Genomic DNA, 48,094 nt, shown 5'->3' with positions numbered 1-48,094 from the left:
TAAAACTTTCCCAAATCGCCGGACTATAGGTTAAGCCCATAAATCCGCGGTTTGTTACTTCATTTGTCAGAAAATGAGTGCACCAAAGGCAAAAATCCTTGGTAAACCGCATCATTTTCCTTGATTTTTACTGCACTTTGACATCAGATTTTTGTAAAATGGGACAGAGAAAGCTTGAATATATAGTCCTGATATGGTATAATAGGACTATATAAAAGGAGGCTTTCTTATGCCAGTTCCAGCAGATATCCGTGCAGTTCCCAGACCAGTAAATACCATCGTAGATGACAGCGGACGTGACGGCCCTAAAAGATACGCTGTTCGAGAAAGGGCATCCACGAAATATGTTGCAGGTGGAAATCCTCAGCCGCGCAACGGCAAGGTTGTCGGACATATCATCAATCACGAGTATGTCCCTGTTACAGCAACTGCTTCATCTGTTCCGGTGGTTCCTGATATGCTGTCCTATGGAACCTCTGCCCTTGTTCACTCAGTGACCCGGGACATTGAAAAAGATCTGCTGGCAGTTTACGACCCTTCTGATGTCTATGCGATTATGGCAATCGCTTCGCTCAGGGTCATTAAGCCTCAGGTCACTGACAGCAGGCTTTCGCAACACTACAACCGTTGTTTTGTCTGTAAGGACTATCCTGGTGCAGCCATATCGAAAAACTCTGTCAGTAAGCTGTTTAACAAGATTGGTATGGACGGAGCGCGGCGCAGTATGTTTTATCAGCTACGCATGAAAGCTACATCTGCTGACCATCACGTAGCAATTGATGGCACCTTAAAGCAGGACACAAGCATAGTCAATGACCTGTCGGCATACTCCTACAAAGCGAGAGTACGAGGATGCAGCGAGGTCTCCGTTCTCTATGCTTACGACATTGAACTGATGGAACCCATATGTGCCGAGATATTCCCTGGCAACAGTATAGATTCAAAGTCATATCCTGCATTTATACGCGATAATGATCTTAGAAGAGGAATCATTGTCGCAGATAAGGGCTTTCCTCCGAGCAAGATTAAAGAAGAGCTTTCGGAAAGACCTGATCTTCATTTCCTTACACCTATCAAGCGAAACGACAAACGCATTTCTGATAATGACATGCTATCGTTTGATGGTGTACTTGTGGGCATAGATGCCCATGTGGTTTATAAAAAAGCCAGAATTAAAGGTGGTCGTTACCTTTACGCATTCAAAGATGCAAAGAAGGCTGCAAAGGAAGAAACAACTTACCTTGCAAACGCCAAGCGTAAGAACACTTTTTCTCCTGAGAAGTACTCTGATAAAAGGAATACGTTCGGCGTAATGGTTCTCGAATCAGATCAGGACCTTGCTCCTGAAGTAGCATACAAGTGTTATCAGGACCGCTGGCTTCTGGAGATGGTCTTTAAACGCTATAAGAGTGATGAGTGCCTTGACCATACTGGTGAGCAGGGTGACTTTGCTGTAATAGGCAGCGAGTTTGTAAACTTTATCTCAACTGTTGCAACCTGCAGAATTATCCGCAAAGCCGAAAATGCTGGACTTCTGAAACAGATGTCCTATGGTGAACTTATGGATGATCTTTCATCAGCATGGCGTAGGGCAGATGCACCAGCAGAGCCATCATCCGATGACGGTTTTTGGGTACACACAATACAAACCGCAACGGAAGAGCTCGAAGCTCTTGGGCTTTCAAAGCCGGCTCCAAAGCCTGAGCCTAAGAAACGCGGGCGAAAGCCGAAGCCAAAGAATCAGATTGAAATAAAACCCAAGCGGCCACGTGGTCGTCCAAGAAAGGACGCTAACCCTTCTGCCGGAAATCTATAGTCCGGCAGATTGGGAATCTTTTATTTAATTGAAAATATATTAGAATTAATTACGCTGATGTATGTAATAAGAAGTACATCAGCGTAAATTTTTTGTATAAAAAGGGGATTACACATGAAAAACGAAGATTTAAAGAAGCTCCTTGATGATATGTCACTTAAAGAAAAGGTGTTGCAGCTGGTTCAGCTTCCGGGACAGGCCTTTGAGGAAAATGCTGCAGTAACAGGCCTTAGTGATGAAGGTGCAAGCGAGGAAGAAAAGAGTCTTGTTGGAAGTACTCTTGGTATTTGGGGTGCGGAGAAGATCATAGAAATTCAGAATAAGTATATGGATAAGCATCCGCACCACATTCCGCTTTTGTTTATGTTGGATGTTATTCATGGTCACAAAACTGTATTTCCCTGCCCGCTCGGACAAGGTGCTACGTTTGATCCTGAGATTGCCAAAACGGGAGCTGAGGTTCAGGCAAGAGAAGCTGCCGCAGAAGGCGTACATGTGACATTTTCTCCCATGGGGGATCTTGTAAGGGATGCAAGATGGGGAAGAGTTCTTGAGTCAACCGGTGAGGATCCTTATCTCAATTGTAAGATGGTCTCTGCAATGGTAGAAGGCTACCAGGGAAAAGACTTAAAAGATATAAATCATATTGCAGCCTGCGTGAAGCACTTTGCTGCCTATGGTGCTGCTACATCGGGGAGAGATTATAACAGTGTTGAGCTGTCTGAATCCATGCTCAGAGATCAGTATTTACCTGCATACGCTGAAGGAATAAAAAAAGGTGCAAGACTTGTGATGACCAGCTTTAATACGCTCAATGGTATCCCTTCCTCAGGAAATACATGGCTTATGAGAGACATACTCAGAAATGAGATGGAGTTTGACGGAGTTCTTATTTCTGACTGGGCAGCTGTTGCTGAGATGGCGACCTGGGGCTTTGCAAAGGATCTAAAGGAAGCAGCTGAGCTTGCCATGAAGGCGGGTGTCGATATTGATATGTGCACGGAAAGCTACGGAAGAAATCTTGAAGAGCTGTTGGATGAAGGAAAAATTTCCAAGGATCTTCTGGATGAAGCTGTTATGAGGGTTCTTACTTTGAAAAATGATCTGGGTCTTTTTGAGGACCCGTTCAGAGGCGCTTCTGCAACAAGAGAACAAGAAGAATGTCTTTCTGATAAAAATCGTGAGAAAGCAAGAGATGCTGTCAGAAAGTCGCTTGTTCTTTTAAAGAACGACTATAATGCACTTCCTCTGGTTGAAAAGAAAATAGCATTTATAGGCCCTTATTCAGATGAGAAAAATCTTCACAGCTCCTGGGCTATATCCTGTTTTTCTAAGGATGCTGTATCTGTAAAAAAGGCGGCAAAAGAGCTGTACGATGATACAGATACCAAAATTAAAGTCGCAAAAGGATGTCTTATAGCATCAAACGGCGATGAGTTCATGAACGGAACTTTTTCGGATGAAAAAGAAAAAGAGAAAAACAAAAAGCTGTTTAAGAAAGCCATGGAAGTAGCAGAGTGGGCTGACGAGATAGTGTTCTGTCTCGGAGAACATATTGGTCAGTCAGGAGAGTCCACAAGTAAAACGGATCTAAGAATTCCCAGAGCTCAAAAGAAACTGTTTGATAAAATCTGCAAGAAGTTTAGAAATGAAAAACATATCATTACTCTTATCTTTTGCGGAAGACCACTTGAGCTTGAAAATATTCCGGAGAAATCTGATGCTCTTATGATATGCTTCAGACCAGGAACCGAAGGTGGCCATGGAATTATGGATGTACTTGGCGGCAACTATTCACCATCCGGCAAACTTTCCATGAGCTTCCCTTATAGTGCGGCGCAGGCGCCTTTAAATTACAATGCTTTTTCAACCGGAAGGCCTAAGCCTTCCGAAGGACCTACAATTTTCACTACAAGATACCTTGATTGTCCAAATGAGGCCAGGTATCCATTTGGATTCGGACTTACCTATTCGCAGTTTAAAATATCCGATGTCATTCTGAATAAGAATACATTGAATAAAGCGGATGAGGATGACTTTATAAGAGCAACGGTGACTGTAAGGAATACAGGCTTCCATGAGGCAACAGAGACAGTTCAGCTCTATATACGTGATATGGTAGGGAGCAGAGTTCGACCGATTAAGGAACTTAAAGGCTTTAAGAAGGTTTCATTATTACCCGGAGAATCCAAAGAAATCAGTTTTGATATATCTGAAGATATGCTGAGGTTTTGGACAATCGAGAATAAAAATGACAGTGAGCCCGGGGACTTCAAGGTGTTCGTTGGATTTGACTCAACTACTGATAATTCTGAAGACTTTGAATTGATTTAAAAGTTTCTTTTTAATTTGATTTTAAACTTTAAGAACGATAATTTATTTACGCTTTTTTAATAATTCGCAGTGTGGACTTCATTGTTTGCACTGCGTTATTATTATTTATAGAAACGTTAACAGGCTTAGGAAATAAGCGAGGTCTCTATGGATAATAAAGTAAAAAAAATAAGTGCTGTATATAAATGCGTTTCTGTTCTTATATGGATAATCCTTACGTCATTATGTGTTTATACTTCCCTGTATGGCGATAAGTTTATGTATGTACATGACGATAAGGTCTTGTTTACATTTTATCTGTTGCCGTTTTTTCTTGTCGGTGGTCTGTTCGGTTATTTCTTTGGCATGATTTCGTTTATGATAGCTTTCGTTGTCTCTATCGCTTCAGCGCTTACAACAGCTTACAATATGTCGATTTATCTTGTTGCAACGCTATGCATTTCCATTTTTGCACAATATATGTTTTTTAAAAATATTAAAAAGACTGCTATTGCCTGCATTGCGACACTTCTTATTACTACACTTATTGAATATGCCTGCCTGTCAGTGGTACAGGTCGGAAGATATGATCTTTCCAATATCTCTCATTTTATCGACTATATTTGCAGGGATGTGTATTCTGTAATATTCTCAGTACTTGTTGTATATATCATTCTGTCAAAGGCACCCGATTTTATAAAAAAATTTTTCCCAATTGGGATTGCTTATACTAAGGCGTATGAAGAAAACAAGGAGCTACAGAAGAACGTCAGAAAGACCAAAGTAAGTGTTAAAATTACTGCTATTATCATCGCGCTTGAACTAATTCTTGGTATAGCTGTTGCTGTTTATATGATGATTCTTTTCCCGGACCTGAAAAATATGTTTGTGGGAGGTATTGAGAGACGTGAACCGGTCCATATAGAAAATACCGAAGATATGGTTCAGGAAATTAAAGACCTTGATTTCAAATTTGATGATGCAGCTCTTGGCTTTGATATAAAGATGATACTACTCATGATGTGCGTGGGTGTGCCGCTTGCTGCAATAGCAAATTTTTACACGAAGATGGTCATAGGCGGCCCTATCGGACGTATGTCTGATTTTATGTATGACTACGCCAATGCTGATGACGATACGAAGCTTGAGGTAGGAAAAAAGGTTGACAATCTTACAATAAAAACAGGTGATGAGATACAGGTTCTTCATGAATCCATGCAAACCACGGTTCATTCCATAGAGGACTATATAGGACGATTAAAAGCGAAACAGGAGCTTGAAAAGGAGCTCGAGGTTGCGCAAAAGGCAAGTGAAGCAAAGTCGTCCTTTTTATCAAATATGTCTCATGAAATAAGGACTCCCATAAATGCAGTCCTCGGAATGAATGAGATGATACTCAGGGAGTCGGATAACGACAGAATTCTTGAGTATGCAAATAATGTAAAAAGCGCCGGAAATTCTCTTCTTGGAATAATAAACGACATACTGGACTTCTCAAAGATTGAAGCAGGTAAAATGGATATTCTTCCGGTGCAGTATCATTTGGGATCAACAATAAACGACCTCATAAATATGGTGGCTGTAAAAGCCGAAGAAAAGGGGCTTAAACTCGAACTTAATATAGATGAGACGCTGCCTACTGTTCTTATCGGAGATGAAATCAGAATAAAGCAGTGCGTAACCAATGTACTTTCAAATGCTGTAAAGTACACCGAAGAAGGAAATGTTGCACTCAATATCAGCTACAGAAAAGTAGATGATAAGAACATTATGCTTAGATTTCAGGTGGTTGATACCGGTATAGGAATAAAGGAAGAGGATATAAATAAGCTATATTCACCCTTTGAAAGAATTGAGGAAATCCGGAACCGTTCAATAGAGGGTACCGGCCTTGGAATGAGCATAGTTAAGAAGCTGCTTGCACTCATGGATACGAGACTTGAAGTAAAGAGTGTATACGGTGAGGGTTCTGATTTTTCATTTGAAGTGCGACAGCAGGTTGTATCCTGGGAAGAACTGGGAGACTTCAAGGAAAAGTACAAGGAATATCTAAAAACACTGGAAAAATATCATGAGAAATTCAAAGCTCCTGAGGCAGAAATTCTCGTGGTTGATGATACTCCGATGAATCTTACGGTTGTTAAGGGGCTTCTAAAGACGACGCTGATACAGGTTGATACTGCTGAAAGTGGAATGGAGACTCTTGAAAAGGTAAAGAAAAAGAAATATGATGCGATTTTCATAGATCATAGAATGCCTGAGATGGATGGTCTTGAGACACTTGCTGCAATGAAGAAGCTGGAGGGTAATCTGTGCACTGATACTCCGTGCATCGCACTTACAGCAAATGCAGGTGCAGGTGCCAGAGAGGAATATATGGCAGCCGGTTTTGATGATTATCTCTCAAAACCGATTGACGGTGAACTTCTGGAAGACATGCTAAAGACATATTTGCCGCCCGAAAAGCTGATACTTGAGGAAGAATCAGAAGACGTCTATGATAAAGATGAGAACGATGAGAGACAAAAGCTTTATAAAACCATAGAAGGTATAGACTACGAGGAGGCATTAAAAAACTGCGGAAGCCTTGATATTCTTCAAAATGTTATAGAGGAATTCCATGTGTCCATAGATTCGAAGGCTGATAATATTGAACGATTTGCAGCAGATAATGATTACAGAAATTATACGGTTGCTGTTCATGCACTGAAAAGTTCAGCCAGGCTGCTTGGTGCGATGAAGCTTTCTGAAGATGCCGCATATCTTGAAAAATGCGGTAATGATGAGAGTACTGAAGAGATAAAGGAAAAGACTCCTGAGCTTCTAGCTCTTTACAGAAGCTATAAGGATAAACTTCAGCCCGCAATTGAAAAGAGCGAAGAAACTGACCTTCCTGAAATACCGGTAGATGAACTTGAAGGCGCTTTTTCAGATATGAAAGAATTATTGGAAGCCTACGATTTTGACACGGCTGATGGAATAATGAAGATGCTGTCCGATTACAGTATTCCGGATGACTATAAAGATAAATATAATAAAATTGTGGAATTGATGGCTGCTGTTGATAGAGATGCACTTCTTGAACTTCTTTAAAATATGAGAGGGGTTTTTATGGATAAACGAGTACTGCTTGTGGGTGGTAAGAAGAGCTTTATGGTAACTTCGATTGAAAAGGAACTTAAGGCGGAAGACTTTGAGGTAATTCGCGCGGATGCAGATGTAACTCAGATTGAAAGAATGGAAGATAAACCGTCTGTATATCTTATTTATGTTGATGACATTGATGAGATGCTGGAGCTTTTTGTGTATCTGAAGGATAAATCAGTTGAAGATGATATCTCCATAAGTGTGATAGGATCCAGTGATGAACTTGAAAAGATATATTCAAAAATCTCACAGGACAGAATCGCTGCGGTTTTTGAGAGACCGGTCAATGTAAAAGAGCTCGGAAGTAAAATGACTGCTGTTGTCCAGAATGAGGAAGTGCGCCTGCAGAAAAAGAAGATTCTTGTTGTTGATGATGACGGCACAATGCTGAGGACAATTAAGAGCTGGCTGTCGGAAAAGTATCAGGTCTTCATGGTGAATTCCGGAATGAATGCCATCACTTTCCTTGCTAAGAACAAGGTTGACCTGATTCTGCTTGATTATGAGATGCCCGTTATTACAGGGCCCAAGGTTCTTGAGATGCTTCGGAGCGAGTCAGGAACAAGTGATATACCTGTTATGTTCCTTACCGTTAAAAATGATAAGGAGAGCGTAGCTCAGGTCATTTCACTTAAACCTGAGAAATATCTGCTTAAAACCATGCCTCCGGCTGATCTTATCGCCAATATCGATGAGTTTTTCGAAAAGCAGAAAATAAAGAATTATAAGTGAGGTTTTTATGTCGCTTTATGCACTTGGTGATCTGCACCTTTCCTTTCAGTCCGACAAGAATATGGATATTTTCGGGAAGGTGTGGAAGAACCATGAAAAGAAGATAGAAAAGAATTGCAACAAGCTGATCACTGACGATGATACGCTTGTGCTGGTGGGGGACCATACCTGGGGCAAGGGACTTGAGAACTGTGAAAAGGATTTTGAGTTTATAGAAAAACTCCCCGGAAGAAAAATACTTATTCGCGGGAATCATGATAATTTCTGGAATGCAAAGAAAACCCAGCGCCTTAATGATATGTTTAAGGGCAAGCTTTTGTTTTTGCAGAATAACTACTATCCCTATGGGGACTACGCATTGGTAGGAACCAAGGGATATTGTTATGAAGGATTCGATACAAGGCAGCACGCCGATATGCTGATTGAACGTGAGGCAAAAAGATTAAAGATATCATTTGAAGCGGCCAGGGCAGACGGTTTTGAGAAGTTTATAATGTTCCTGCACTATCCGCCAACTTCAATTGATGAAAGAACAAGCAGATTTACTTTTATGGCGAAGGCCTACGGAGCAGAGCAGGTGATTTATGCTCATTGTCATGGAAAAGAGAGATTTCATGACAGTCTTTTGGGAAAAATTGACGGTATAAAATATAGTCTCGTTTCCGGAGACTATCTAGATTTCAAGCCTTTGAAAATTCTTTAACAAAGAGTTTCCAAAGGCTCATTTTATGCGAAAAAATAGGTATCTTAAATCGTGGATATATGATATTATGTTACATGTAGTAGGAGTTTGCGCATTGATGAGACAGGAGAGAAATGTGATGCCGCATCGTGCGCTATAATTATGCAATTTTTTAGAAAGTAGGTTATTTCTTATGGGTAACAGTATTAAAGACTGGAAGATCGGCGACCCGATGATCAATGAGAATGATTATTGGCAGGATCCAAATTATGTGGCAGAAGATCCCGAGAAGGAGCAGCTTGTTTTAAAGCTCGCATCCATGATTACCGATCGCTATGCGAAGAAGCTTTTGGGAAAGCTTAACAACAGAGACCCCGAGTATTGGATGCTTGACCTTATTCTTAATAAAGAGCAGGTTAAGTTCCTTATCAATTTTAAGAAGACTCGTGTGCCTTACAGTATTGAGGAACTTGCCTCAATGAACAACATGAGCGTCGAAGATGCTCAAAAGATGATAGATCGTCTCGTATGGATCGGTATTGTTGAGATGAATCGCGCAAAAACTGCAGATAAGCACAAGCAGTATGAGCTTCCGATTTTCGTACCCGGTTCTGCCGAGTTCATGATGATGCAGGATAAGCTTACGGATGAATTCCCGCAGCTTGCAACATTCTTTAATCTTATGACACAGCTTCCGCTTGGCGGCATTACTCAGATGGTTCCTCCCGGAGGAGCAGGTGTAGGTATGCACGTTATTCCTGTTGAGAAAGCTATCAGCATTGAGAATACATCAGTCCCTGTTGAGCATCTTTCAAGATGGATTGATATGTATGATAAATACGGTATCTCCGAGTGTTCCTGCAGAAAACAGCAGACAATGCGCGGAGAGGGAAGCGGTGAGATTCGCGGTGACTACTGTATCGGAATGGGCGATATGGCTGAGTATATGGAAAGCCGTGGAATTGGCCATTATGTAAGCAAGGAAAAAGTTTACGAGATTCTTGAGCGTGCAGAACGCCACGGATATGTTCACCAGATTACAAATATCGATGGAGAAGGAAAAATAGTTGCTATCTGTAACTGTGCTCCCGGTGTATGTAATGCACTTCGTACATCACAGCTTTACAACACACCTAACCTTTCTGCATCTGCATACCGCGCACATGTCGAGAAGGATAAGTGCGTTGCCTGCGGAAAATGTGTTGAGGTATGTCCTGCAGGTGCAGCTAAGCTCGGTCAGAAGCTTTGCAAAAAGGATGGTTCACAGGTTACTTATCCCAAACAGGAACTTCCTAATTCCAAGAAGTGGGGACCTGAAAAGTGGAATTACAATTATCGTGATGACAATAAAGTTAACTGCTATGAAACAGGTACAGCTCCCTGTAAGACAGCATGCCCCGTACATCTTTCCGTTCAGGGATATATCAAGATGGCTGCAGAAGGAAGATATGAGGATGCCCTTAAGCTTATAAAGCAGGATAATCCGCTTCCGATGATCTGCGGCGCTGTATGTAACAGACGCTGTGAAGATGCTTGTACAAGAGGTACTATTGATCAGCCTCTGGCAATCGATGAAATCAAGAAGTTCATAGCTTCTCTTGATCTTAAGAAGGAATCAAGATATGTTCCGCTTTGCGAAAAGCACGACGGCGGAATGTGGTCAGACGACTACAAGATGGCTATTATCGGTGGAGGCCCCGCAGGACTTTCCGCAGCATATTTCCTCAGAAGAGACGGTTATCCGGTAACAGTATTCGAGAAGGAAAAGAGACCCGGTGGAATGCTTATGAACGGTATTCCCAGCTATCGTCTTGAAAAAGATATCATCGAGGCCGAGATTGACGTTATGAAGCAGATGGGCGTAGAGTTCAAGTGCGGCGTTGAAGTAGGTAAGGATGTTACTATCGAGGAACTCAGGAAACAGGGGTATAAGGCATTTTTTCTTGCAATCGGATGCCAGGGCGGAAGACTTGCAGGTGTTCCCGGTGAGGATGCTGAGGGTGTTCAGACAGGTGTTGATTTCCTCAGAAAGGTTAACCTCGATCACAGCGTAAGATTAAATGGCGACACAGTTGTTGTCGGCGGTGGTAACGTAGCAATCGACGTTGCAAGAACTGCAGTAAGAGCAGGCGCTACAAAGGTGACAATGCTCTGCCTTGAGAGTGAAAAAGAAATGCCTGCCGCAAAGGATGAAGTTGAGGAAGCTAAAGAAGAAGGCATTGAAGTATTAAACGGATGGGGACCTAAGGAAATTCTTACAGAAAACGGTAAGGTTACAGGCATAGTATTCAAGAAATGTACTTCTGTAAAGGGCCCTGACGGAAGATTCAATCCTAAGTACGATGAGAACGAGACCATCACTATTAAATGTGAGAACGTTCTTCAGTCCATTGGACAGTCAATTGTATGGGGCGACCTTCTTAAGGGAACCAAGGTTGAACTTCGTCCTAACGGTGGAGTTATTGCTGATTCACTTACACTTCAGACTGCAGAACCTGATATTTTTGCAGGAGGAGATGTATTTACAGGACCCAGATTTGCAATTGATGCTATCGCAGGCGGTAGAGAAGCATGCGTTTCAATGAATCGTTTTGTACATCCCGGAAACAGACTTGATCTTGCAAGAGACAGAAGAGAGTTTATAGAACTTGATAAGGATGATATACTTGTTGAGAGCTTTGACAACGCTCCGCGTCAGATTCCTGGTAAAAAAGCCGGAATTGCAAAGGATACCTTTGACGATCTTCGCCTTACCCTCACAGAGGAGCAGGTAAAGAAAGAGGCAAACAGATGCCTTGGATGCGGTGCAACTACTGTTGATGAAAACAAATGTATCGGTTGCGGTCTGTGCACAACAAAATGCGAATTTGATGCAATTCATCTTAGCAGGGATATACCTGAAGCAAGTACTATGGTAAGATCAGAGGATAAGCTCAAAATGGTCGGACCGTATGCTGCGAAGCGTGCGGCCAAAATAGTAATTAACAAGGTGAAAGGTAACAAATAATTTTGGTACTAAACTGTCATGATCTTTCAAAATCCTTCGATGGTAAGGATGTTTTGAAGGGAGTATCTTTTCATATTGAGGATAACGAGAAGGCTGCGATAGTAGGAATAAACGGTGCAGGGAAGACGACGCTCATCAGAATGATTATTGGTGAGCTTACTCCCGATACCGGATCGGTTACGTTCTCAAGAGACACGACTTTTGGATATCTTGCTCAGAATCAGAATATAGATAGCGCTCACAGCATCTATGAAGAACTTCGCGAGATGAAAAGGGATGTTATTGATCTGGAGACTGAGATACGAGCGGCGGAAGCTCAGATGGATATTCTTCGCGGCGAAGAACTCGATCGGCTCATGGAACGCTATGCTCAGATGAACCACGAATTCCAGCTTAAAAACGGTTATGCCTGGGAGAGTGAGGTCATTGGTGTAGCAAAAGGTCTCGGATTTTCTGAGGATGAATTCGATAAGAAAATATCGACGCTTTCCGGAGGCCAGAAGACCAGAGTGGCTTTGGGTAAGCTTCTTTTGCAGAGCCCGGATCTTATAATTCTCGATGAGCCTACAAACCATCTCGATATGAACTCCATAAGGTGGCTTGAGGGTTATCTTATGAATTATAAGGGTGCAGTGCTTATTGTATCCCATGACAGATACTTTCTGGATCGTATCGCCCAAAAGGTGATCGAAATAGATCAGACAAATGCTGATGTTTATATTGGAAACTATACTGCATATGCCAAAAAACGCGAGCAGATCAGAGCTGCCAAGCTGAAGGCATATCTGAATCAGCAGGCAGAAATTAAGCATCAGGAAGAAGTTATAGATAAGCTTAAACAGTTTAACCGTGAAAAGAGTATCAAACGTGCCGAGAGCAGAGAGAAGATGCTCGATAAGATAGAACGTCTTGAGAAGCCCACGGAGGTAAGGGATGATATGCGTATAACCCTTACACCTAACTGCGTGAGCGGTAATGACGTAATGCATGTTGAGAGTATTGCCAAATCCTTTGGAAATGAGCAGCTCTTTAAGGATATTTCTTTTGATATTAAGAGGGGTGAGCGTGTTGCAATTATCGGCGATAACGGAACCGGTAAGACAACAATGCTTAAAATCATTAATGGCATGGAGACTCTTGATGAAGGAGAAATCATTCTCGGAGTAAAGGTTCATGTCGGTTATTACGATCAGGAACATCAGGTTCTTCACAATGAAAAGACTCTTTTTGAAGAGTTATCCGATGCATATCCGTCAATGAATAATACTGAGATCAGGAACACTCTTGCAGCGTTTCTTTTTACCGGTGATGATGTGTTTAAACGCATCGGAGATCTTTCCGGCGGAGAGAAGGGAAGGGTTTCACTTGCAAAGCTTATGCTTTCAGAAGCTAATTTCCTGATTCTCGATGAGCCTACGAACCACCTTGATATTACTAGCAAGGAAATTCTTGAGGATGCTCTTTGCGGATATGAAGGAACTGTTTTATATGTCAGCCATGACAGATATTTTATAAACAAAACAGCGACCAGAATACTTGACCTTACTCACGGATCACTGGTTAATTATATTGGTAACTATGATTACTACATGGAGCATTGTGAGGAACAGACAGCTCGTGCTATTGCTGAAAAAGGAGATAATTCCTCCTTTGGCAGAGGAATCGAGATGGATTCCGCTGATGCTGTTTCAGGTTCGGGTTTTGGCAAGCTTGCTTCAAAAGGCAGTACTTCCGATGCTGATTCCGGTTCAGGTGCAGCAGACTGGAAAGCACAAAAAGAAGAAGCAGCCAGAAAGCGTAAGCAGGAAGCTGCTCTAAAAAAATGCGAAGATGAGATAGCTAAGTTGGAAGAGAGGAATGAGAAAATAAATGAAGAACTCTCAGATCCTGATGTAGCGACCGATCTTGCTAAGGTTCGAAAGCTATCCGATGAACTTTCATCAAACGAAGAACGTCTTTCGGAACTCTATGATGAATGGGAAACCTTATCTGAGTAATCAAAGAAGAAGCTCTTTCAAGGACTAACTTGAAAGAGCTTCTTTTTCTACTTTTCTCATTTAAAATCCTTATGCAAAAGCATCAAAGGAACTACCGGGTTGACTGTAGGAATAACCTGACATATCACGTCCGTAACCTACCGTTGTGTTTCCGAATTTTGAAGCTATCTGATTATATTGCTGGCTTACTTTCAGAGCTTCATCCTTGCCATCGGTACTGGCAACTTCACCGACTTTTACTTCCTGAGCATTAGGATAAACTACAGGAGCAACAGTGGCGATATCACCAACAGCCTTATGCTTGTCATACACATCCGATACAGGAGCCTGATTGGATACTGTATAATTCATAGGCCTTGCCTGGTACATATTGTAAGCACCTAATCCATCAATTGACATTCCCATATTTTTATCTCCAACTTCTAAAAAACTACATACGAAGATATCGTTATTATAATTTCCAATTCGAAACAATTCATAAACTGGGTATTAAAGAAAAGATAAAAATGCATATTTCTGAAAACTAATTTCATCAGATATTATCTACGTTGAAACATATTTTCAAATTTGTATTAATGACAAATAAAATTATTGTAAAGTCAATTTATAAGATTGACGAAAATTTAACAGATAGTATAATTAAAATTAGCCGAATTTACAGAGTAATAAATAACATAATTTTTTCGGTGTCAGTCATGGAGGATGTATGGCGAGAAAAGAAATATCTCAGGCTGTTATTAGCCGATTGCCCCGCTATTTCAGATACTTAGGTGAACTGAAAAGTCAGGGAATAGATAGAGTTTCATCTCAGGAACTCAGCGATATTATGAAGGTTACTGCTTCACAGATCAGGCAGGATTTTAATAATTTCGGAGGCTTCGGACAACAAGGCTACGGCTATAATGTTGAGTACTTATATGAGGAAATAGGTAAGATACTCGGTCTTGACAGGGAGCATACACTTATCATTATTGGGGCAGGTCATCTTGGACAGGCTCTTTCCGGTTATAACAATTTCTTCAACAGAGGATTCATATTTAAAGGAGCTTTTGATTTAAATCCTAAGCTTCATGGTAAGAAAATACGTGATATTGAGATCAGACCTGTCGAAGAGATTGAACAGTTTGTAAAAGAAAATAAGATAGAGATTGCGGTCCTTGCAATACCTAAGGATCAGGCTGTTCCTATGGCCGATAAACTTGTAAAATGCGGCATAAAGGCTATATGGAATTTTGCACATGTTGATCTTGATCTTCCTGAGAATGTTCAGGTCGAAAATGTTCATCTGTCAGATTCGCTTATGAAACTTTCATATAGCATTGATAGATATGAAAATAATCACAACTCCAGGAAATAACAAGTGATTTAAACCGCTTGGAGGATGCCGATATGGCTAATAACGACTATTCTGATGCTCTTGTCGGAAAGGATATTCCGATTCTTTCCAAGGACGAAAAATGGCAACAGCTTTTCCTTCTTAGTCCCAAAACTCCCAAAATAAAGGAGCTTGAGGCTGAGCTTAATAAGCTTGTGAACATACAGGAAAAGACAAGGGAAAAAATTAAGGACATAAAGAGGCTTAAGAAAAAGCTTCTCGGTGAGATTGTTGTCCTAAGAGATGATGCGGGAAAGAATCCAAAGAAGCGGAAGAAGATTGAGGCCGAAATTGATGATCATACACGCCTTATCAAGGAGTGCAATGATAAGATAGAGGAGTGCGAGGACGATATGCTCGGACTTCCCAGAGAGATTTATCAGATCGATTATCAGCTCATGATCGAGACGATGAATATCTTTTATAAAAGAATGCATGATAATACCCTCGAAATCGATGCTGTTGATGAGTGGATATCAAAAGTAAGGGTACAGCTGAAAAAGAATATTATCCGAATGCAGGAAAAAGAGCTCGAAAACTTTAATGTATATTCCTATATGCACAACATTTTCGGACCTGAAGTTATTGATCTCTTTGATCTAAAGTACAATCCTGAAAAACGACACCCTGTAATCAGACCCGGAATGACTGAACGCGATGGGATAATAGTAGAAGATGAAAAATTTACCGATAATTGATAAAAATTCAAATTATGTTGTAAGCGCTGCCGAGATGAAGCGATGTGATGCGGCTACAATCTCCGAGTTCGGAGTGCCGCAGGATGTTCTTATGGAAAGGGCGGCGCTTTCTATATGCAAATATGTAAAAAAAGCTCTTCCGGAGGGTGGTAAGGTTCTGATTCTTGCGGGAAGCGGGAATAACGGCGGTGATGGAATTGCAGCGGCCAGACTTCTTTTTCAGGATAAAATACCTGTCACGCTTGTTCTTGTTAATCACAGTCTAAGTGATAAGGCTTCAAATACAAAAAGGACTTCCGCATGTAGCTCACAGCTGAAAATAGCATTGTCCTATGGCCTTAATGTCGTGGATTTTGATCAGTCCAAACTTGGCTCTCAAATAAAAAAATGTGACGTAATAGTTGATGCCATGCTGGGGATAGGCTGCTCAAGAGACCTTACGGGGGATTATTCAGCCGCGGTATGGGAAATCAATTATTCAAGAGAAGATTATGATGGGAAATTCCCACATGTTATAGCAGCTGACATACCAACAGGTATTAATTCGGATACGGGTCAGGTACATGGCTATGCAATAAGGGCAGATGAGACAGTGACCTTTGGCTTTTTGAAAATGGGGCTTGTTTTTTATCCTGGAGCTGCTCATGCAGGTGAGATACATATAGTGAATGTGGGTATCACTGAGGATGGCTTTTTGAAGGATTATCCCAAATTTAAGTATGTTGACATCCCTGATAAAAAAGAAATCCCGGTTAAGCTGCTGCCGCCAAGAAATCCTGCGGGTAATAAAGGTTCGTTTGGGAAAGTTCTTGTGGTTGCCGGAAGTAAAAAAATAAGCGGTGCATGCATAATGGCTGCTGAGAGCTGCATTCGAAGCGGCGCCGGCATGATAAAGGTTTATACAGATGAGGCAAATCTCTCAGCTATTCAGACACTTCTGCCTGAAGCCATGACGGATACTTATACCGAAGAGGGATTCAATCTTTCTGATACTATCGAATATAGCAAAAGCAAAGAAGCTCTTATTTCAGCAATCGGATGGGCGGATGCTATAATATGCGGACCGGGAATAGGAATCGGTAATTCTGCAAAAGAAATCATGAAGATTATTCTTCAAAATGCTGTGCTCCCTCTTATTCTTGATGCGGATGCACTTAATATCATATCATCCGAAAAAGATATAAGAGATCTTGTTTGCGCATACAATGCAGATATTATTATGACGCCTCATCTGGCTGAGTTTTCAAGACTTAGCGGTAAGGATATACATGATTGCAGGACTTGTATCATGGATGAGACGGCAAGACTTGCAAAAGAATTTCATGCGAGTATTATATGTAAGGACGCACGAAGTGTTATTTCCGACGGAGAAAGAAATTTTATTAATATAAGCGGAAATGATGGAATGGCGACTGCAGGAAGTGGTGATGTTCTTGCAGGTCTTTTGGGTGCGCTTGTTCTTTCCGGATACAGTGATGTCTTTGAAGCTGCTGTGGCCGGTGCTTATCTGCATGGTGTAGCAGGAGATATGGCGGCAGTAAAGCACGGAAGGCAGGGTATGACGGCAAGAGATATCTCTGGAAGTCTTCGAGATATTTTTTCCGGGAATATGATCTGTTAAGCTTTGAGTTAAAAAAATATTATGAAATCAGAGGCAATATGAGAAATGCTTGATGAATATTCAAGAGTATATGCAAAGGTAGACTTGGATGCGATATCCCACAATGTGGATTGTATGTATAATTCGCTTCCGAGAAATACAAAAATGCTGGCTGTAGTTAAGACAGACGGCTATGGATTTGGTGCGGTTCCGATCGCAAGGATGCTCCAAAATGATGTTTATATATGGGGATTTGCAACAGCAACTGCAGAGGAAGCCTTTGAATTAAGAGAAGCAGGCGTAAGTAAGCCTATTCTTGTTTTAGGCTACACTTTCCCTTATGCATACGAGAGAATGCTCAGAGAGAATATAAGGCCTGCGGTTTTCAGATATGACATGTTGAATCATTTGTCAGAGCGCGTTAAAAAGAGACGAGCTCAGGGCGGAAAAGAGGTTTTTCATGTGCATATTGCAGTGGACTGTGGAATGAGCAGGATTGGAATTCGCCCTGATGCTGATGGCGAGAACTTTGTAAAAACAGCTCTTGCTACAGACGGAATAGAAGTTGAGGGTATTTTTACCCATTTTGCAAGAGCTGATGAGGCTGATCTTACCGATGCCCACACAAGACTTAAGGAGTTCGGTGATTTTGTTTCAAAAGTTGAAGAATATAACGGATACAAGATACCGATAGTGCATTGCTCAAATAGTGCAAGCATAATCGATATGCCCGAAGCTCATATGGATATGGTCAGGTGTGGAGTAACCATGTACGGCATGTGGCCTTCGGAAGAGGTGAGCAGAAATAAGATAGACATTAAGCCTGTAATGTCGTTATACAGCCATATATCATACATAAAGGATATCCCGGAGAACACTCCCGTGAGCTATGGCGGAACATTTGTGTCCGATAGGAGAATGAGAATTGCGACCATTCCGGTAGGTTATGGTGATGGTTATCCCAGAAGCCTTTCAGGTGGCAAGGGATATGTTCTTATTCATGGTGAAAAAGCCAGAATTATCGGAAGAGTATGCATGGATCAGTTTATGGTGGATATATCCGGTATTCCCAATGCAAAAGAGGGAGATGAGGTTATTCTTATAGGCACTGCCGAAAGCACTTTCGGAGAGGGAGAACCCGCAAGCATAACTGTCGAGGAGCTTGGTGAGATCAGCGGAAGATTTAACTATGAATTTACCTGCGATTTAAATCATCGCGTTCCAAGACTTTATGTCAAAGACGGAAAAATACTAAAGGATTTTGAAATATAAAAATGCCTTCTCCCTAAGGGAGAAGGTGGCACGAAGTGCCGGATGAGGGGTTACCCCAGCCTTTTTTTAACTTCGTTGTATTGATAATTGATCTCTTGTAAAGCGGAAGTATCACCGTCCATGTTGTCGGGGTGATAGAGCTTTACAAGAGATTTGTATTTTTTATTTGCTGAATCAAGTGTTGTACATCCCGCAAAGAAATTGAAATGCTCGGCATTGGTGCTACGTTTAAAAGATTTACTGAAAGGGTTATTTATTGGTTCTTCATCATACTCCGCATCATCATAGTCATCTTCATAGTAGAGCTCTGATTCATTTTCATATCCATCATAATCATTTTCGTATTCCTCATAATCATCCTCATATTCATCTTCGTAGTCCTCTTCATAAAAATCATCAAGAGCTTTCTGTTTTTTTGTCTGACCGAAAGTATCATTTTCAAACTCATCGTGGTGTCTTTGAAGCCACCTGTCATAGCTCTTTTCGTTAAGCTTTCGTCCTACTGAAGGGAAAAGTCTGCGATATCTGGCTTTGAATACATCAGAAGACGATTTTCCTATAATTACGCTTCCGACAAGATATCCGAATAGATCTATCAGTACTGGGATGAGCAAAATTCTTCCCGCATAGACAAATGTCCCTGCACCGATAAATACAAGAAATATCGGAACCGCAAGTATGAGCAGAAACAAAAACAGTATAAAATACATAAGAGTTCCACTGTACTGGGACAGAAGTGAAAGATATCCCTGAAGCGTTTCAAGGATAAGATTTTTAGTGCTTGTGGAATCAAAATTGATGGGAAGTATAGAAGACAGGACGCTTTCACCTGCAAAAACTTCTATTATCAAGGCAATAAAAAAAAGACTGTAAACAATTCCTGTAACAGGCAGTATAAGTAAGAACAGTCGCAGTAGCCAGAACAATAAGCGCAGGAAAAATCCTATCATATCGAAAATGTTTTTAATTATCCATATAAGTCCTTTTGTAAGGAACTCAAAAAATGCTGAAATCATATATTTATTTTACTTTAACGAAAAAACGATGACAAGTGGGTAAGAAATTCTCGTTTTCTTGACTGTAAATACGCAAAATGCTATATTTTATTTTGACGCATTTTGCGATTTTGTTAGCAAAGGAGATGAAAATAGATGGACGATGGTGGGCCTACTGCCACTGCTTTTTTACTGATATTTATTGTGATGATTCTCATGGATGTGCTCTGTTATGGTTTTGGAGCAGCAATCGAGAATCTGAAACCGGATGATCTAAATAAAAATGGTGATAAGGATGAGGATAATCCAAGTCCTTTACGTGAAAGAGAAAAGAAAACAGCTAGGAAGCTCGAACAAATACTTGAGTTTCCCGGGAGATATATAAACACGATACAGCTGCTTACTCTTCTTATAAACATGATATTCGGTGTAATTTATATCAGAGAATTAAGCAGTATCACATACGGTCTCTTAAGCCGTCATATTAGTAATATCACACTTTTGCATATTATTTCATACGGCATAGCCTTTGTATTGCTGATGTATATCATCTTAACGATAGGTGTTCTTATTCCGAGAAAACTTGGTACCAGATATCCTGAGAAATGGGCGTATTTCGGCGTTGGTGCCATTTCAATGATAATTACCGTCTTTAGTCCGTTCACAGGTCTTGTAAGACTTACGGCGATGGGAATTCTTAGATTGTTCGGTTTTCATTGGGATGCTGATGATAATGATGTAACAGAGGAAGAAATAAAATCGATGGTATCCGAGGGCCAGGAGCAGGGAGTTCTTCAGGATTCCGAGGCTGATATGATCTCAAATATTTTTGAGTTTTCAGATAAGCAGGCTCAGGATATTATGACCAACAGGAAAGCGATGGTATGTATAGATGGTAATACCACGCTGAAGGAAGCTGTAAACTTTATGCTTGATATGAATAACAGCCGATTTCCTGTTTACCTTGACAATATTGATCATATCATTGGAATTCTTCACATTAGAGATGCGATGAAAAAGCTTTCGGAACACACTGATGATGATACACCCTTAAGAAAAACGAGAGGACTTTTGAGGTCTCCCAGAAACGTGCCTGAGACCAGGAATATTGACAGCCTTTTCCATGACATGCAAAAGTCCAAGACGCAGATGGTCATTGTTATTGACGAGTATGGTCAGACCGCAGGGCTTGTGTCTATGGAGGATATTATCGAGGAAATAGTCGGTAATATAATGGACGAATATGACGAGGATGAAGACTATATTGAGGCTACATCCAATGAAGATGAATTTATAATTGAGGGTAAAACTCCTCTCGAGGATCTTGAGGATAGGTTTGGAATTGAATTTGAGGATGCCAATTTTGAAACCGTAAATGGGCTTCTTATCTCAAAACTTGATAGAATCCCTGAGGAGGGTGAGGACTTTACCGCGGAAATCGAAGGATATTCATTTAAAATTCTTTCGGTTAAGAATCACATGATCCAAAGCGTTTTGGTTAAGAGGATTAAAGAAAAAAAATCCGAGGAAGCCGAAGACGATCAGGAAAATAAAGAAAATTAATGACTTTTAGGAGGATACAATGTCAGGACATTCAAAATTTGCAAATATTAAGCATAAAAAGGAGAAGAACGACGCTGCAAAAGGTAAGATCTTTACAGTCATAGGACGTGAGATTGCCGTAGCAGTTAAGGAAGGCGGTCCCGATCCGTCAAACAATTTCAAGCTTGCACAGGTTATTGCTAAGGCTAAGGCAAACAACATGCCTAACGACACTATTGAGCGTGGAATTAAGAAGGCTGCAGGAGCTGACGGAAGTGTTAACTATCAGACACTTACATATGAAGGCTATGGCCCGGGCGGCACAGCAATCATCGTTGATACACTTACAGATAATATCAATCGTACAGCTGCAAATGTAAGAGCTGCATTTTCAAAGGGCAATGGTAATGTCGGTACACCCGGATGTGTATCTTATATGTTTGATAAAAAAGGTCAGATCCTTATCGATAAGGAAGAATGCTCTATGGAGTCAGACGACCTTATGATGCTTGTCCTTGATGCAGGCGCTGATGATTTTAATGAGGAAGATGACAGCTACGAGATTCTTACAACACCCGAAGCTTTCCAGGGAGTTGTTGAGGCTCTTGATAAGGAAAAGATTGTGTCTGCTTCCGCAGAGATAACAATGATTCCTCAGAACTATGTTGAGGTTACTGATGAGAACAACATCAAGTGCATCCAGAGAATTCTTGACATTCTTGAAGAGGATGATGATGTTCAGGCAGTTTATCACAACTGGGACGACAGCACAGCTGAATGATTTGAAATAACCCTACTTTAAATGACGAGGTGGGAAAAATTATCCCTGCCTTCTCCTAGGGGAGAAGGTGGCACGAAGTGCCGGATGAGGGGCAAATAAAACATGGGGAGGCCTTGAGATGAAGCTGGAAAAGACATGGATGGGGATTTGTGTCTGGGTAATTTATTTTGTGGGAATGTTGTTTGCCATAGGAGTTACCGGCTTTGTTTCGGGGCTTTTTCCATACTTTGGCAGATATTATGTGGCAGGCGGTTTTATTATTGCATGTTTGGCAGCGTCTGCTCTAATTGGATTTCTTGCAAATCTTGCAGTTTCGAAGGTAATTTCATCGACCGCTATAAGTGAATACAAAAAGCCTTTGTGGCTCGAAATGTTTCTTCCATTGGCAATAATTATTGCCGGAATAATTATATTTGGATATACATCGGCATTGATAAATGATTATACAGGCAATATGAATCTGTATAACAGTGCTGTTGTTGCAGCGTCAGGGCAGGAGACATTATCTGGTGGAATAGCTGACAGAGCGTATGTTGGTTGTCTTAAGGTGTTTATGGGATTTTTGGGAAATTCTCTCAATTCCGCTTATATGCTTAATTTAGTCCTGAGAATTTTTATGGTTATATTTATATATATAACCTTGAGAAAGGTTCTTGGATTGATCCCGGCTTTCCTTGGAACAGCTGCTGTTGTTGCTATTCCGACTTTTGGGTATTCTCTTAAAACCATTGATTCTATGCAGCTTATAAGCATGACATTTTTCTTGCTTTTGATGCTCACTGTATTTTATGTGAAAGGCTTTACAAAGAACTCCTGCAATAGATGGTACTATAAGATTTTTAGTATCCTGCTCGGAGCATTTTTCGGTCTCATGATCTATCTGGAGGCGTCCAGTGCTGCCATTATAGTATTCCTTGTAGCGGCATGGGTGCTTTCTGATATGTACTGCGAGACTTTCAATATTTGTCTGAATGAAATTATTCTTTTGGTTTCAGGAGTGCTTTCTTTTGGAGGAATGCTTATTCTGGAGGGAGGATATGATAATATACCCGATACCTATTTTCACTGGACTTGGAGATTTTTCGGCTATAATGAAAATGCATGGCTTCTTATGGTAAAGAGCTCTGCATATAATACCTACCTTGCTTTTGGACTCCTTGCACTCGCTCTGATTCCGGCTGTTTTATATCTTATAAAGCGAGATACAAAAATTTGTCCATTACTCATGCTTTCGGTACTGGGGATTGTTTGTTCGGTATTCCTTGGTGATACGATAGCAAACAGTGAGGTTATGATCGTTGCTTTCGTGGTTATCATGATATCATGCGGGATTTCTGCTATCATACATGTAAGGGAATTTGAGCCTGTCGTGAAAACGGAGAAGGCTGAAGAACCGGAGATTATAGAAGAGCCTGAACCTGAAGATAAAACTGAAGATACTGAATCCGTAGAAGAAGTAAAAACTGAAGATACGAAGTCCACAGAAGAAAAAACTGAAGATATTGAACCGGATAAAGAAGAAAAAGCTGAAGATATTGAACTTGCTAAAGAAGAAAATATTGAAAATATGAATGACAGCAAAGAGAAGACTCCCAGATATGTTCCTGAGGGGATGGTTTTACCGGTTGGAGAAGAGGATGAAGAAGATATCGTTCCGCACTTCAATATGAATCGCCCTGAAATGGCAGCTATCGGAATTCTTTCGGTTGGAACTGCGGTCGCCGCAGATAAGATGGCTTCAAAATCAGAAGAAAATGTTTCGCAGCCTCTAACTGAAATTGAAGAAGATTCTGTAGAAGAACCAACAAATGAATCTGTAGAAGCATCTACTGAAGAGCCTTCTGCTGAAAGAAAAGATGATTTCGACCTTAACATCGCACCGGACGATGATTTTGATATTTAATTTGTGAGGATAATTTATGAAAGTTGAAGAACTTAGTACTTACGAAGTATTAGAGCATAGAAGAATAGAGGATCTAAATTCGGACAGCTTCATTCTTCGTCATAAAAAGACGGGGGCGAGGGTTGCACTGTTATCAAACGATGACGATAACAAGGTTTTCTATATCGGTTTCAGAACTCCGCCCAAGGATTCCACAGGTGTTGCGCATATAATTGAACATACTGTTTTGTGCGGCTCCAAAGAATTCCCGATAAAGGATCCTTTTGTAGAACTGGTCAAGGGTTCGCTTAACACTTTTTTAAATGCTATGACATATCCGGATAAAACAGTTTATCCGATTGCAAGTTGTAACGATGCCGATTTCCAGAATCTTATGCATGTTTATCTTGATGCCGTTTTTTATCCGAACATATATAAAACAAGCAAGATATTTATGCAGGAGGGTTGGCACTATGAGATGAACAATGCCAATGATGAACTTGGAATTAACGGTGTTGTTTATAATGAGATGAAGGGTGCCTTCTCATCAGCAGATGAAGTGGTTGCCAGGGTTATAAGGAAATCACTTTTCCCTGACACCACCTATGGCATTGAATCAGGGGGAGATCCTGATGAAATCTATAATCTTACATATGAGGATTATCTTGATTTTCACAGAAAGTATTATCATCCTTCAAACAGTTATATCTATTTGTACGGGAACATGGATATGGCTGAAAAACTTAAATATATTGACGAAAACTATTTGTCTGCATTTGACAGTCTTGAGGTTGATTCCGAGATTAAATTGCAGAAGCCTTTTGATGCGAGAAAGGACATAAGGGATTTTTATCCGATATTGAAGGAAGATTCTCTGGAAGATAATACATATCTCTCACTTAATTTTTCTGTTGGAAGCAGTCTCGATCCAAAGTTCTATGTGGCTTTCGATGTACTTGATTATGCGCTGTGTTCTGCTCCCGGAGCTCCAGTTAAAAAAGCACTTATCGACAAAGGTATAGGAAGCGAAGTTTTCAGTGAATACGATAATGGCATAATTCAACCCGTATTCTCTATTGTTGCGAAAAATGCTAATCCTGAGCAAAAAGAAGAATTTGTTTCAACTATCGAACAGGTTATAAAAGAGCAGATAAAAAACGGTATTGATAAAAAAGCTCTTCTTGCAGGCATCAATGCCGATGAGTTCAAATACAGAGAAGCTGATTTTGGAAGATTTCCAAAAGGACTTCTATATGGTCTGCAGGTACTTGACAGCTGGCTTTATGATGACTCAAAGCCCTGGATAAATATTGAAGCAAACAATACCTTTGCACTTTTGAAAAAAGAAGTGGATACAGGTTATTTTGAAAAACTTGCTGAAGAATATATCTTAAACAATACACACAGCACGGTTCTTACCATGGAACCCAAAAGAGGCCTTACCGAAGAAAAAGAGGAGGCACTTAAAAATAAGCTTAAAGAGTATCGTGACAGTTTGAGTGCTGAAGAAATTCAGAAAATTGTAAAAGATACAGCTGAGCTTAAAGCTTATCAGGAAGAGCCTGACAGACCTGAAGATCTCGCTAAAATCCCGCTTCTTACCAGAGAGGATATACGTAAGGAAGCTGACAAATATTTTAACGAATTAAGAAAAGTCGGTGATCAGAAGATACTATTCCATGATGTATTTACAAATGGAATTGGATATCTGAATTTTGTCTTTGATATGGGAAAAGTCCCGAATGAGCTGCTCCCTTATGCACCAATGCTGAAAACATTGCTGGGGCTTATGGACACAGAGAACTACAGTTATACGGATCTATATAATGAAATCAATCTTCAGACAGGTGGGATTAATGCTTCCATAAGTACATATACTGATGCACAGAATATTTCAGAGTTTAAGACTACTTTTGAAATAACAGCTAAAGCTCTTTACCCGCAGCTTGATAAAGCCTTTGCACTTGTAAGTGAGATTATTTTAAAAACGAAGTTTGATAATAAAAAGAGAATTCTTGAAATTCTTGATGAAGCATGCAGCAGAGCGCGTTCGGATCTTTCGGGTGCAGGCCATCACAGTGCTGCACTAAGAGCTCTTTCCTATGTATCAAAACCCGCTAAGATTTCGGACATGGTATCCGGAATCGGTGGGTATAGATTTATGGAAGAAGTCAGAGAGCGCATACAAGAGGACGATAAAGCTGTAGATGAATTTATCTCCAATATGCTTGAGCTATGTAAGATAATCTTCCGACCGGAGAATCTTCTTGTTGATTATACTGCAAGTGAGAAAGAATATGCCGAACTTGAGCAGAAAGTCAGTGATTTTGCGCTCGCACTTCACAGCGAAGAGATAAGCACAAAAGGATTTGAGATTTCATGTGAAAAGAAAAACGAAGCATTTCAGACTGCAGGCCAAGTTCAGTATGTATGTCTTGGTGGCAATTTTGCAAACAAGGGACTTAAATATGACGGTTCGCTTCGAGTACTCAAAGTTATGCTGGGATATGATTATCTCTGGAAAAATATCAGAGTTCTCGGCGGTGCATACGGATGTATGAGCGGTTTTGCCAAGAACGGAGATTCTTATTTTGTAACCTACAGGGATCCGCATCTTTCCAGAAGTATAGATGTTTTCAAAAAGGCTTCCGATTATCTTAAAAATTTCGAAGCTGATGAGAGAACAATTACACAGTTTGTAATCGGAGCAATAAGTGATCTTGATACGCCCAAGACCCCTGCGACAAAGGGAGCCTATGGTCTTACTGTTTATATGTGTAATGCTGATTATGAAGATATTCAGAAGGACAGAGATGCGCTTCTTGCTACCGATCAGGAAAAAATAAGAAAACTTGCAGCATATATCGATGCCTTTGTGGCTGATGACTGCTTATGTGTAGTAGGTGACGGCAATAAGCTTATGCAGAATAAGGATTTATTCGGAAAAGTGGAGCAGCTTATTTATGCAGGAAAATCAAATGAATAATAGTATGAAGTGTGGCTATGTAACTCTTATAGGAAGACCGAATGTAGGAAAGTCTACGCTTATGAATCATCTCATAGGACAGAAGATAGCCATAACTTCGCATAAGCCTCAGACAACAAGAGGAAGGATTCAGACGGTTTATACTGATGACCGCGGACAGATAGTTTTTCTTGATACTCCCGGTATTCATGAATCCAAGAATAAACTTGGGGAATATATGGTCAAGGTTGCGACCAAGACTATCGAAGAAGTTGATCTTATTTTGTGGCTTGTGGAACCGAGTACTTTTATCGGTGCCGGGGAGCATATGATAATCGATCAGCTAAGGGAGTGCAGTAAGCAGGTTATCCTTGTTATTAACAAGATTGATACTGTATCTGCTGATGAGCTTCAAAGCTTTATCGATGCTTATAAAAAGGAGATGGATTATGCGGATATAGTTACCGTCTCAGCTTTAAAGAGCGATAATCTTGATGAGCTTATGCAGACGATTTTTGACAGACTTCCCTATGGAGATCCTTTCTATGATGAGGAGACACTTACAGATCAGTCTGAAAGAGATATTGTAGGAGAAATTATCAGAGAGAAAGCGCTTAGACTTCTTTCGGATGAAGTCCCTCATGGGATTGCGGTGACTGTCGAGACCATGAAGACAAGAAAAGCAGCATCCTCGTTAAAAAAGAAGAAGTCAAAGCATGTTCATCCGCCAAAGAAGAATAAATCTGCCGATAATGTACAGAGCACTGCAGATGGTGCACCTGATCTCGAAGCTATGTTGGCAGCATTAAAGGGCGGAGAAACCGATGCTGCCGATGTGTCAAATGAAACAGAAATCATGGATATAGAAGCCTCCATCATTTGTGAGCGTGATTCTCACAAAGGAATAATTATTGGCAAAGGCGGTTCTATGCTGAAAAAAATCGGTTCTCAGGCAAGAACCGATATCGAGAAGATGGTGGGCTGCAGAGTTAATCTTCAGTTATTTGTAAAGGTGAGGAAGGACTGGAGAAACGATACAGTACAGATGAAAAATTTTGGTTATAAGGATTCAAAGAAATAATGGTAGAATTAACCACTGTGAACGGAATTATTATTAAGAGGTCGCCTGTCGGAGAATACGACTGGGTGGTAACAATTTTAACTTCCGAACGTGGTAAGATTTCTGCTTTTGCAAAAGGTTCAAGACGTCCGGGAAATCCACTTTCGGGCGAGGTTGAACCTTTTTCCTTTGGTGAATTTAAGTTATATGAAGGGCGCACCTCATACAACATACAGGAAGCGAATATCAGAAACTATTTTGAATATTTCAGACAGGATTTTAATGCTTCTCTTTATGGTATGTATTTCATGGAGCTGGCGGACTATTACACAAGAGAGAATAATGACGAGCGAGAGGTATTAAAACTTCTATACCAGTCTTTTCGTGCGCTTGAATCAGATAAACTTGATAACAGACTCGTCAAATGCGTCTATGAAATAAAGACGCTGGTAGTTAACGGAGAGTTCCCCGGAATACCCACAGACAGAGATTATGTGCAATCAACTGCATATACTCTGGAGTACATTAGGAATACGAATGTTGAGAAGCTGTTTTCTTTTGCGGTTACCGATGAGGTATTGCATGAACTTGAGCATATATGCGATATTTACAGGAAGCGATTTATAGACAGAAAACTAAACAGCCTTGAAATGATAAATATGATTACATAAATACGAACAGGCTTCATGAAAAGAATTAATTATAGAAATTGAAAAACAAGAAAATGCGGTATATAATCTAAAAAGTATGCGCGCATATATTGTGCGCCTACAAAGTTTCATATTTATAAGGGGAAAATAAGTGAATAAAGTGATGTGTAGAAAAATCCTTATTTTATCGCTTGCGACTGTTATACTTCTTGCTTTTTCCGGATGCGGCAAAAAAAGTGATGTGTCAAAGCTTGATAAGTCATCTGTTCAGGTGAATAAGGATGGATCTGTAGTAAGTACTATGATTGAGGATTTTTCCGAGAGCTACTACAGCGTTGATGAACTGCGAGAAATGACTGAGAATGAAGTCAATGCTTTTGTTGTGAAGAACGGTGAAGGTGCGGCAGAACTAAAATCTGTTGATGCAGAGTCCGGAAAAATAAAAATGGTAATGAATTTTGGCAATTCCGATAATTTTTCGGATTTTAACAGTGAGACGTTCATTTATGAGACTGTTGCGGATGCAAAATTGAACGGACATATCGAAACCGGTTTGCTTGTTGATGCAGACGGTAATCCTATAGAGAGCGATAAAGCATCTGAGCTGTCGGATGAGCATATTGTAGTTACGGCCATGAAGAATATAGTAGCTGCTCCGTATAAGATAAAATATGTCTCCAGGGGAGTGAAGATAATTGATAATTACCTCGCGGATTTATCTGAAATAGCAGATGATAGTAGGGCTTGTATAGTATTAAGTAAGTAAAAAATGAGCATTTGCTCTTAAAAATATTTGGGCGTAATGCTCGGAAAGAGGTTTTGTATTATGAAAGCTAGAGAGAAGACAATGGACAAAATTATTGCTCTTGCAAAGGGAAGAGGCTTTATCTATCCCGGAAGTGAGATTTACGGCGGTCTTGCCAACACATGGGATTACGGAAATCTCGGTGTTGAGTTTAAGAATAATGTAAAAAAGGCTTGGTGGCAGAAGTTTGTTCAGGAGTGCCCGCACAATGTCGGCGTTGACTGTGCAATTCTTATGAATCCTCAGACATGGGTTGCATCAGGACATCTTGGAAGCTTTTCAGATCCGCTTATGGATTGTAAGGAATGTCATGAGAGATTCCGCGCAGATAAGATTATTGAGGATTTTGCGGCTGAGAATGGAATCACTCTTGAGTCTTCAGTCGATGGTTGGTCTCATGAAGAGATGGAGAAATTTATAAATTATCACAATGTTCCTTGTCCTTCCTGTGGTAAACACAACTTTACAGGAATCAGAGAATTCAACCTGATGTTCAAGACCTTCCAGGGTGTTACCGAGGACGCAAAGGACACTGTATATCTCAGACCTGAGACAGCGCAGGGTATCTTTGTTAATTTCAAGAACGTACAGAGAACTTCACGTAAAAAGCTTCCTTTCGGTATCTGCCAGATCGGTAAGAGCTTCCGAAATGAGATAACTCCCGGAAACTTTACATTCCGTACAAGAGAGTTTGAGCAGATGGAGCTTGAGTTCTTCTGCAAACCCGGAACACAGACCGAGTGGTTCACATACTGGAGAAAATTCTGCTATGAATGGCTTCTTTCTCTTGGCATAAACGAAGAGAATCTCCGTCTTCGTGATCATGATCCTGAAGAACTTTCATTCTACAGTGATCATACAACTGATATTGAGTATGCATTCCCCTTCACAGAGTGGGGTGAGCTCTGGGGTATCGCTTCAAGAACTGACTACGACCTTACAAGGCATCAGGAGACTTCCGGCGAGCCTATGGAATACTTTGACGATGAGACTAAGGAGAAATATATTCCTTACGTTGTTGAGCCTTCACTCGGTGCTGACCGTGTAGTTCTTGCATTCCTTTGTGAAGCATATGATGAGGAGAATCTTGGTACCGAAGAGGCACCTGATATGCGTACAGTACTTCGTTTCCATCCCGCACTTGCACCTATTAAGATTGGTGTTCTCCCTCTTTCCAAGAAGCTTAACGAGGGCGCAGAGAAGATTTATGCAACTCTTTCAAAGAAGTATAACTGTGAGTTCGATGACAGAGGTAATATCGGTAAGAGATACAGAAGACAGGATGAAATCGGTACTCCTTTCTGCGTAACCTATGACTTTGATTCAGAGACAGACGGAAAGGTTACGGTTCGCTTCCGTGACAGCATGGAACAGGAGAGAATCGCTATCGACGAGCTTGAGTCATTCTTCGCTGATAAGTTTGAATTTTAAGAGGAGTTTTATTATGAAACAGTTTACAGCTAATGAACTGCGTAAAGCATGGAAGCAGTTCTATATAGACAGAGGCCATGTGGATTGTGGCGCAGTATCACTGGTTTCAGACGGTTCAACCGGTGTTATGTTCAACGTTGCAGGTATGCAGCCGCTTATGCCGTATCTTCTTGGTAAGAAGCATCCTATGGGAACAAGACTTTGCAATGTTCAGGGATGTGTTCGTACAAATGATATAGATTCAGTCGGAGATAAGAGCCACGGAACATTTTTTGAGATGATGGGAAGTTGGTCTCTTGGGGATTATTTCAAGAAAGAACGTTGCCAGTGGAGTTTTGAGCTTTTGACAGAGCTTTTCGGATTTGACGCAGATCATCTTGCAGCTACTGTTTTTGCAGGTGACGAAAACGCACCAAGAGACGAAGAGGGTGCAAAATATCGTATAGAATCCGGCTTTAAGTCCGAAAACATATTCTATCTTCCTGCCGAGGATAACTGGTGGGGACTTGAATATGGCCCCTGTGGTCCTGACAGTGAGATGTTCTATGTGAAGGATATCCCGGATTGTGGTCCTAATTGCGGCCCCGGATGCCATTGCGGTAAGTATACCGAGATCGGTAACGATGTATTTATGCAGTATGAGAAGCATCATGATGGCAGTCTTACACCTCTTTCTCAGAAGAACGTTGATACAGGCTGGGGTCTTGAGCGTATTCTTGCTTTCCTTAATGGCGTAGATGATGTCTATAAGATTGATCTTCATGCACCAGTTATTGCATATATTGAGAAAGAAAGCGGAATAAAGTACGAAGCAGATGACAAGACCACAAGATCAATGCGTATTCTTGCTGATCACACACGTACAGCCGTTATGCTGATCGGTGACGAGGCTAAGCTTCTTCCCTCTAATACAGGTGCCGGATATATTCTCAGAAGACTTATCCGCCGTGCAGTAAGACATGCGAGAACACTTGGCTTAAACAAGGATCAGATACTTGGCGTTGCTAAGATTTACATTGATGAGTACAAAGAGAGCTATGAGCATCTTAACAAAAACCAGAAGTTTGTACTTACTGAGCTCGAAAGAGAAATAGTACGTTTTGAGTCTACACTTGAAAATGGAATGAAGGAGTTCAAGAAGATTCTTGATAAGACTTCTTCAGACGGTAAGAAGCAGATTGAAGGTAAGGATGCATTCTTCCTTTATGATACATTCGGTTTCCCTGTTGAGCTTACAATTGAGCTTGCAGAAGAAGAAGGCTTTAGTGTTGATGAGGAAGGCTTCAAGGCTTCAATGGAAGAGCAGAAGCAGAAGGCAAGGGAGAACCAGAATTTCTCAGCTAACCTCACCACAGGTTCCGGTGTATTTGACAGCCTTGATGAATCTGTAAACACAGAGTTCCTTGGCTATGACGCGATTAACTGCGAGGGCACTGTTGTTGCAATGGCAGATGCAGAGGCTCTTACAGATGAGCTTAAGGAAGGTGAGCAGGGAACAATCATCACAGATAAAACTACTTTCTATGGCACAATGGGTGGCCAGGTAGGCGATATCGGTGAAATCGTTGGTTCCGAGGGCTCTAAGTTTGTTGTTTCTGAAGCTATTAAGGTTTCAGGCGGAAGAACAGCTCATGTCGGTAAGGTTGTAAGCGGAAACTTCAAGACTTCAGATAAGGTTACTCTTAATGTTGATGCTGAGAATCGTGCTAAGACATGCCGTAACCACTCAGCTACACACCTTCTTCAGAAGGCACTGCAGGAAGTTCTTGGAGATGGCGTAGAGCAGGCAGGTTCATATCAGGATCCCGATAAGACCAGATTTGACTTTAGTTATCATCAGGCTATGACTGCTGAGGAGATTCAGAAGGTTGAAGAGATTGTTAATGCCAAGATTTTAGAGGCACTTCCTGTTGTTACTAAGGAAATGTCTATTGAAGAAGCTAAGAAGACCGGAGCAATGGCTCTTTTTGGTGAGAAATACGGCGATACAGTAAGAGTCGTTAATATGGGAGACTTCTCAATCGAGCTTTGCGGCGGTACTCATGTTGCAAACACAAGTCACATCGGAGTATTCAAGATCCTTTCAGAGAGCGGTGTGGCTGCAGGTGTTCGCCGTATTGAGGCTCTTACAGGAAACAATGCAAGAGCATATTATAAAAATGTAGAGACAAATCTTGGAGAGGCTGCAAAGGCTCTTAAGACAAATCCTTCTGATATCGTTGAGTATATCAAGAAACTCCAGGAAGAGCTCAAGGCTCTTAAGAGCGAGAATGAGTCCTTGAAGAGTAAGGAAGCTCAGGCAGCTCTCGGTGATGTTATGGACAGCGTTTTAGATGTCAAAGGCGTTAAGCTTATTGCTCAGAGTGTTAAGGGCGTTGATATGAACGGCCTTAGAGATCTTGGTGATCAGCTTAAAGCTAAGCTTGGTGAGGGCGTAGTTGTTCTTGTTTCGGAGAATGACGGTAAAGTTAATCTTATGGCCATGGCTACTGATGGTGCTATCGCATCCGGTGCTCATGCAGGTAATCTGGTAAAAGCTATTGCAGGTAAAGTCGGTGGCGGCGGTGGTGGTCGTCCCAACATGGCTCAGGCAGGCGGAAAGAATCCTGCCGGAATTCCTGATGCTATTGCTGAAGCAGCAAAGGCTTTGGAGTCACAAATAAAATAAAAATATAAACCTTTAAAATTTTTGCTTGACGGTGTGGAAATATATGGTATAATCTATAGATGTTATGTGGGTGAAAGCCTAGAGACATAGCAAATAACCCTGGTCACCCGTTAAGGAAGGGTCTGAAGGGAGGGTGAGAGTAAAGAATGTCAACAGTTATTGTAAAAGAAAATGAAACTTTAGACAGCGCGCTTCGTCGCTTCAAGAGAAGCTGTGCCAAGGCTGGCATCCAGCAGGAGATTCGTAAAAGAGAACATTACGAGAAGCCAAGCGTAAAGCGTAAGAAAAAGTCTGAAGCAGCTAGAAAACGTAAATATAATTAATAAAAACAAGTCCTTGGTTTTATAAATCAAGGACTATTTTTATTTCATAGAAAAACTATGAGATAAAAAATGGTATAAGATATGCATATTTTCTTGGTAGTAGCCGCTATTTTGATAATAATTCTTATAGTATTGGTTGTTCATCATGATATGAATAACTTTGTTATAAGAAACTATGAGATACATTCGGACAAACTAAAAAAAGATGGTGTTTTCTGCTTGCTTTCGGATCTTCATGAGAATAGTTTTGGGGAAGGAAACAGCAGACTGATACAAGCTATAGATGATATATCTCCTGACGCAATTCTTCTTGCAGGTGATATGCTGACTGCTTATCAGGAACTGGGAAAAGAGCGATACGATGAGATAGCTGACTTCATATCGCAGTTGTGCTCAAGATACCCTGTGTATGCCGCAAATGGTAATCATGAGAGTAAAATGGATATTCTCGGAGGCGACAGGAAGCAGGCGTATGATAAATATGATAAAAAAATCAGAGATGCAGGATGTGTTGTACTGCGAAATCAGGGGACGTATCTTGAAGACTACAATATGGAGATTCATGGACTCGAGATTGGGCGTGAATTTTTCAGAAAGTTTATCAGACGCGAGTTGCCTGATGGATACATTGAGGATTTCTTCGGTGTACCCTGCGCGGAAAGATTTCAGCTTTTAATGGCTCATAATCCTATATATTTTGACAGATATAAGGCATGGGGAGCTGATCTTACCGTATCAGGACATGTTCATGGCGGAATTATTCGACTTCCGTTGCTTGGAGGCGTAATATCTCCCGCACTGGTTCCATTTCCGAAATATGATGGCGGTCTCTATGAGATTGAAGGCTCAAAGATGATTCTCAGCAGAGGGCTTTCAACTCATTCCATAAGAGTGAGATTCAATAATCCCGGGGAATTGTGCGTGATACATCTTATCTCAGACAAAAACTAAACACACGAGGAATAATAATGGCGCTTGAAGTTAAACTGCAGGTTTTTGAGGGGCCTCTGGATCTGCTTCTTCACCTTATAGATAAAAACAAAATAGATATTTATGATATTCCGATTGCTGTGATTACTGAGCAATATATGGATTACATTAGAGCCATGCAGAATGATGACATGGAAGTTACCAGCGAGTTTTTGGTAATGGCAGCAACTCTTGTGGATATAAAATGCAAAATGCTTCTTCCTAAGGAAGTAAACGAAGAGGGAGAAGAGGAAGATCCCAGAGCTGAACTTGTTGAAAAGCTTTTGGAATACAAGATGTATAAATATATGGCGGATGAACTCAGAGACCGCCAGATGGATGCTGATACTCATATGTATCGCAAAAAGAATGTTCCAGATGAAGTAATGTCTTATGAAGAGCCTATAGATTATGATGCGCTTTTGGGAGATGCGAATCTTTCGAAACTTAACGAAATTTTCCAGGCACTTCTTAGGAGACAGGAGGATAAAGTTGATCCGATAAGAAGTAAATTCGGAAAGATTGAAAAGGAATCTGTAGATCTTGATCAGAAGACACTGTATGTGAAGGCTTATATCAGAGAACATGACAGATTCAGTTTTAAGCAGCTTCTTGAAAAGCAGGGAAGCAAGGTTGAGATTATTGTTACATTTCTGGTTATTCTGGAAGCTATGAAAGTCGGGGATATTCAGATTGAGCAGGATGAGACTTTCGGCGATATTATGATTACTTCCAACAGAGCAAAGCGAGGATGAGATGACAAGAGAAGAGGGAGCAGCAGTTATCGAAGCAATCCTTTTTACAATGGGAGATTCAGTAAGCGTAGCATCTATATGCAATGCTACTGATCAGGACCTTAAGGATGTAAGGGATGAAATAAGCTATCTGAAAGAAAAATATGAAAAGAGTGACAGCGGAATAGGTCTTATTGAACTTGAAGATTCTATTCAGCTTTGTACGAAAAGTGAGATGTATGAGTATCTGATAAAGGTGGCTAAAACACCTAAGAAGATAACACTTACGGATGCACTTATGGAAACACTTTCAATAATAGCGTACAAACAGCCTATTACAAGACTTGATGTGGAAAGAATAAGAGGCGTAAACAGCGATCATGCTGTGAATCGTCTTGTTGAATTCAATCTTGTTCAGGAACTTGGGAGACTTGATGCGCCGGGAAGACCACTGCTTTTTGGCACAACCGAGCAGTTTCTTAGAAGCTTTGGTGTTAAGTCTCTGGAGGAACTTCCTTCTCTTGATGCGGTTAGAGTTGAGGAGTTCAAACAGGAAGCTGAACAGGAAATCAGTGTCAAGCTTGATATCTAAAAATGGCAGGTTTAATTTGCAATTTTTGCCCGCTGATAAAAAATGTATAAAAAGCGCAGAAAATAAGGGTATGGAGTATTCTCCATGCCCTTATTTTGTGTTATACTTTAACATGACTTAAGTTGTGGTTTTATACACTTAATAATAAATTACGGAGGTGAAGAAATGAGTAGTTCTTCTCAGGCAAGCCAGAGAATCTTTTCTCTGCTTGATGAAAACAGTTTCGTTGAAATCGGCGCTCAGGTTAAGGCCAGAAGCACAGATTTCAATCTGAAGCAGACAGAGACACCCTCTGATGGTGTAGTAACGGGCTATGGCGTTATCGGCGGTAAGCTTGTATACGTATATGCTCAGGATGCATCAGTTCTTGGTGGCTCTGTAGGTGAGATGCATGCTAAGAAAATAGCTGGTCTCTATGATATGGCTCTTAAGATGGGAGCACCTGTAATCGGCCTTATTGATTCTGCAGGTCTTCGTCTTCAGGAGGCAACTGATGCGCTTAATGCATTCGGCGAGATCTATCGCAGACAGGTTAGCGCTTCAGGAGTGGTTCCGCAGATCACAGCTATTCTTGGATCATGCGGTGGCGGTCTAGCACTTTTCCCCACAATGACAGATTTCACATTTATGGAAGAAAAGAGTGGAAAGCTCTTTGTTAATTCTCCCAATGTACTTGAAGGTAACAGCAAGGAGAAGTGTGATACTTCAGCAGCTGCATGGCAGGGCAGTGAAGTAGGAAACGTTGATGTAATAGGTGACGAACAGACACTTTATGCTCAGATTAGAGAACTCGTTTCAATTCTTCCTTCCAATAATGAAGACACAGAGAATTTTGATGAGTGCGCAGATGATCTTAACCGCGCATGTGAGAACCTTGAAGGATCTGTTAATGATCCTGCTCTTATGTTCAGACAGATTTCCGATAACGGAATCTTCTTTGAGACTAAGAGAGATTTTGCTAAAGAGATGGTTACAGGATTCATTAAGCTCAATGGCGCTACTGTTGGCGTTATCGGTAACAGAAGCGAACTCTACGATGAAAAGGGTGAAGTAGCTGAGAAGTTTGATAATGTTCTTACTGCTCATGCTTGTGATAAGGCTGCTGACCTTGTAAGCTTCTGTGATGCTTTTGAGATTCCGGTTCTTTCTCTTACAAATGTAAATGGATTCGGTGCAACAAAGTGTGATGAGAGACATGTAGCTAAGGCTGCTGCTAAGCTTGTGGCTGCCCTTGCTGCAGCTACCGTTCCGAAGGTGAATGTAGTAACAGGTAAGGCTTTCGGAAGCGCTTATGTAATCATGAACTCTAAGGCAGTTGGTGCTGATATGACATTTGCTTGGCCTGATGCCGAGATCGGTACCATGAACGCTGAGCATGCAGCTAAGATCATTGCCGACGGCAAGGATTCAAGCACAGTTGCAGACACAGCTGCTGCATATGAGAAACTCCAGAATAATGTTGAAAGTGCTGCAGCAAGAGGATATGTTGATACAATTATCAATGCTGCAGATACAAGAAAATACGTAATAGGAGCTTTCGAAATGCTTTACAGCAAGCGTGAGGAACGCCCTGTAAGGAAGCACACTACAGTATAAGGAGGAGCGGACAGTGAAGCATAAGATTTTAGCTTTAGGTGTTACGCTGATCTGCATGCTGTCTCTTGCAGCCTGTGGTAATAGTATTCAATATAATACAGTTGCCGGTAGCAGGTATGACGAGAATGTATTTTCAAAAGATGGTTTGATGCAATACGCACAGACTATTGAAGATTCTTATTTTGAGACCATGTATTTACAGGGTATTACACCTGAAAATTTTGAAGAGCAATTAGAGGACAGCTTTGATGAGTCTACTTATGATGTTTTCTATGCCGGATATAAAAACTGGTATGATGCCATTGATGAGCTTGGCTTCCAGAGCAAAGAGACTATTGCTGAAGACATAAGTGTTAAGGATCTTACATATTATGTCAATAAAGATGGTGAACTTATGGTAGACGCTACCATACAGGGAACAGGAAGCAATGCTCATACTGCAGTCCTTGAGTACAGCCTTGACAGAAAGGGCGTACCGACACTTATCTCTGTTAATGTAAATCATTCATTGGGAGAAAAGCTCAGAAGTGCCGGACTTAATACTCTTCTCGGAATGGGTATGGCATTCACCGTACTTATTATCATTGCTCTTGTTATTTCAGCTTTCCCGCTTATTAACAAGATTACTGAGAAGAAGCCCGAGAGCGCTAAAGAAATAGCTCAGAAGTCAATGGATAATGTGACATCTCAGATTGCTGAAAAAGAAGAGCTTTCAGATGATGCAGAGCTTATAGCAGTTATATCTGCTGCAATTGCTGCATATGAAGGCAGTAGCAGTGCAGGCGGAGACGGATTTGTTGTGAGATCTGTTCGTAAAGTCGGCAAGGCAAGTAATTGGAAAAAGGCTTAAGGCTAATATTTAGGAGGATATAGATAATGAAAAATTATACAATTACCGTTAACGGAAACGTATATGATGTAACCGTAGAAGAAGGCGCAGGCGGCGCTGCTCCTGCAGCAGCTCCCGTAGCAGCTCCCAAGGCTCCCGCAGCACCTGCAAAGAAGGCAAGCGCTGGCGCAGGCGGCGTAAAGGTAACTGCCGGTGCAGCAGGTAAGGTTCTTAAGATTGAGGCATCTGTAGGCCAGGCTGTTAAGAAGGGTGATGCTGTTGTTGTTATGGAATCTATGAAGATGGAGATTCCTATGGTAGCTCCTCAGGATGGAACTATCGCAAGTATCGACGTTGCAGTAGGCGATGCAGTTGAGGCCGGCGGCGTTGTTGCAACAATGAACTAATTTTAGGAGAGACTCACGGAGGTCGTTAAATGGATTACATTGTAAACACATTATCGAATCTCTGGCAGCAAACTGCATTTACAACAATGACTCCCGGTAACTATATAATGGTTGTCGTAGCATTGATTTTTATGTATCTTGCAATTGCCAAAGACTTCGAACCACTTCTTTTGGTGCCTATCTCCTTCGGTATGCTTTTGGTTAATATCTATCCGGATATTATGCTTTCTATTGATAAGTCATCCAATGGTGTAGGCGGACTTTTGTATTATTTCTACCTGCTTGATGAGTGGGCAATCATGCCGTCACTTATCTTTATGGGTGTTGGTGCGATGACAGACTTCGGTCCCCTCATTGCCAACCCTAAGAGCTTCCTTATGGGAGCAGCTGCTCAGTTTGGTATCTTTTCAGCTTACTTTATGGCTATTGCCATGGGCTTTAACGATCAGCAGGCTGCAGCTATTTCAATCATCGGAGGAGCAGATGGCCCTACATCTATCTTCCTTGCTACAAAGCTTAATCAGACCACAATCCTTGGTCCGATTGCCGTGGCTGCATATTCCTACATGTCACTTGTGCCGATTATTCAGCCCCCTGTTATGAAGCTTCTTACAACTGAGAAGGAGAGAAAGATCCGCATGCAGCAGCTGCGTCCGGTATCAAAGCTTGAGAAGATTCTCTTCCCTATCATCGTTACAATAGTTGTAAGTATGATTCTTCCTACAACAGCACCCCTTATCGGTATGCTTATGCTTGGTAACCTTTTCCGCGAGAGTGGCGTTGTTCGTCAGCTCCAGGAGACAGCTTCCAATGCTCTTATGTATATCGTAGTTATTATGCTGGGTACTTCAGTAGGTGCTACAACAAGTGCTGAGGCATTCCTTAATATCACAACAATTAAGATCGTTGTTCTTGGTCTTATTGCATTCGTTATCGGTACTGCCGCAGGATGTCTGTTTGGTAAACTGATGTGCGTTCTTACAGGTGGTAAGGTTAATCCTCTTGTAGGTTCTGCCGGAGTTTCAGCTGTTCCGATGGCAGCCAGAGTTTCACAGAAGGTTGGTGCAGAGTATGATCCCAGCAACTTCCTTCTCATGCATGCTATGGGTCCCAACGTTGCAGGTGTCGTAGGTACCGCAGTCGTTGCCGGAACATTTATGGCGGTATTTGGAGTATTCTAATTCGGAAAAGGAGAACTAATTATGGCAAAGCCAATTAAGATTACAGAGACAGTTCTGCGTGATGCACATCAGTCACTGATTGCAACCAGAATGCCTACAGAGCTTATGCTTCCCATTATCCCTACGATGGATAAGATTGGTTATAACTCAGTTGAGTGCTGGGGAGGCGCAACATTTGATGCTTCCATGAGATTCCTTAAAGAGGATCCGTGGGAGAGACTTCGTAAACTCAGAGATGGTTTCAAGAACACAAAGCTTCAGATGCTTCTTCGTGGTCAGAATATCCTTGGTTACAAGCATTATCCTGATGACGTAGTTGAATATTTCGTACAGAAGTCAATCGCTAACGGTATTGATATTATCCGTATTTTTGACTGTCTGAATGACCTTCGTAACCTTGAGACATCAGTTAAGGCTACAAAGAAAGAGGGCGGCCACGCTCAGATCGCTCTTGCTTATACACTTGGTGATGCTTATACAGAAGAGTACTGGATGAACATCGCTAAAGAAATCGAGTCAATGGGTGCAGATTCCATCTGTATCAAGGATATGGCAGGACTTCTTCTTCCTTACGAGGCAGAGAAGCTTGTTAAGGCTCTCAAGAGCGCTACAAGCCTTCCTATCGATCTTCATACTCATTACACTTCCGGTGTTGCAAGTATGACATATATGAAGGCTGCAGAGGCAGGAGTTGATATCATCGACTGCGCTATTTCACCTTTCGCACTTGGTACATCACAGCCTGCAACAGAGGTTATGGTTGAGGCCTTCAAGGGTCAGGAATTCGACACAGGTCTTGATCAGAAGCTTCTTGCTGAGGTTGCTGATTACTTCAGACCTTACAGAGAAGAGTGCCTCCAGAGCGGACTTATGGATGCTAAGGTTCTCGGTGTAAACATTAAGACTCTTATGTATCAGGTTCCCGGCGGTATGCTTTCCAACATGGTTAGCCAGCTTAAAGAGCAGAATGCAAGCGATAAGTACAATACAGTGCTTGAGGAGATTCCTCAGGTTCGTAAGGACTTCGGTGAGCCTCCGCTTGTTACACCTTCTTCACAGATCGTTGGTACTCAGGCTGTTATGAATGTGCTTATGGGTGAGAGATATAAGGTTGCTACTGACCAGACTAAAGACCTTCTTGCAGGTGAGTATGGTAAGACAATCAAGCCTTTCAATCCTGAAGTTCAGAAGAAGATCATCGGTGACAGAGAAGTTATCACATGCAGACCTGCAGATAAGCTTGCTCCCGGTCTTCCTAAGTTCGAAGAGGATGTTAAGCAGTGGAAGCAGCAGGATGAGGACGTTTTGTCCTATGCTCTGTTCCCTCAGGTTGCTACTGATTTCTTCAAATATCGTCTTGCACAGCAGGAGAAGGTTGATCTTTCAGCTGCCGACACTAAGAACGGTGCATATCCTGCTTGACCAACCAATAATACTTAATAAAGTATCAATGGACAGATATTCATTATCGAATATCTGTCCATTTTTTTGTTTTTTATGGTAAAATTAAGATAGTATTTTATTGGGATTTTTTAGATTCTATGAAAATGAGGGGTTCGGAGCTTTTGCTTCATACAATTTTATATATGACTGAATTTAGAAGACAAAGACCAAAACAGAATAATTTTGGATATGTTCATATCAGGGACAATAGAAAATCCAGTGAGAACAGACAGTTAGTAGCTTCTGATACTATTAACGGTTTCAGGGTTCGTCCCGGATATTATGATATTAATGGCGCCACAATTATGCCTGATGGCGTTAATTTTACTGTATACTCAAACGGAGCTACTAAAGTAACGCTCCTTCTTTATCACAGAGGCGAAGAAAGACCCTTCGTTTCTCTTAATTTCCCGGACAATTACAGAATAGGAAAAGTTCATTCAATGCTTGTTTTCGGCCTTCAGGTTGAAAACATGGAATATGCGTACAGAATAGACGGTCCTTGGGATGAAGAAAAGGGACTTTTGTTTGATTATAACCACGTGCTACTTGATCCCTATGCAAAAGCTGTTGCGGGTCAAAGAGTGTGGGGGCAGACAATAAAATTTGAGGAAGCTTACAGAGCAAGAGTTGTACGAAATGACTTTGATTGGGGCGAAACAAGCTGGCTTAAGACTCCAATGAGTGATTCTATTATATATGAAATGCATGTAAGAGGATTCACCATGGACGAATCATCGGGCATTAAGTGCAGAGGTTCATTTGCCGGTATCATGGAAAAGGTTGATTACCTGAAAAGACTTGGGGTAACAGCCCTTGAACTTATGCCTATTTTTGAATTTGATGAAACAAGAGATAAGAGAGTTGTAAATGGAAGGACTTTGCTTGATTACTGGGGATATAATACCGTAAGTTTTTTTGCTCCCAACACAAGCTATGCTTCGACAGAGGAATATAACAAGGAAGGCTTTGAATTAAGGGAGATGATAAAGCTCCTTAAGGAAAACGGCATTGAAGTAATTCTTGATGTTGTTTTCAACCATACGGCAGAGGGCAATAAGAACGGTCCATTCATTTCCTTTAAAGGATTTGACAATAATATTTATTACATGCTTACTCCCGACGGTGATTATTATAATTTCAGTGGATGCGGAAATACCTTGAACTGTAATCACCCTATGGTACAGCAGATGATAGTTGAGTGCCTGCATTATTGGGTCGAGGAATACAAGGTTGATGGTTTTAGATTTGACCTTGCAAGTATTCTTGGAAGAGATCAAAACGGAGCACCTATGGAGGCGCCTCCGCTTTTGCAGCGCCTTGCATTCGATCCGATTCTCGGTGACGTAAAGCTTATAGCCGAGGCCTGGGATGCAGGAGGTATGTACCAGGTTGGTTCGTTCCCTTCCTGGGGCAGATGGGCTGAGTGGAATGGAAGATACAGGGACAGTATCAGATCATTCCTTAAAGGTGAATATTGGGCTGCTCCGGAGGCTGTTTGCAGAATAACAGGCTCTATGGATATGTATGGCAGAAATTATGCGGGATATGATTCTTCTGTAAACTTCATAACCTGTCATGATGGATTTACTTTATATGACATGTTTGCTTACAACGAAAAGCATAACGAAGCGAACGGCTGGAATAATTCTGACGGTGCCAATGATAACAGAAGCTGGAACTGCGGAGTTGAAGGTGAAACAGATGATCCTGCAATAAATGACCTTCGTTTTAAAATGATGAGAAATGCAATAACAGTACTTATGTGCAGCCGCGGCACCCCGATGATTCTTGCCGGTGATGAATTCGGCAATACTCAGTTTGGAAATAATAATGCATATTGCCAGGATAATGAAGTTTCATGGCTTAATTGGGATCTTTTTACTAAAAACAGACAGTATTTTGACTTTTACAGGGATATGATTCAGTTTAGAAGAAAACACCCTTGTATACGTAAAGATCTGAAGCCGGCAATGTCAGGACTTCCACATATTTCAGTATTTACGGATCATCCATATCACACGGATATAAATGATAATACAAAAGTAATAAGCATTATGTTTGCCGGATTTATCAGAAAAAAAGGCCATGACGACGTAGTTCTTATGTCTGTAAATGTATTTTGGGAAGATATACAGATTACACTTCCGGAACCGCCGGAAGGAGCTTATTGGACACTTGTTGTTGATACGGCAGCCGAGGATAAGAGATATTTTAACAATAGACCTAAGCCGCTGCCGGTACCGAATTGGCGGTTAAAGGCAAGAAGTGTTAGCGTTTTTATAGCTGCGTATGGAGAAGGCTATGGCAGATGAAAAAGTTGACGAAGTAAAAAGCGAAGCGGAGAATGCAGACGTTCCCCAAAAGGAACCGGAAAATCTTGTTGTGGATGGTTACGAATTTCTATCTGCTGAGGATGTAAAAAAGGCTGAACTTGATAAACAGAAGATAGAAATTATCGGGAAAAAGATTCATTCGACAAAGGTTTCAGATCTTGAAGCCGTTTATGAGAAAGCTATAACAAACAAGATTTTTTCAACACCTATTGGGTGGTATTACCTTGCAAAATTGCGCGACAAATTGATTGGTGCAGGAGTAAAGGAAGAAGATCTGATACCCATTCCGATCAATTTAAAAATAACCAAGGTTGATTTGAAGGATGAATATCATCCGCGTCAGTATATCACACCGCCACCGCCCAAAAAGAAAAAGAATGTAAAAGCTGTAGTTTTTGTAATGGGTGTTATGAACCTCATTTTGCTTGCTATGGTTATTGCAATGTTTTTTATCGCGTTATCAGCTGAAAGCGACAATATTATCAATTACAAGCAGAATGTTACCAACCGCTATGCCGAGTGGGAGGATTCTTTAAAAGAACGAGAAAAAGCAGTAAGAATAAAGGAACGCGATCTTAAAATTCAGGATGATACAGATTACGGAAAAGATATAGATATTGATGAATCCGAATAAAACGGAAACAAAATGGACACAATATGCGTATATCATTATTTCCGGAGGGCTAAAAAATGGATAAGCTGAAAATATTAGTAGTAGATGATGAAGCAAGAATGAGGAAGCTCGTAAGAGACTTTCTTGTTAAAAATAATTTTGATGTTGTAGAGGCTGAAGACGGACAGAAAGCGCTGGATATTTTTTATGAACAAAAAGATATAGCGCTTATTATTCTTGATGTCATGATGCCTAAGATGGATGGCTGGCAGGTATGCAGGGAAGTAAGGGAATATTCTAAGGTTCCGATAATTATGCTCACAGCAAAGACTGAGGAAAGAGATGAACTCCAGGGCTTTGAGCTCGGGGTTGATGAGTATATAGGAAAACCCTTCAGTCCCAAAATTCTTGTGGCAAGAGTGGAAGCTATACTGAGACGAACTTCACAAGGAAGTGCAGATGAGATTGTTGAGGCAGGCGGAATTGTGATAAATAAAGCAGCACATAGTGTTTCGATTGATGGAAAGGAAATTGAGCTTTCGTTTAAGGAATTTGAGCTTCTTACATTCTTTATTGAAAATAAGGGCATAGCATTATCAAGAGAGAAAATTCTTAATAATGTCTGGAACTATGATTATTTCGGGGATGCCAGAACTATAGATACCCATGTTAAAAAACTTCGCGGAAAAATGGGCGATAAGGGCGACCTTATTAAAACAATTTGGGGCATGGGCTACAAATTTGAAGTCTGATGATTTTGAGAATTCTAAGAGCAATAAGAAACGAGAAATAAGAATTGGCAAATGAAAATGAAAGGAAAGTCAGACTTTCCTTAAGGACAGAGCTTAATATATTATTCCTGCTGGTTATGACCGGTATGATAGTTTTTCTAATAATTATCAATCAGGTCTTTCTTGAGAGAGTATATCTTTCTCATCAGCTTGGAGTTGTAAAGAAAGCTTATAACAGCATAAATGAGGCATCATCGGATGGCAGTTTTGCAACAGAAGAATATGATATTGAGCTGCAATCCATATACGATACTTATGGTATTGAGCTGGTTGTTCTTGATGCGGATTCACAGATGCTAAAATCTTCCTCGAGCGATGCGGATTATATGGCTCGAATTTTATGGGATAACCTTATCGGTGACAGCATTATGGCATCAGATGTCGTAGGGCAAAAGAGAATCATCGAGAAGACTGAGTTCTATACAATTCAGATAGAGACGGATAAGAGACTTAATACGGAATATCTTGAAATCTGGGGCGTAATTGATACCGGATACATTGTTATGGTTCGAAGCGCGCTCGCCGGAATAAGGGAGAGTGTAGGAATATCCAACAGATTTATGCTTTATGTTGGTCTTATAGCAATTGTTATAGGTTCTATAAGTATTTTGTATTTGAGTAACAGAATCACAAAACCGATTCTTCAGCTTACAAGAATTTCAGACGAGATGAAAAACCTCAATTTTGAGGCGAAGTATCAATCAAAGAGTGGTAAGAAAAATACAAATGAAATCGATATTCTTGGTGATAACATAAATGAATTATCCGAGACTCTTGAAGCCACCATCAAAGAACTTAAGACGGCCAATAACGAATTAAAACAGGATATTGCTCACAAGGAAGAAATTGATGAGATGCGAAGAGAATTTTTATCTAACGTATCTCATGAACTTAAGACTCCGATTGCTCTTATACAGGGGTATGCGGAGGGACTTGATGAAGGAATTACAGATGATCCGGAAAGTATGGCTTTCTACTGCGAGGTAATAAGAGATGAAGCTTCCAAGATGGACGTACTTGTCAAAAAGCTTCTTACTCTTAATCAGCTTGAATTCGGTAATGATGTAGCGCAGATGGAGCGCTTTGATATCACCGAAACTATTAAGAATTACGTTAAATCTGCCGATATATTAACGAAGCAGAAAAATGCGACAGTACAAATGTCGGATTATCCACCGATATATGTATGGGCTGATGAGTTTAAGACAGAAGAAGTTTTGATGAATTATTACAGTAATGCTCTTAATCATATCAGCGGTGATTGCATAATCGAAATAAAGCTTACCCAAAAAGACGATAAGGTAAGGATTTCTGTATTCAATACCGGAGAACCGATTCCGGCTGATAGTATAGATCATATCTGGGAGAAATTTTATAAGGTTGATAAGGCCAGAACCCGCGAGTATGGCGGAAGCGGTGTGGGTCTTTCTATTGTAAAAGCTATTATGGAATCCATGCATCAGGAGTATGGTGTAAACAATTACAACAATGGTGTTGAATTCTGGTTTGAGCTTGAAACAAGGTAATACCTTATGGAGGCGTTTATGAAAAAACGTGGTTTAAAAGCTTTAATAGCCGGTTGCATAATGGGAATGTTTCTTACGGGGTGCGGTTCTGGATTTCCCGAAATGACTGATGAGGAACATGATCAGATTGTTCAGTATGCAGTTAGTGTTTTGATGAAAAACTCCAATAACGGAGTTGAAAAGCTTTCATCATTAAGCTCTCTTGAACTCGAAAAGCAAATGCAAAAAGAGGACAGAGAAGCTAAAAAGGCAGCGCGAGATGCTGAGAATGCCAAAAAAATAGCCAATATGCTCGAGACTCCGGAAGAGGAAGAAGGTAATGATGATTCCGGAGAGGCACTGACAGTAGATGAAAGTCAGACTGAGACTGAGCTTGTGCAGACTGATGAACCATTGCAAAATCCCGAGGGAGATGATGAGGGTGAACCATTAAATAATGATACTGCTCCCGAAACTGATGTCGGTAACACGGAAAATAAAGATGATATTGACTCTCTCCTTGAAAAGTTCGGAGATGATCTTGATGAGGGAATAGAAAACGCCGGACTTGAAACAGAAACAAAGCCGGAGGAAGATACTCAGGATATCGCGGAACCTTTGCCTGAAGATAGTAGTAATACCGAAATTACAACTGAGCAAAGTAGCGAAAATGATGCTCCTTCCACAGAAGCCGATAAGACTGTTGATGGTATGAGACAGGAACTGTCAAAGGGAATTTTCCTTACCTATTCAGGCTATAGTGTAGCGGGTACTTATCCTGATAATGATGATATTTTTGTTATAAATGCTACACAGGGTAAGAAACTTCTTATTCTCAATTTTAGACTTGCAAATACGAGCGGTATGGATGTTTCCGTGGATATGGAAAAAGCAAATCCCCATTTCCAGGTCATTTTGAATGGTACAAATGTCGGATATACCAATGTTACTATGCTTGATAATGATCTTAGTTCCTACAAGGGAACAATTCCTTCCGGCGCTAAGCTCAGTATGGTACTTATAAAGCAGATGGATGCTTCAAAGCTTAAAAATGTTGAATCTATCGGACTCATTGGTGATATGGGGACGGAGACAATTCAGTTTAATCTTGAATAATTTTATAATATAAAAGAAAAAGAGCCCCAAAATATCATGAATTTTGCAGTGTTTTATACTAATAATTCGTCGAGAAGCTAAAAGACGCATAAAATAGCGGGGTTGAGCCACCTTTTTGGTTGATGTTTTTACGATTTTCTAGTATAATTTATACTAGAAAGTGAGGTGTCAGATGGCTCGTACAGGAAGACCACCAAAACCCGAAAGCGGTTATCAGGTTTCAACTCATAACGCAAATGGT

At 40.8% G+C, this 48,094-nt stretch carries 37 protein-coding genes (1 of these 37 only partly in view); 35 read left to right on the top strand and 2 right to left on the bottom strand.

Going from position 1 to position 48,094, the window contains the following annotated elements; translation table 11 throughout:
- Window positions 1–229 precede the first annotated feature (229 nt).
- From BLR42_RS04260 to BLR42_RS04230, 7 genes are all read left to right on the top strand, one after another.
- A complete protein-coding gene (locus BLR42_RS04260) occupies window positions 230–1,816 on the top strand; it encodes a transposase (RefSeq protein ID WP_091866914.1) in 1,587 nt (528 codons plus the stop codon).
- Window positions 1,817–1,930: 114 nt separating this feature from the next.
- Window positions 1,931–4,150 (top strand): glycoside hydrolase family 3 N-terminal domain-containing protein, encoded by a 2,220-nt coding sequence (locus BLR42_RS04255; RefSeq protein ID WP_091866912.1) that lies wholly within the window; start codon window positions 1,931–1,933, stop codon window positions 4,148–4,150.
- A 147-nt stretch (window positions 4,151–4,297) separates the two neighbouring features.
- Window positions 4,298–7,222 (top strand): response regulator, encoded by a 2,925-nt coding sequence (locus BLR42_RS04250; protein ID WP_091866910.1) that lies wholly within the window; start codon window positions 4,298–4,300, stop codon window positions 7,220–7,222.
- A gap of 18 nt (window positions 7,223–7,240) precedes the next feature.
- Window positions 7,241–8,008 (top strand): response regulator, encoded by a 768-nt coding sequence (locus BLR42_RS04245; RefSeq protein ID WP_022759844.1) that lies wholly within the window; start codon window positions 7,241–7,243, stop codon window positions 8,006–8,008.
- Window positions 8,009–8,015: 7 nt separating this feature from the next.
- A complete protein-coding gene (locus tag BLR42_RS04240) occupies window positions 8,016–8,711 on the top strand; it encodes a metallophosphoesterase (protein WP_091866908.1) in 696 nt (231 codons plus the stop codon).
- 211 nt (window positions 8,712–8,922) lie between these two features.
- A complete protein-coding gene (locus BLR42_RS04235) occupies window positions 8,923–11,697 on the top strand; it encodes an FAD-dependent oxidoreductase (RefSeq protein ID WP_091866925.1) in 2,775 nt (924 codons plus the stop codon).
- 2 nt (window positions 11,698–11,699) lie between these two features.
- Window positions 11,700–13,694, top strand: coding sequence for an ABC-F family ATP-binding cassette domain-containing protein (locus BLR42_RS04230; protein ID WP_022759847.1), 1,995 nt, complete (start codon window positions 11,700–11,702; stop codon window positions 13,692–13,694).
- A 69-nt stretch (window positions 13,695–13,763) separates the two neighbouring features.
- On the opposite strand, the gene BLR42_RS04225 is transcribed toward BLR42_RS04230, so the two are convergent.
- A complete protein-coding gene (locus BLR42_RS04225) occupies window positions 13,764–14,099 on the bottom strand; it encodes a hypothetical protein (protein ID WP_022759848.1) in 336 nt (111 codons plus the stop codon).
- Between the two features lie 301 nt (window positions 14,100–14,400).
- Between BLR42_RS04225 and BLR42_RS04220 the strand changes: the two genes are divergently transcribed.
- Genes BLR42_RS04220 through alr form a run of 4 tightly spaced genes read left to right on the top strand, consistent with a single transcriptional unit; the run spans window position 14,401 to window position 18,639 of the window.
- Window positions 14,401–15,051 carry a redox-sensing transcriptional repressor Rex gene (locus BLR42_RS04220; protein WP_022759849.1) on the top strand — a complete coding sequence of 217 codons (651 nt, stop codon included), beginning with the start codon at window positions 14,401–14,403 and terminating at the stop codon, window positions 15,049–15,051.
- Between the two features lie 32 nt (window positions 15,052–15,083).
- The gene (locus tag BLR42_RS04215; protein ID WP_091866906.1) at window positions 15,084–15,767 is read left to right on the top strand and encodes a hypothetical protein; all 684 of its coding nucleotides are present in this window, start codon (window positions 15,084–15,086) and stop codon (window positions 15,765–15,767) included.
- Window positions 15,745–17,388 (top strand): NAD(P)H-hydrate dehydratase, encoded by a 1,644-nt coding sequence (locus BLR42_RS04210; protein WP_091866904.1) that lies wholly within the window; start codon window positions 15,745–15,747, stop codon window positions 17,386–17,388. Before BLR42_RS04215 ends, BLR42_RS04210 begins: the two co-directional genes overlap by 23 nt.
- 45 nt (window positions 17,389–17,433) lie before the next feature.
- Complete coding sequence (gene alr / locus BLR42_RS04205; protein ID WP_091866902.1) at window positions 17,434–18,639, top strand: alanine racemase; 1,206 nt, start codon at window positions 17,434–17,436, stop codon at window positions 18,637–18,639.
- Window positions 18,640–18,689: 50 nt separating this feature from the next.
- Here the strand turns inward: alr and BLR42_RS04200 are convergent, their stop codons facing one another.
- Window positions 18,690–19,655 (bottom strand): hypothetical protein, encoded by a 966-nt coding sequence (locus BLR42_RS04200; RefSeq protein ID WP_091866900.1) that lies wholly within the window; start codon window positions 19,653–19,655, stop codon window positions 18,690–18,692.
- Between the two features lie 135 nt (window positions 19,656–19,790).
- On the opposite strand from BLR42_RS04200, the gene BLR42_RS04195 reads away from it, so the two are divergent.
- The 24 genes from BLR42_RS04195 to BLR42_RS04080 all read left to right on the top strand — a co-directional run.
- On the top strand, window positions 19,791–21,197 hold the full coding sequence (locus BLR42_RS04195) for a hemolysin family protein (RefSeq protein ID WP_091866898.1): 1,407 nt from the start codon (window positions 19,791–19,793) through the stop codon (window positions 21,195–21,197).
- A gap of 19 nt (window positions 21,198–21,216) precedes the next feature.
- Window positions 21,217–21,957: a YebC/PmpR family DNA-binding transcriptional regulator gene (locus BLR42_RS04190; RefSeq protein ID WP_091866896.1), complete on the top strand. Its 741-nt coding sequence runs from the start codon at window positions 21,217–21,219 to the stop codon at window positions 21,955–21,957.
- A gap of 118 nt (window positions 21,958–22,075) precedes the next feature.
- The gene (locus BLR42_RS04185; RefSeq protein WP_091866894.1) at window positions 22,076–23,860 is read left to right on the top strand and encodes a glycosyltransferase family protein; all 1,785 of its coding nucleotides are present in this window, start codon (window positions 22,076–22,078) and stop codon (window positions 23,858–23,860) included.
- Between the two features lie 16 nt (window positions 23,861–23,876).
- Complete coding sequence (locus tag BLR42_RS04180) at window positions 23,877–26,825, top strand: insulinase family protein (RefSeq protein WP_091866892.1); 2,949 nt, start codon at window positions 23,877–23,879, stop codon at window positions 26,823–26,825.
- On the top strand, window positions 26,818–27,885 hold the full coding sequence (gene era / locus BLR42_RS23470; RefSeq protein WP_242879174.1) for a GTPase Era: 1,068 nt from the start codon (window positions 26,818–26,820) through the stop codon (window positions 27,883–27,885). The genes BLR42_RS04180 and era overlap by 8 nt, the downstream gene beginning before the upstream one ends.
- A complete protein-coding gene (recO, locus tag BLR42_RS04170) occupies window positions 27,885–28,535 on the top strand; it encodes a DNA repair protein RecO (RefSeq protein WP_091866890.1) in 651 nt (216 codons plus the stop codon). Before era ends, recO begins: the two co-directional genes overlap by 1 nt.
- Before the next feature lie 130 nt (window positions 28,536–28,665).
- Window positions 28,666–29,280 (top strand): hypothetical protein, encoded by a 615-nt coding sequence (locus BLR42_RS04165; protein WP_091866888.1) that lies wholly within the window; start codon window positions 28,666–28,668, stop codon window positions 29,278–29,280.
- A gap of 60 nt (window positions 29,281–29,340) precedes the next feature.
- Complete coding sequence (locus tag BLR42_RS04160; RefSeq protein WP_091866886.1) at window positions 29,341–30,750, top strand: glycine--tRNA ligase; 1,410 nt, start codon at window positions 29,341–29,343, stop codon at window positions 30,748–30,750.
- A gap of 13 nt (window positions 30,751–30,763) precedes the next feature.
- Window positions 30,764–33,418 carry an alanine--tRNA ligase gene (alaS, locus tag BLR42_RS04155; protein ID WP_091866884.1) on the top strand — a complete coding sequence of 885 codons (2,655 nt, stop codon included), beginning with the start codon at window positions 30,764–30,766 and terminating at the stop codon, window positions 33,416–33,418.
- A 146-nt stretch (window positions 33,419–33,564) separates the two neighbouring features.
- Window positions 33,565–33,741, top strand: a complete 177-nt coding sequence (rpsU, locus tag BLR42_RS04150; protein ID WP_022755619.1) for a 30S ribosomal protein S21 — start codon at window positions 33,565–33,567, stop codon at window positions 33,739–33,741.
- Between the two features lie 81 nt (window positions 33,742–33,822).
- Complete coding sequence (locus BLR42_RS04145; protein ID WP_091866882.1) at window positions 33,823–34,692, top strand: metallophosphoesterase; 870 nt, start codon at window positions 33,823–33,825, stop codon at window positions 34,690–34,692.
- Between the two features lie 17 nt (window positions 34,693–34,709).
- Window positions 34,710–35,465: a segregation and condensation protein A gene (locus BLR42_RS04140; protein ID WP_091866880.1), complete on the top strand. Its 756-nt coding sequence runs from the start codon at window positions 34,710–34,712 to the stop codon at window positions 35,463–35,465.
- 1 nt (window position 35,466) lies between these two features.
- Window positions 35,467–36,036, top strand: coding sequence for an SMC-Scp complex subunit ScpB (gene scpB, locus BLR42_RS04135; RefSeq protein WP_091866878.1), 570 nt, complete (start codon window positions 35,467–35,469; stop codon window positions 36,034–36,036).
- 165 nt (window positions 36,037–36,201) lie between these two features.
- Window positions 36,202–37,632: an acyl-CoA carboxylase subunit beta gene (locus BLR42_RS04130; RefSeq protein ID WP_022759866.1), complete on the top strand. Its 1,431-nt coding sequence runs from the start codon at window positions 36,202–36,204 to the stop codon at window positions 37,630–37,632.
- Between the two features lie 13 nt (window positions 37,633–37,645).
- On the top strand, window positions 37,646–38,482 hold the full coding sequence (locus tag BLR42_RS04125; protein WP_091866876.1) for an OadG family protein: 837 nt from the start codon (window positions 37,646–37,648) through the stop codon (window positions 38,480–38,482).
- A gap of 26 nt (window positions 38,483–38,508) precedes the next feature.
- Window positions 38,509–38,868: a biotin/lipoyl-containing protein gene (locus BLR42_RS04120; RefSeq protein ID WP_022759868.1), complete on the top strand. Its 360-nt coding sequence runs from the start codon at window positions 38,509–38,511 to the stop codon at window positions 38,866–38,868.
- A gap of 29 nt (window positions 38,869–38,897) precedes the next feature.
- Complete coding sequence (locus tag BLR42_RS04115) at window positions 38,898–40,049, top strand: sodium ion-translocating decarboxylase subunit beta (protein WP_022759869.1); 1,152 nt, start codon at window positions 38,898–38,900, stop codon at window positions 40,047–40,049.
- Window positions 40,050–40,070: 21 nt separating this feature from the next.
- Complete coding sequence (locus BLR42_RS04110; protein ID WP_022759870.1) at window positions 40,071–41,471, top strand: oxaloacetate decarboxylase subunit alpha; 1,401 nt, start codon at window positions 40,071–40,073, stop codon at window positions 41,469–41,471.
- A 164-nt stretch (window positions 41,472–41,635) separates the two neighbouring features.
- On the top strand, window positions 41,636–43,807 hold the full coding sequence (gene glgX, locus BLR42_RS04105; protein WP_091866875.1) for a glycogen debranching protein GlgX: 2,172 nt from the start codon (window positions 41,636–41,638) through the stop codon (window positions 43,805–43,807).
- A complete protein-coding gene (locus BLR42_RS04100; RefSeq protein WP_091866873.1) occupies window positions 43,797–44,462 on the top strand; it encodes a hypothetical protein in 666 nt (221 codons plus the stop codon). Before glgX ends, BLR42_RS04100 begins: the two co-directional genes overlap by 11 nt.
- 56 nt (window positions 44,463–44,518) lie before the next feature.
- Entirely contained in the window at window positions 44,519–45,193 is a 675-nt protein-coding gene (locus BLR42_RS04095) for a response regulator transcription factor (protein WP_022759873.1), read from the top strand.
- Between the two features lie 44 nt (window positions 45,194–45,237).
- Window positions 45,238–46,758 (top strand): sensor histidine kinase, encoded by a 1,521-nt coding sequence (locus BLR42_RS04090; RefSeq protein ID WP_330387272.1) that lies wholly within the window; start codon window positions 45,238–45,240, stop codon window positions 46,756–46,758.
- An 18-nt stretch (window positions 46,759–46,776) separates the two neighbouring features.
- A complete protein-coding gene (locus BLR42_RS04085; RefSeq protein WP_091866871.1) occupies window positions 46,777–47,853 on the top strand; it encodes an ICP22 family protein in 1,077 nt (358 codons plus the stop codon).
- A gap of 172 nt (window positions 47,854–48,025) precedes the next feature.
- On the top strand, window positions 48,026–48,094 hold the 5' portion of the coding sequence (locus tag BLR42_RS04080) for an IS1634 family transposase (RefSeq protein WP_091866869.1). It continues 1,728 nt past the right edge of the window; only the first 69 of its 1,797 coding nucleotides appear in the window; the start codon lies at window positions 48,026–48,028; the stop codon falls past the right edge of the window.

It is taken from the genome of Butyrivibrio sp. INlla16, from assembly GCF_900104155.1.
GTDB lineage: Bacteria > Bacillota > Clostridia > Lachnospirales > Lachnospiraceae > Butyrivibrio.
This window is presented reverse-complemented; position numbering and strand designations above follow the sequence as displayed.

What these genes read in the sequence shown, in the direction of transcription:
- scpB (WP_091866878.1), top strand. Translation starts at nt 35,467, where the DNA reads ATGACAAGAGAAGAGGGAGCAGCAGTTATCGAAGCAATCCTTTTTACA.
- rpsU (WP_022755619.1), top strand. Translation starts at nt 33,565, where the DNA reads ATGTCAACAGTTATTGTAAAAGAAAATGAAACTTTAGACAGCGCGCTT.
- recO (WP_091866890.1), top strand. Translation starts at nt 27,885, where the DNA reads ATGGTAGAATTAACCACTGTGAACGGAATTATTATTAAGAGGTCGCCT.
- BLR42_RS04115 (WP_022759869.1), top strand. Translation starts at nt 38,898, where the DNA reads ATGGATTACATTGTAAACACATTATCGAATCTCTGGCAGCAAACTGCA.
- BLR42_RS04100 (WP_091866873.1), top strand. Translation starts at nt 43,797, where the DNA reads ATGGCAGATGAAAAAGTTGACGAAGTAAAAAGCGAAGCGGAGAATGCA.
- era (WP_242879174.1), top strand. Translation starts at nt 26,818, where the DNA reads ATGAATAATAGTATGAAGTGTGGCTATGTAACTCTTATAGGAAGACCG.
- BLR42_RS04185 (WP_091866894.1), top strand. Translation starts at nt 22,076, where the DNA reads ATGAAGCTGGAAAAGACATGGATGGGGATTTGTGTCTGGGTAATTTAT.
- BLR42_RS04085 (WP_091866871.1), top strand. Translation starts at nt 46,777, where the DNA reads ATGAAAAAACGTGGTTTAAAAGCTTTAATAGCCGGTTGCATAATGGGA.
- BLR42_RS04250 (WP_091866910.1), top strand. Translation starts at nt 4,298, where the DNA reads ATGGATAATAAAGTAAAAAAAATAAGTGCTGTATATAAATGCGTTTCT.
- BLR42_RS04200 (WP_091866900.1), bottom strand. Translation starts at nt 19,655, where the DNA reads ATGATTTCAGCATTTTTTGAGTTCCTTACAAAAGGACTTATATGGATA.
- BLR42_RS04260 (WP_091866914.1), top strand. Translation starts at nt 230, where the DNA reads ATGCCAGTTCCAGCAGATATCCGTGCAGTTCCCAGACCAGTAAATACC.
- BLR42_RS04140 (WP_091866880.1), top strand. Translation starts at nt 34,710, where the DNA reads ATGGCGCTTGAAGTTAAACTGCAGGTTTTTGAGGGGCCTCTGGATCTG.
- BLR42_RS04160 (WP_091866886.1), top strand. Translation starts at nt 29,341, where the DNA reads ATGAAAGCTAGAGAGAAGACAATGGACAAAATTATTGCTCTTGCAAAG.
- glgX (WP_091866875.1), top strand. Translation starts at nt 41,636, where the DNA reads ATGACTGAATTTAGAAGACAAAGACCAAAACAGAATAATTTTGGATAT.
- BLR42_RS04210 (WP_091866904.1), top strand. Translation starts at nt 15,745, where the DNA reads ATGAAAAATTTACCGATAATTGATAAAAATTCAAATTATGTTGTAAGC.
- BLR42_RS04180 (WP_091866892.1), top strand. Translation starts at nt 23,877, where the DNA reads ATGAAAGTTGAAGAACTTAGTACTTACGAAGTATTAGAGCATAGAAGA.
- alr (WP_091866902.1), top strand. Translation starts at nt 17,434, where the DNA reads ATGCTTGATGAATATTCAAGAGTATATGCAAAGGTAGACTTGGATGCG.
- BLR42_RS04255 (WP_091866912.1), top strand. Translation starts at nt 1,931, where the DNA reads ATGAAAAACGAAGATTTAAAGAAGCTCCTTGATGATATGTCACTTAAA.
- BLR42_RS04225 (WP_022759848.1), bottom strand. Translation starts at nt 14,099, where the DNA reads ATGGGAATGTCAATTGATGGATTAGGTGCTTACAATATGTACCAGGCA.
- BLR42_RS04235 (WP_091866925.1), top strand. Translation starts at nt 8,923, where the DNA reads ATGATCAATGAGAATGATTATTGGCAGGATCCAAATTATGTGGCAGAA.
- BLR42_RS04095 (WP_022759873.1), top strand. Translation starts at nt 44,519, where the DNA reads ATGGATAAGCTGAAAATATTAGTAGTAGATGATGAAGCAAGAATGAGG.
- BLR42_RS04190 (WP_091866896.1), top strand. Translation starts at nt 21,217, where the DNA reads ATGTCAGGACATTCAAAATTTGCAAATATTAAGCATAAAAAGGAGAAG.
- BLR42_RS04215 (WP_091866906.1), top strand. Translation starts at nt 15,084, where the DNA reads ATGGCTAATAACGACTATTCTGATGCTCTTGTCGGAAAGGATATTCCG.
- BLR42_RS04195 (WP_091866898.1), top strand. Translation starts at nt 19,791, where the DNA reads ATGGACGATGGTGGGCCTACTGCCACTGCTTTTTTACTGATATTTATT.
- alaS (WP_091866884.1), top strand. Translation starts at nt 30,764, where the DNA reads ATGAAACAGTTTACAGCTAATGAACTGCGTAAAGCATGGAAGCAGTTC.
- BLR42_RS04110 (WP_022759870.1), top strand. Translation starts at nt 40,071, where the DNA reads ATGGCAAAGCCAATTAAGATTACAGAGACAGTTCTGCGTGATGCACAT.
- BLR42_RS04120 (WP_022759868.1), top strand. Translation starts at nt 38,509, where the DNA reads ATGAAAAATTATACAATTACCGTTAACGGAAACGTATATGATGTAACC.
- BLR42_RS04245 (WP_022759844.1), top strand. Translation starts at nt 7,241, where the DNA reads ATGGATAAACGAGTACTGCTTGTGGGTGGTAAGAAGAGCTTTATGGTA.
- BLR42_RS04145 (WP_091866882.1), top strand. Translation starts at nt 33,823, where the DNA reads ATGCATATTTTCTTGGTAGTAGCCGCTATTTTGATAATAATTCTTATA.
- BLR42_RS04130 (WP_022759866.1), top strand. Translation starts at nt 36,202, where the DNA reads ATGAGTAGTTCTTCTCAGGCAAGCCAGAGAATCTTTTCTCTGCTTGAT.
- BLR42_RS04240 (WP_091866908.1), top strand. Translation starts at nt 8,016, where the DNA reads ATGTCGCTTTATGCACTTGGTGATCTGCACCTTTCCTTTCAGTCCGAC.
- BLR42_RS04220 (WP_022759849.1), top strand. Translation starts at nt 14,401, where the DNA reads ATGGCGAGAAAAGAAATATCTCAGGCTGTTATTAGCCGATTGCCCCGC.